At 71.1% G+C, this 57,111-nt stretch carries 53 protein-coding genes and 1 tRNA gene (2 of these 54 cut by a window edge); 11 read left to right on the top strand and 43 right to left on the bottom strand.

The features are described 5' to 3' along the window. From OG521_32850 to pyrR, 3 genes are all read right to left on the bottom strand, one after another. Positions 1–334, bottom strand: partial view of a dihydroorotase gene (locus tag OG521_32850; GenBank protein ID WUW25288.1) — the beginning only. Its footprint begins 953 nt before the window's first position; only the first 334 of its 1,287 coding nucleotides appear in the window; it begins with the start codon at positions 332–334; the stop codon falls past the left edge of the window. Between the two features lie 2 nt (positions 335–336). Beyond that, positions 337–1,332 carry an aspartate carbamoyltransferase catalytic subunit gene (locus OG521_32845; protein ID WUW25287.1) on the bottom strand — a complete coding sequence of 332 codons (996 nt, stop codon included), beginning with the start codon at positions 1,330–1,332 and terminating at the stop codon, positions 337–339. 87 nt (positions 1,333–1,419) lie between these two features. Next, on the bottom strand, positions 1,420–2,004 hold the full coding sequence (pyrR, locus tag OG521_32840) for a bifunctional pyr operon transcriptional regulator/uracil phosphoribosyltransferase PyrR (protein ID WUW25286.1): 585 nt from the start codon (positions 2,002–2,004) through the stop codon (positions 1,420–1,422). A 221-nt stretch (positions 2,005–2,225) separates the two neighbouring features. On the opposite strand from pyrR, the gene bldD reads away from it, so the two are divergent. Further along, entirely contained in the window at positions 2,226–2,726 is a 501-nt protein-coding gene (gene bldD, locus OG521_32835) for a transcriptional regulator BldD (protein WUW25285.1), read from the top strand. Between the two features lie 163 nt (positions 2,727–2,889). Here bldD and nusB read toward each other — a convergent pair whose 3' ends face one another. From nusB to OG521_32770, 13 genes are all read right to left on the bottom strand, one after another. Next, positions 2,890–3,321 carry a transcription antitermination factor NusB gene (nusB, locus tag OG521_32830; protein WUW25284.1) on the bottom strand — a complete coding sequence of 144 codons (432 nt, stop codon included), beginning with the start codon at positions 3,319–3,321 and terminating at the stop codon, positions 2,890–2,892. A 2-nt stretch (positions 3,322–3,323) separates the two neighbouring features. Further along, a complete protein-coding gene (gene efp, locus OG521_32825) occupies positions 3,324–3,890 on the bottom strand; it encodes an elongation factor P (protein ID WUW25283.1) in 567 nt (188 codons plus the stop codon). A gap of 50 nt (positions 3,891–3,940) precedes the next feature. Next, the gene (locus OG521_32820; GenBank protein ID WUW25282.1) at positions 3,941–5,047 is read right to left on the bottom strand and encodes an aminopeptidase P family protein; all 1,107 of its coding nucleotides are present in this window, start codon (positions 5,045–5,047) and stop codon (positions 3,941–3,943) included. Between the two features lie 98 nt (positions 5,048–5,145). Beyond that, a complete protein-coding gene (locus OG521_32815) occupies positions 5,146–6,066 on the bottom strand; it encodes an ATP-binding protein (GenBank protein WUW25281.1) in 921 nt (306 codons plus the stop codon). Between the two features lie 138 nt (positions 6,067–6,204). After that, positions 6,205–6,645, bottom strand: a complete 441-nt coding sequence (gene aroQ / locus OG521_32810) for a type II 3-dehydroquinate dehydratase (GenBank protein WUW25280.1) — start codon at positions 6,643–6,645, stop codon at positions 6,205–6,207. After that, on the bottom strand, positions 6,642–8,273 hold the full coding sequence (gene aroB, locus OG521_32805; protein ID WUW25279.1) for a 3-dehydroquinate synthase: 1,632 nt from the start codon (positions 8,271–8,273) through the stop codon (positions 6,642–6,644). Before aroB ends, aroQ begins: the two co-directional genes overlap by 4 nt. Next, entirely contained in the window at positions 8,270–9,454 is a 1,185-nt protein-coding gene (aroC, locus tag OG521_32800; protein ID WUW25278.1) for a chorismate synthase, read from the bottom strand. Before aroC ends, aroB begins: the two co-directional genes overlap by 4 nt. 147 nt (positions 9,455–9,601) lie before the next feature. Next, positions 9,602–10,438, bottom strand: coding sequence for a shikimate dehydrogenase (locus OG521_32795; GenBank protein ID WUW25277.1), 837 nt, complete (start codon positions 10,436–10,438; stop codon positions 9,602–9,604). Further along, positions 10,425–12,128 (bottom strand): endolytic transglycosylase MltG, encoded by a 1,704-nt coding sequence (mltG, locus tag OG521_32790; protein ID WUW25276.1) that lies wholly within the window; start codon positions 12,126–12,128, stop codon positions 10,425–10,427. Before mltG ends, OG521_32795 begins: the two co-directional genes overlap by 14 nt. A gap of 96 nt (positions 12,129–12,224) precedes the next feature. Continuing rightward, positions 12,225–12,698 (bottom strand): Holliday junction resolvase RuvX, encoded by a 474-nt coding sequence (ruvX, locus tag OG521_32785; GenBank protein ID WUW26884.1) that lies wholly within the window; start codon positions 12,696–12,698, stop codon positions 12,225–12,227. Positions 12,699–12,706: 8 nt separating this feature from the next. Further along, entirely contained in the window at positions 12,707–15,376 is a 2,670-nt protein-coding gene (gene alaS / locus OG521_32780; GenBank protein WUW25275.1) for an alanine--tRNA ligase, read from the bottom strand. Next, complete coding sequence (locus OG521_32775) at positions 15,376–15,723, bottom strand: DUF6167 family protein (GenBank protein WUW25274.1); 348 nt, start codon at positions 15,721–15,723, stop codon at positions 15,376–15,378. The genes alaS and OG521_32775 overlap by 1 nt, the downstream gene beginning before the upstream one ends. 7 nt (positions 15,724–15,730) lie before the next feature. Further along, positions 15,731–16,171, bottom strand: coding sequence for a DUF948 domain-containing protein (locus tag OG521_32770; GenBank protein ID WUW26883.1), 441 nt, complete (start codon positions 16,169–16,171; stop codon positions 15,731–15,733). Between the two features lie 214 nt (positions 16,172–16,385). Between OG521_32770 and OG521_32765 the strand changes: the two genes are divergently transcribed. After that, a complete protein-coding gene (locus OG521_32765) occupies positions 16,386–18,626 on the top strand; it encodes an AAA family ATPase (protein WUW25273.1) in 2,241 nt (746 codons plus the stop codon). A gap of 18 nt (positions 18,627–18,644) precedes the next feature. On the opposite strand, the gene rpsD is transcribed toward OG521_32765, so the two are convergent. Further along, entirely contained in the window at positions 18,645–19,259 is a 615-nt protein-coding gene (gene rpsD / locus OG521_32760) for a 30S ribosomal protein S4 (GenBank protein ID WUW25272.1), read from the bottom strand. Positions 19,260–19,447: 188 nt separating this feature from the next. Between rpsD and OG521_32755 the strand changes: the two genes are divergently transcribed. Next, complete coding sequence (locus OG521_32755; GenBank protein WUW25271.1) at positions 19,448–20,149, top strand: DUF2470 domain-containing protein; 702 nt, start codon at positions 19,448–19,450, stop codon at positions 20,147–20,149. A gap of 9 nt (positions 20,150–20,158) precedes the next feature. Here OG521_32755 and OG521_32750 read toward each other — a convergent pair whose 3' ends face one another. The 4 genes from OG521_32750 to OG521_32735 all read right to left on the bottom strand — a co-directional run bounded on the left by OG521_32750 (position 20,159) and on the right by OG521_32735 (position 24,573). After that, positions 20,159–21,544 (bottom strand): replication-associated recombination protein A, encoded by a 1,386-nt coding sequence (locus OG521_32750; protein ID WUW25270.1) that lies wholly within the window; start codon positions 21,542–21,544, stop codon positions 20,159–20,161. A gap of 109 nt (positions 21,545–21,653) precedes the next feature. Continuing rightward, entirely contained in the window at positions 21,654–22,289 is a 636-nt protein-coding gene (locus OG521_32745) for a vitamin K epoxide reductase family protein (GenBank protein WUW25269.1), read from the bottom strand. 321 nt (positions 22,290–22,610) lie between these two features. Continuing rightward, positions 22,611–23,873, bottom strand: a complete 1,263-nt coding sequence (hisS, locus tag OG521_32740; GenBank protein WUW25268.1) for a histidine--tRNA ligase — start codon at positions 23,871–23,873, stop codon at positions 22,611–22,613. Between the two features lie 13 nt (positions 23,874–23,886). Next, positions 23,887–24,573, bottom strand: coding sequence for an MBL fold metallo-hydrolase (locus tag OG521_32735; protein WUW25267.1), 687 nt, complete (start codon positions 24,571–24,573; stop codon positions 23,887–23,889). A gap of 148 nt (positions 24,574–24,721) precedes the next feature. Here OG521_32735 and OG521_32730 point away from each other — a divergent pair, with 148 nt between their 5' ends. Next, the gene (locus OG521_32730) at positions 24,722–25,525 is read left to right on the top strand and encodes a peptidylprolyl isomerase (GenBank protein ID WUW25266.1); all 804 of its coding nucleotides are present in this window, start codon (positions 24,722–24,724) and stop codon (positions 25,523–25,525) included. 195 nt (positions 25,526–25,720) lie between these two features. Further along, positions 25,721–26,950 (top strand): DUF349 domain-containing protein, encoded by a 1,230-nt coding sequence (locus OG521_32725; GenBank protein ID WUW25265.1) that lies wholly within the window; start codon positions 25,721–25,723, stop codon positions 26,948–26,950. Positions 26,951–27,060: 110 nt separating this feature from the next. On the opposite strand, the gene OG521_32720 is transcribed toward OG521_32725, so the two are convergent. Next, on the bottom strand, positions 27,061–29,634 hold the full coding sequence (locus OG521_32720; GenBank protein WUW25264.1) for a bifunctional (p)ppGpp synthetase/guanosine-3',5'-bis(diphosphate) 3'-pyrophosphohydrolase: 2,574 nt from the start codon (positions 29,632–29,634) through the stop codon (positions 27,061–27,063). A gap of 178 nt (positions 29,635–29,812) precedes the next feature. Then, the gene (locus tag OG521_32715; protein ID WUW25263.1) at positions 29,813–30,556 is read right to left on the bottom strand and encodes a metallophosphoesterase; all 744 of its coding nucleotides are present in this window, start codon (positions 30,554–30,556) and stop codon (positions 29,813–29,815) included. Between the two features lie 114 nt (positions 30,557–30,670). Here OG521_32715 and OG521_32710 point away from each other — a divergent pair, with 114 nt between their 5' ends. After that, positions 30,671–31,285, top strand: a complete 615-nt coding sequence (locus OG521_32710; protein WUW25262.1) for an ABATE domain-containing protein — start codon at positions 30,671–30,673, stop codon at positions 31,283–31,285. 81 nt (positions 31,286–31,366) lie between these two features. Here the strand turns inward: OG521_32710 and OG521_32705 are convergent, their stop codons facing one another. The 14 genes from OG521_32705 to OG521_32640 all read right to left on the bottom strand — a co-directional run bounded on the left by OG521_32705 (position 31,367) and on the right by OG521_32640 (position 44,269). Further along, positions 31,367–31,918, bottom strand: a complete 552-nt coding sequence (locus OG521_32705; GenBank protein WUW25261.1) for an adenine phosphoribosyltransferase — start codon at positions 31,916–31,918, stop codon at positions 31,367–31,369. After that, complete coding sequence (secF, locus tag OG521_32700) at positions 31,915–33,048, bottom strand: protein translocase subunit SecF (protein ID WUW25260.1); 1,134 nt, start codon at positions 33,046–33,048, stop codon at positions 31,915–31,917. The genes OG521_32705 and secF overlap by 4 nt, the downstream gene beginning before the upstream one ends. Position 33,049: 1 nt before the next feature. After that, the gene (gene secD, locus OG521_32695; protein WUW25259.1) at positions 33,050–34,789 is read right to left on the bottom strand and encodes a protein translocase subunit SecD; all 1,740 of its coding nucleotides are present in this window, start codon (positions 34,787–34,789) and stop codon (positions 33,050–33,052) included. Between the two features lie 146 nt (positions 34,790–34,935). Continuing rightward, positions 34,936–35,433 (bottom strand): preprotein translocase subunit YajC, encoded by a 498-nt coding sequence (yajC, locus tag OG521_32690; GenBank protein ID WUW25258.1) that lies wholly within the window; start codon positions 35,431–35,433, stop codon positions 34,936–34,938. Between the two features lie 164 nt (positions 35,434–35,597). After that, positions 35,598–36,671 (bottom strand): Holliday junction branch migration DNA helicase RuvB, encoded by a 1,074-nt coding sequence (gene ruvB, locus OG521_32685; GenBank protein ID WUW25257.1) that lies wholly within the window; start codon positions 36,669–36,671, stop codon positions 35,598–35,600. A gap of 82 nt (positions 36,672–36,753) precedes the next feature. Further along, on the bottom strand, positions 36,754–37,380 hold the full coding sequence (ruvA, locus tag OG521_32680) for a Holliday junction branch migration protein RuvA (GenBank protein ID WUW25256.1): 627 nt from the start codon (positions 37,378–37,380) through the stop codon (positions 36,754–36,756). After that, positions 37,377–37,946: a crossover junction endodeoxyribonuclease RuvC gene (gene ruvC / locus OG521_32675; GenBank protein WUW25255.1), complete on the bottom strand. Its 570-nt coding sequence runs from the start codon at positions 37,944–37,946 to the stop codon at positions 37,377–37,379. Before ruvC ends, ruvA begins: the two co-directional genes overlap by 4 nt. Positions 37,947–38,079: 133 nt before the next feature. After that, the gene (locus tag OG521_32670; GenBank protein WUW25254.1) at positions 38,080–38,832 is read right to left on the bottom strand and encodes a YebC/PmpR family DNA-binding transcriptional regulator; all 753 of its coding nucleotides are present in this window, start codon (positions 38,830–38,832) and stop codon (positions 38,080–38,082) included. 61 nt (positions 38,833–38,893) lie between these two features. Beyond that, the gene (gene pdxT / locus OG521_32665) at positions 38,894–39,487 is read right to left on the bottom strand and encodes a pyridoxal 5'-phosphate synthase glutaminase subunit PdxT (protein WUW25253.1); all 594 of its coding nucleotides are present in this window, start codon (positions 39,485–39,487) and stop codon (positions 38,894–38,896) included. Positions 39,488–39,493: 6 nt separating this feature from the next. Continuing rightward, the gene (pdxS, locus tag OG521_32660) at positions 39,494–40,414 is read right to left on the bottom strand and encodes a pyridoxal 5'-phosphate synthase lyase subunit PdxS (protein ID WUW25252.1); all 921 of its coding nucleotides are present in this window, start codon (positions 40,412–40,414) and stop codon (positions 39,494–39,496) included. Positions 40,415–40,573: 159 nt separating this feature from the next. Beyond that, positions 40,574–41,119: a hypothetical protein gene (locus tag OG521_32655; protein WUW25251.1), complete on the bottom strand. Its 546-nt coding sequence runs from the start codon at positions 41,117–41,119 to the stop codon at positions 40,574–40,576. Between the two features lie 138 nt (positions 41,120–41,257). Beyond that, on the bottom strand, positions 41,258–42,418 hold the full coding sequence (locus OG521_32650) for a glycosyltransferase family 4 protein (protein WUW25250.1): 1,161 nt from the start codon (positions 42,416–42,418) through the stop codon (positions 41,258–41,260). 244 nt (positions 42,419–42,662) lie between these two features. After that, positions 42,663–43,592, bottom strand: a complete 930-nt coding sequence (locus OG521_32645; GenBank protein ID WUW25249.1) for a phosphatidylinositol mannoside acyltransferase — start codon at positions 43,590–43,592, stop codon at positions 42,663–42,665. Next, positions 43,589–44,269, bottom strand: a complete 681-nt coding sequence (locus OG521_32640) for a CDP-alcohol phosphatidyltransferase family protein (protein ID WUW25248.1) — start codon at positions 44,267–44,269, stop codon at positions 43,589–43,591. The genes OG521_32645 and OG521_32640 overlap by 4 nt, the downstream gene beginning before the upstream one ends. Before the next feature lie 470 nt (positions 44,270–44,739). On the opposite strand from OG521_32640, the gene OG521_32635 reads away from it, so the two are divergent. Continuing rightward, the gene (locus OG521_32635) at positions 44,740–46,965 is read left to right on the top strand and encodes an elongation factor G-like protein EF-G2 (GenBank protein ID WUW25247.1); all 2,226 of its coding nucleotides are present in this window, start codon (positions 44,740–44,742) and stop codon (positions 46,963–46,965) included. Between the two features lie 147 nt (positions 46,966–47,112). Further along, positions 47,113–48,783 (top strand): hypothetical protein, encoded by a 1,671-nt coding sequence (locus OG521_32630; GenBank protein WUW25246.1) that lies wholly within the window; start codon positions 47,113–47,115, stop codon positions 48,781–48,783. A 64-nt stretch (positions 48,784–48,847) separates the two neighbouring features. Here OG521_32630 and OG521_32625 read toward each other — a convergent pair whose 3' ends face one another. Next, positions 48,848–49,411 (bottom strand): HIT domain-containing protein, encoded by a 564-nt coding sequence (locus tag OG521_32625; protein WUW25245.1) that lies wholly within the window; start codon positions 49,409–49,411, stop codon positions 48,848–48,850. A 66-nt stretch (positions 49,412–49,477) separates the two neighbouring features. Between OG521_32625 and OG521_32620 the strand changes: the two genes are divergently transcribed. Next, the gene (locus OG521_32620; protein ID WUW25244.1) at positions 49,478–50,155 is read left to right on the top strand and encodes a potassium channel family protein; all 678 of its coding nucleotides are present in this window, start codon (positions 49,478–49,480) and stop codon (positions 50,153–50,155) included. Positions 50,156–50,183: 28 nt separating this feature from the next. Here OG521_32620 and thrS read toward each other — a convergent pair whose 3' ends face one another. From thrS to OG521_32605, 3 genes are all read right to left on the bottom strand, one after another. Further along, the gene (gene thrS / locus OG521_32615; GenBank protein WUW25243.1) at positions 50,184–52,160 is read right to left on the bottom strand and encodes a threonine--tRNA ligase; all 1,977 of its coding nucleotides are present in this window, start codon (positions 52,158–52,160) and stop codon (positions 50,184–50,186) included. A gap of 104 nt (positions 52,161–52,264) precedes the next feature. Beyond that, complete coding sequence (locus tag OG521_32610) at positions 52,265–53,527, bottom strand: hypothetical protein (protein ID WUW25242.1); 1,263 nt, start codon at positions 53,525–53,527, stop codon at positions 52,265–52,267. Next, positions 53,527–54,093: a DUF4365 domain-containing protein gene (locus OG521_32605; protein WUW25241.1), complete on the bottom strand. Its 567-nt coding sequence runs from the start codon at positions 54,091–54,093 to the stop codon at positions 53,527–53,529. Before OG521_32605 ends, OG521_32610 begins: the two co-directional genes overlap by 1 nt. 190 nt (positions 54,094–54,283) lie before the next feature. On the opposite strand from OG521_32605, the gene OG521_32600 reads away from it, so the two are divergent. After that, the gene (locus OG521_32600; protein ID WUW25240.1) at positions 54,284–55,009 is read left to right on the top strand and encodes a 3'-5' exonuclease; all 726 of its coding nucleotides are present in this window, start codon (positions 54,284–54,286) and stop codon (positions 55,007–55,009) included. A 64-nt stretch (positions 55,010–55,073) separates the two neighbouring features. On the opposite strand, the gene OG521_32595 is transcribed toward OG521_32600, so the two are convergent. Together OG521_32595 and OG521_32590 are read right to left on the bottom strand one after the other, a co-directional pair. Beyond that, positions 55,074–55,145: transfer RNA gene (locus tag OG521_32595), tRNA-Val, on the bottom strand. 39 nt (positions 55,146–55,184) lie between these two features. Further along, a complete protein-coding gene (locus tag OG521_32590) occupies positions 55,185–55,631 on the bottom strand; it encodes an SRPBCC family protein (GenBank protein WUW25239.1) in 447 nt (148 codons plus the stop codon). A gap of 83 nt (positions 55,632–55,714) precedes the next feature. Between OG521_32590 and OG521_32585 the strand changes: the two genes are divergently transcribed. Continuing rightward, positions 55,715–57,111, top strand: the 5' portion of a protein-coding gene (locus OG521_32585) for a hypothetical protein (protein ID WUW25238.1). Its footprint extends 1,111 nt past the window's final position; the window shows 1,397 of its 2,508 coding nt (coding positions 1–1,397); its start codon is at positions 55,715–55,717; its stop codon lies off the right edge, out of view.

Genomic DNA, 57,111 nt, shown 5'->3' with positions numbered 1-57,111 from the left:
CGGACTCCTTGCCGAGCCGCCAGACCTGCTCGACGACGCCGGCAGTGTCGGCCACGGGGAAGGTGTTGGCCATGGCGTGGACGGCGGTGAAGCCGCCGACCGCGGCGGCCTTGGTGCCGGTCAGGACGGTCTCGGAGTCCTCGCGGCCGGGCTCGCGCAGATGGGTGTGGAGGTCGACCAGGCCGGGCAGCAGGACCTGGCCCGCCGCCTCGATGACGGTGGCGTCGCCCGCGTCGAGTCCGGTGCCGACTGCGGCGATGGTCTCGCCGTCGATGAGGACGTCCTGGGGCTCGCCGCCGAGGATCTTCGCGCCGCGGATAAGGATCTTGCTCATGGTTACTTGTTCTCCTCGGTACGGGCGGCGGGCGACGGGTGGGAAGCTGCGGCGGGCTCCGAGCCGCCGAGCAGCAGGTAGAGCACGGCCATGCGGATCGAGACGCCGTTGGCGACCTGCTCGACGACCGTGCAGCGGTCGGAGTCGGCCACCTCGGCGGTGATCTCCATGCCGCGGACCATCGGGCCGGGGTGCATGACGATGGCGTGCTCGGGCATCTTCGCCATCCGCTCGCCGTCCAGGCCGTAGCGGCGGGAGTACTCGCGCTCGGTGGGGAAGTAGGCGGCGTTCATCCGCTCACGCTGCACACGGAGCATCATCACAGCGTCCGACTTCGGCAGCACGTCGTCGAGGCTGTAGCTGATGTCGCAGGGCCACTGCTCGACGCCGACGGGGACCAGCGTGGGCGGGGCCACCAGGGTGACGTGGGCGCCGAGGGTGGTGAGCAGGTGGACGTTGGAGCGGGCGACCCGGCTGTGCAGGATGTCGCCGACGATCGTGATCCGGCGGCCGTCGAGGTCCTTGCCGAGTCCGGTGTCGTGCCCGACCAGCCTGCGGCGCATGGTGAAGGCGTCCAGCAGGGCCTGGGTGGGGTGCTCGTGGGTGCCGTCGCCCGCGTTGACGACCGCGCCGTCGATCCAGCCGGAGGTGGCCAGCCGGTACGGGGCGCCGGAGGCGCCGTGCCGGATGACGACGGCGTCGGCGCCCATCGCCTCCAGGGTCAGCGCGGTGTCCTTGAGCGACTCGCCCTTGGATACGGAGGAGCCCTTGGCGGAGAAGTTGATGACGTCGGCGGACAGCCGCTTGGCGGCCGCCTCGAAGGAGATGCGGGTACGCGTCGAGTCCTCGAAGAAGAGGTTGACGACGGTACGGCCGCGCAGGGTCGGGAGCTTCTTGATCGGCCGGTCCGCGACCCTGGCCATCTCCTCGGCGGTGTCGAGGATCAGGACGGCGTCGTCGCGGGTGAGGTCGGCGGCCGAGATGAGGTGGCGCTTCATCTGGGTGTTCTCCGGGTGGCTGGAGGGTACAGGCGTGCGGGCGTGCGGAAGCCGCCGTACGGCAGGCGGGCCGTACGGAAGGGGCAGCTACTGCTCGACCGCCGGGGCGGCCTGCTCGACCCCGAGCAGCACGGCGTCGCGGCCGTCCTCCTCGGCGAGCTGGACCTTGACCGTCTCCCGCAGCGACGTGGGGAGGTTCTTGCCGACGTAGTCGGCGCGGATCGGGAGTTCGCGGTGTCCGCGGTCGACGAGGACCGCGAGCTGCACCGCGCGGGGCCGGCCGATGTCGCCGAGCGCGTCGAGAGCGGCGCGGATCGTGCGGCCGGAGAAGAGGACGTCGTCGACCAGGACGACCAGGCGGCCCTCGATGCCCTCGCCGGGGATCTCGGTGCGTGCCAGGGCGCGTGCGGGGCGCATCCGGAGGTCGTCGCGGTACATGGTGATGTCGAGCGAGCCGACCGGCATCTTCCGGCCGGTGATCTCTTCGAGCTTGTCGGCGAGCCTGCGGGCGAGGAAGACGCCCCGGGTCGGGATGCCGAGGAGCACCACGTCGTCGGCGCCCTTGGCGCGTTCGACGATCTCGTGGGCGATACGGGTCAGTACTCGGGCGATGTCGGGGGCCTCGAGAACGGGGCGTGCCGCATTGCCGGTGGCGTCGTGCTGTGCGTCCATAAGAAACGGACCTCCTTCTCCGCCTCACTGGACGGATCTTAAAGGACGTCGAAATTGCGTCATCCACGTTACCAGGGCCTGAGCAGGGGCCTTGCCCCACCCCCGGGAGGTGCCGGTACGGACCATTCAGCTTGACGCACCCAAGTAACGCTGCGTAACCTCACAGTGAGTTACCAGCCACGCGGCGGAGCCGCACAATGTTCCAGCGTCCGGGGAGCCTTATGTCCAGCGAATACGCAAAACAGCTCGGGGCCAAGCTCCGCGCCATCCGCACCCAGCAGGGCCTCTCCCTCCACGGCGTGGAGGAGAAGTCGCAGGGCCGCTGGAAGGCCGTCGTGGTCGGCTCGTACGAGCGCGGCGACCGCGCCGTCACCGTCCAGCGCCTTGCCGAGCTGGCTGACTTCTACGGCGTTCCGGTGCAGGAGCTCCTGCCCGGCACGACGCCCGGCGGGGCCGCCGAGCCGCCGCCGAAGCTCGTTCTCCAGCTCGAGCGCCTCGCCCACGTCCCGCCGGAGAAGGCCGGACCCCTGCAGCGCTACGCGGCGACGATCCAGAGCCAGCGCGGCGACTACAACGGCAAGGTGCTCTCGATCCGCCAGGACGACCTGCGCACCCTGGCCGTGATCTACGACCAGTCGCCGTCCGTACTCACGGAGCAGCTGATCAGCTGGGGCGTCCTGGACGCGGACGCGCGCCGCGCGGTCGCTCACGACGAGGGCTGACCACCCCTGCAGAAACGTACCGCCGGGTCGGCGGGGCCCTCTCCGGGCGCCCCGCCGGACCCGGCGTTTCCGTTTTCCGGACCGTCCCCCGGAAGGCCGGGCATGCCGAAGGGCCCATGGTCTCGCGACCATGGGCCCTTCGTCGGCAGAACACCGCCGGGGGCTACTGCTCCCGGCGCAGGTTCGGCTTGAGCTCCTTGAAACGGGCCAGCAGGCCGTTCACGAAGGACGGGGAGTCATCGGTGGAGAACTCCTTGGCGATCTGCACCGCCTCGTCGATCACCACCGCGTCGGGTGTCGCGTCCACCCAGATCAGCTCGTACGCACCGAGCCGCAGGATGTTCCGGTCGACGACCGGCATGCGGTCGATCTCCCAGTCCACGGCGTAGGTGACGATGAGGTCGTCGATGCGGTCCGCGTACTGCGCGTACCCCTCGACGAGTTCCATCGTGTACTCGGTGACCGGCGGCTGACGGGTGTCGGACCGCGAGTGCCGGACCCAGTCCGCGAGGACCGTCTGCACGGACTCACCGCGCTGGTCGGCCTCGAAGAGGATCTGGAAGGCACGCTTGCGGGCCGTGTTCCGGGCAGCCACGGTTAGCTGTTCACCCGGCCGAGGTAATCGCCCGAGCGGGTGTCGACCTTGATCTTCTCACCGGTGGTGATGAAGAGCGGGACACCGATCTCGTAGCCGGTCTCCAGCGTGGCCGGCTTGGTGCCACCGGTGGACCGGTCGCCCTGGACGCCCGGGTCCGTGTGCTGGATGGTCAGCTCGACGGCGGCCGGCAGCTCGACGTAGAGCACCTCGCCCTCGTGCTGGGCGACGGAGGCGGTGAAGCCCTCGATCAGGAAGTTGGCGGCGTCGCCGACGGACTTGCGGTCGACCATCAGCTGGTCGTACGTGTCCATGTCCATGAAGACGAAGTACTCGCCGTCCATGTACGAGAACTGCATGTCGCGCCGGTCAATGGTGGCCGTCTCGACCTTCACGCCGGCGTTGAACGTCTTGTCGACGACCTTGCCGGAGAGCACGTTCTTGAGCTTGGTGCGCACGAAGGCAGGGCCCTTGCCGGGCTTGACGTGCTGGAACTCGACGACGGACCAGAGCTGGCCTCCGTCGAGCTTGAGCACCAGGCCGTTCTTGAGGTCGTTCGTGGAAGCCACGGTTGCGGAATCTCCTGGACTGAAGCTGGTGGAACGACCGAGGATGCGCGCTAGAGCGCGAGCAGCTCCTTGGTCGTAATGGTGAGTAGCTCGGGTCCGCCGTCCGCCTCGGGGCGCACGACGAGCGTGTCATCGATCCGGACCCCGCCCCGGCCAGGGAGGTGAACCCCCGGTTCGACGGTGACCGGCACACAAGCGTCCAGTTTACCCATGGCAGCGGGTGCCAGCTGCGGGTCCTCGTCGATTTCGAGCCCCACCCCGTGCCCGGTCCAGGGTGCGAGGCCCTCACCGTGGCCCGCGGAGTCCAGGACATGACGGGCCGCACGGTCCACGTCACGGTAGGCGGCGCCGGGCACCAGCGCCTCGCGTCCGGCCCGCTGAGCGGCGAAAACCAGGTCGTAGAGCTCGATCTGCCAGTCCGCCGGAGCCGTGCCGATGACGAAGGTGCGGCCGATCTCGCACCGGTAGCCGCGGTAGTTCGCACCGAGGCAGACGGAGAGGAAATCTCCTTCCTCGACCCGTCGGTCCGAGGGCCTGTGACGGCCCCGGCCGGAGTTGGGACCGGTGGCGACGGACGTCACGAAGGCAGGACCGTCGGCGCCGTGGTCCACCAGCCGGCGCTCCAGCTCCAGCGCGAGATGCCGCTCGGTGCGGCCCACGAGGATCGATTCGAGGAGCTCGCCCAGCGCCTGGTCGGTGATCTCGGCGGCGATCCGCAGGCAGCCGATCTCCTCCTCGTCCTTGACGATGCGCAGCTGCTCGACGGTGGCTCCGAGGTCGGCCAGCCGGAGCTTCGGGGCGACCGAGGCCATGGCCCGGTGCCGGGCGACCGTCAGATCGTGTTCCTCGACGGCCAGGGACTCCGCTCCCCCGGCGGTGGCCAGCCCAGCGGCGGCGACCACGGGATCGCCCCCGGTCACCGGCAGCAGATCCACCCGCAGGTGGTCGTCGGTACGCCCGTCGCCCGGATCACCGGTCGGGGGGCGCGGGCAGAGCAGAACGTCCTCGTCGGGGCCGAGCAGCAGCACGGCACCCGGGGGCGCTCCGCCCGCCAGGTAGCGGACATTGGCGGGGCGGGAGACCAGGGCGGCCGCGGATCCGACTGCGGCGCACCGGTCGCGGAGCAGCCCGCGGCGGACGGCGTACACCTCTGACATACATCGAGCGTACGAGCGCGGGAGCCGGCCCGCCCGGCCAGCGCACCCGACCGTGGAACGGCTCTCTCAGCCGTCGGACGCCCGTGCCGGGCGCCGGCTCACCAGGCCGGGGGGCTCGCTATGGAGCGGGCGAGTATGTCGTCCAGGACGCGCGCGGTGGTCTCCACGTCGTACGTGGAGTTGTCGATGATCGGCAGTCCGGAGCCGTACCAGCCGGCCATCCGGCCGTGGATCCGGGCGACCTCCTCGTCGGAGAGGCGGCGGTTGCCGCTGCGGGCGGCGTTGCGCTCCAGGACGATCTCCAGGCCCGGGAGCAGGACGACGGGCAGCAGTCCGGGGCCGACATGGCGCTTCCAGCCGCCCAGACCGACCACGGGCCGGTCCGGGAAGACGGCGTCGTCGAGGATGCAGGAGATGCCGTTGGCCAGGAAATTGCGGGCGGCGAAGCCGCAGGTGCGGCGGGCCAGGCGGTACTGGGCCTCGGACTGGTCGTTCCACCCCGCCTGCGGGTCGGCGAAGCCGGTGCAGACCCACTCGCGGACGTCGTCGAGGCTGACGTGGGCGGTGGGGACGCGGCGCCTGCTGGCCCAGAGCTTGGCCACGGTGGTCTTCCCGGCGCCTGCCGGGCCGATCAGGAGCACGGCGAGGGTCGCGGTGCCGGTGCCGGGCTCGGCGGGCGGTGCGGGCAGCCCCACGGGCCCGCCCGGCGGCAGCTGGATGTGCCCGGTGGTCTCCCGGGAGACAGGGGCCGGGGCGTGGTGCGGTGCGGGCCCGCTCCAGCCCTGGCCCGGCGCCTGGCCCTGGCTCTGGCCCTGGTGGGCGGGCGGGGTGGCCGGCGGTGGAACGGGCGGGCCGGCCGGCGGCGGGCCGGGATGACCGGCCGGGGGCTGGGCGGGCGGACCGGCCGGCGGTACCGGCGGGCCCTGGTGGCCGGGGTGCTGGGCCTGGTGCGACCAGCCGACAGGGTCGTTTCCGTGTCCCTGGGGCGGCGGCAGCGGTGCCCCCACTGCGTGCGGCATCCGGTGGCACTCCGTCTCGTACAGGCAACTGGCGCTGGTGGAACGGCAACCGTACCGCCCCCGGCCGCCACAGAGGGAACGGCCGGGGCTGGTCCGGAGTGCCCCGGAGGCCGGCCGGCCTCCGGGTGCGGTGGTGCGTCAGTCCGTCAGTTCGTCCGCGAGCGCCCGCAGGGCGAGCCGGTAGGAGCCGATACCGAATCCGGCCACGGTCCCGGTGGCCACGGGCGCGACCACGGAGGTGTGGCGGAATTCCTCCCGTGCGTACGGATTCGAGATGTGCACCTCGATCAGCGGCGCGGTGCGCTGGGCTGCCGCGTCCCGCATCCCGTACGAGTAGTGCGTGAAGGCACCCGGGTTGAGAACGACCGGAATTGAACCGTCCGCGGCCTCGTGGAGCCAGCGGATCAGCTCGCCCTCGTCGTTCGTCTCGCGGACGTCGACGTCGAAGCCGAGCTCCTTGCCGAGGGTGCGGCAGGCTTCGACGAGTCCGGCGTACGAAGTGGCTCCGTAGACGTCGGGCTCGCGGGAGCCCAGCCGGCCGAGGTTGGGTCCGTTGAGGACGAACACCCTGCGGGTCACGCCGACACCTCGCCGTAGGCGGCGAGCAGAATCGCCGGGTCGGGGCCCTCCAGGACGGTGGGCTTGCCGAGACCGTCCAGGACGATGAAGCGCAGCAGGTCGCCGCGGGACTTCTTGTCGACCTTCATGTTCTCCAGCAGCTTGGGCCACTGGTCGCCGCGGTAGGTGAGCGGCAGTCCGACGGACTCCAGGACGGCGCGGTGCCGGTCGGCGGTGGCGTCGTCCAGGCGTCCGGCGAGCCGGCCCAGTTCGGCGGCGAAGACCATGCCGACGGAGACGGCGGCGCCGTGGCGCCACTTGTAGCGCTCGTTCTTCTCGATCGCGTGGGCCAGCGTGTGGCCGTAGTTGAGGATCTCGCGGAGTCCGGACTCCTTGAGGTCGCTGGAGACGACCTCGGCCTTGACCCGGATGGCCCGCTCGATCAGCTCGGAGGTGTGCGGTCCGGCCGGTGTGCGCGCGCCCTGCGGGTCGGCCTCGACGAGGTCGAGGATCACCGGGTCGGAGATGAAGCCGGCCTTGATGATCTCGGCCATGCCGGAGACGTAGTCGTTGACCGGCAGCGAGTCCAGCGCGGCCAGGTCGCACAGGACCCCGGCGGGCGGGTGGAAGGCGCCGACGAGGTTCTTGCCCTCGGCGGTGTTGATGCCGGTCTTCCCGCCGACGGCGGCGTCGACCATGCCGAGCACGGTCGTCGGTACGGCGATCCAGCGCACTCCGCGCAGCCAGGAGGCGGCGACGAAGCCCGCGACGTCCGTGGTGGCGCCGCCGCCGATGCCGACGATGACGTCGGTGCGGGTGAAGCCGGTCTGGCCGAGCGCCTTCCAGCAGTAGGCCGCGACCTCGACGGTCTTGGCCTCCTCCGCGTTGGGCAGCTGGATCGCGATGGCCTCGTAGCCCTGGTCCGCGAGGTCCTGGCGGACCGCCTCGCCGGTCTCGGCGAGTGCCTCGGGGTGCAGGACCGCGACGCGCTTGGCCCGGGTGCCGATGAGCGTGGGCAGTTCGGCCAGGAGCTGCCGGCCGATCAGTACCTCGTACGGGTCGGTGCCCGCGCTGCCGGCGATCTGGATGCGGATGGGTGCCTGGTCGGTCATCGTTCGTGTCTCCCGGCCGGACGGCGCGTCCGGCAGCTCCAGTGCGTCGAGGACCGCCTGCGCGACCTCTTCCGGTGTGCGCTCGTCGGTCGCGACGACCGCACGGGCCACCTCCGTGTAGAGGTGGCGGCGGGCCTCCATGAGTTCGCGCCACTGCCGGCGCGGGTTCACGGCGAGCAGCGGGCGCGCGGTGTTCAGCCCGACCCGCTTGACCGCCTCGTCGACGTCCATCGAGAGGTAGACGACGGCATGGTCCGCGAGCAGGGCGCGCGTCTCCTCGTCGAGGACGGCGCCGCCGCCGAGCGAGAGGACTCCCCCGTGCTCGGCGACCGCGGCCCGGACGGCCTGCCGTTCGAGGGCGCGGAAGTGGTCCTCGCCCTCGTCGTAGAAGATCTCGGAGATCGGCTTGCCCGCGGTGGCGACGACGTCGGCGTCGGTGTCCCGGTAGCCGGTGCCCAGCCGGGCGGCGAGCAGTTCACCGACCGTGGACTTGCCGACGCCCATCGGCCCGACCAGGACGATCAGCGGACGGCTCATCGGATCTGGAGGTGGTCGAGGTACGACTGGACGTTGCGGTGGGTCTCGGTGACGCTGTCGCCGCCGAACTTCTCCGCGACCGCGTCGGCGAGGACCAGCGCGACCATCGCCTCGGCGACGATCCCTGCGGCCGGAACGGCGCAGACATCGGAGCGCTGGTGGTGCGCCTTGGCCGGCTCACCGGTCTGCACGTCGACCGTGGCCAGCGCGCGGGGCACGGTCGCGATCGGCTTCATCGCGGCGCGGACGCGCAGCAGCTCGCCGGTGGTCAGTCCGCCCTCGGTGCCGCCGGAGCGGCCGGAGGCACGCCTGATCCCGTCGTCGGTCACCAGGATCTCGTCGTGCGCCTGCGAACCCGGCACCCGGGCCAGGTCGAAGCCGTCGCCGACCTCGACGCCCTTGATGGCCTGGATGCCCATGAGCGCGGCGGCGAGCCGGGCGTCGAGGCGGCGGTCCCAGTGCACGTGCGAACCGAGGCCGACCGGCACTCCGTACGCCAGCACCTCGACCACACCGCCGAGCGTGTCGCCGTCCTTGTGGGCCTGGTCGATCTCGGCGACCATCTGCTTGCTCGCGGTGGCGTCGAGGCAGCGCACCGGGTCGGCGTCGAGCTTGTCGACGTCGGCGGGCACGGGGTAGACGCCGTACGGCGCCTTCGCGGCGGCCAGCTCGACGACATGGCTGACGATCTCGATGCCGGCCGTCTCCTTGAGGTACGACCGGGCGACGGCCCCGAGGGCGACGCGCGCCGCGGTCTCCCGGGCACTGGCGCGCTCCAGGATCGGCCGGGCCTCGTCGAAGCCGTACTTCTGCATGCCGGCGAGGTCGGCGTGGCCGGGCCGGGGGCGGGTCAGCGGGGCGTTACGGGCCTGGGCGGCCAGCACGTCGGGGTCGACCGGATCGGCCGACATGACCTGCTCCCACTTGGGCCACTCGGTGTTGCCCACCATGACGGCGACGGGCGAGCCCATGGTCAGCCCGTGCCGCACCCCGCCGAGGAAGGTGACCTCGTCCTTCTCGAACTTCATCCGGGCGCCGCGCCCGTATCCGAGCCGTCGCCTGGCGAGCGCGTCCGCCACCATCTCCGTGGTGACGGGGATACCGGCGGGAAGACCCTCCAGCGTCGCCACCAGTGCGGGGCCGTGCGACTCTCCGGCGGTCAGCCAGCGCAACCTGCTCAACGGTGCTCCTCATGCTCGCGCCTGTAACTGCATACGGCGCGACCGGGTGCGCGGCCCTGGCCCGCCGCCCCCGATCCTCCCACGGCCGGGGACCGCAGCCCGCCGCCGGTCCATCAGACGGACGGGACGGGCCGGCGGGAAGCGGGGTCAGCGGGCTGCCAGCGCCTGCTCGCCGGCCTGCCGCATGGCGGCCAGCGGGGCGGGCGAGCGTCCCGTCATCTGTTCCACCTGAAGAACGGCCTGGTGCACCAGAAGGTCAAGACCTCCGACGACTGCGCCTTCGCGGGCCGTCCAGGCGGCTGCGAGTCCGGTGGGCCAGGGCTCGTACAGCACGTCGAAGAGCGTGCCGGGATGCTCCGGTACGGCGTCCGTCAGCCCGTCCGTCGCTCCGGCCGGTGTCGTCGCGATGACCAGCGGGGCGTGCAGCGCCTGCTCGGCCTCCGCCCAGTCGGCGATCCGCACATCGACCCCGAGCCGCTCGCCCCAGCCGCGCATCTCGTCACCGCGCGCGCGGCTGCGGACGTAGGCCGTGACCGGTCCGGTGCAGATCCGCGAGAGCGCGGCGAGGGCGGACGAGGCCGTGGCTCCGGCACCGAGGACGGCGGCGGACTCGGTCTTCTCGACACCGCGTTCGCGCAGGGCGGCGATCATGCCGGGGATATCGGTGTTGTCCCCGAGGCGCCGGCCGTCCTCGGTGAGGACCACCGTGTTCACCGCCTCGACCGAGGAGGCGGTCTCGCTGATCTCGTCCAGCAGCGGGATGATCGCCCGCTTCAGCGGCATGGTGAGGGAGAGCCCGGCCCAGCTGCCGTCCAGACCCGCGACGAAGCCGGGCAACGCCTGCTCGTCGATCTCGAACCGGTCGTACGACCAGCCGTCGAGGCCGAGCTCGGCGTACGCGGCCCGGTGCAGGACCGGGGAGAGGGAGTGGGCGATGGGCGAGCCGAGGACGGCTGCCCTCCTGTGCCCGTCAGTCGAGGCCATCGAACTTTTCCTTGAGCTTCAGGAACTCTTTGTAGGTCTTGGCGAACTCGGTCTTGTGCTCACCGTCGGTGGCCACGAAGTAGATCCAGCCGTCGTTGGTCGGATTCAGAGCGGCCGCCAGTGCTTCGTTCCCGGGGTTCCCGATGGGTCCGGGGGTAAGACCCTGCCTGGTGTACGTGTTGTACGGATCCTTGTTCTTACGGATCTCTTCCAGGGTGATATTGATCTTGCTCTGCTTGTTGAGGTAATTGAACGACGAGTCGAACTGAAGGTACTGATTCGTCTCGGTATTGGTCGGCTTGAGACGGTTGTAGATGACCTCCGCCATCTTGCGGAAGTCGTCGTGCGTCTTGCCTTCCGCCTGGACCAGGCTGGCCGCCGTGAGCATCTGCCAGGGACCGTCCAGATTGTGCTTCTTGGCCGCGCCCGCGAGATCGAGCTTGTCGTACTCCTCGTTCGACCGCGAGACCATCTTCTTGAGGATCGCCTCCGGCTTGGTCTCCTTCGTCACCGGATACGCGGCCGGGTAGAGGAATCCTTCCAGCGGGTCCTTGATGTCCTTGTTCTTGCTCGCCCAGCCGGGCAGGCCCAGGTCGGACTTCTTGGACTTGGCGATGTCCTCGGTCGTGCCCTTCTTGAGGTTCAGCTTCTTGTCGACCATCGCGTAGACGGCGACATTGCGCGTTCCCTCGGGAATCACCAGAAGGTTCTGGCTCTTCGGGTCGACCATCATCTTCACGGCCTCGGACGCAGACATCTCCGAGTGGAGGAGGTAGACGCCCGCCTGGATCGACTTCCCCTTGGGGTTCTCGTTCTGCGCGGAGACGAACGCGTCGACGCTCTTGACGACGCCGGCCTTCTTCAGGATGTTGCCGATGTCGTAGCCGTACGCGCCCTTGGGGATCTCCACCTCGACCGAGCCCGAGCCGCTGCCCGCGTAGTCGGGGGCCGCGCCGAACTTGTCCTTGTAGAAGGAGTAACCGACATAACCCGCGCCGCCGAGACCGCCGACCAGGACGAGGGAGACGACCAGGCAGGCGCAGCCGCTGCGGCCCTTCTTCTTCTTGCCCTTGCCGCGGCGCTCGCCGTCCCCGTTCCCGCGGCGGGACTCACGCGGGCCGTCGTCGTAGGAGTCGTCGTCCTTGGCGTCGCCGTCGTCCGCGCCGGTGAAGAAGGGGTGCGTCTCCTCCGGCTGGACCTCCGGGTCCCAGTCGGGGTGCTGCGCGGGGGCCTGTTCCGGCGCGGCCTCACGGCGGCCCGGGGGCTGCGGGGGCGGGTAGGCCTCGGGGGTGCCGTAGTAGTCGTTCGTCTCGCCGTAGCCGTACGGGGCGGCCTGCTGGCCCTCGTACGGCATCGCGGCGGGCTGCTGACCGGTGTCCCAGCCGCCGTTGTAGGGAGGCTGCTGGGCGTACGGGTCCTGCTGCGCGCCGTACGGGGGCTGCTGCTGGTACTGCGGCTGCTGGGCGTACGGGTCCTGCTGGTGCTGCTGCGCGTAGGGGTCCTGCTGGTGCTGCTGATCCTGCTGCGGGTGCTGCTGGGCGTACGGATCCTGCGACGGGTAGGGCTGCTGCCGGCCGTCGTACTGGCTCTGGCCGTGGGCAGGCTGCTGGCCTCCCCATCCCTGGTCCCCGTACAAGGGGTCCTCGGGATGCCACGGTTCGGAGCCGGGGCCCCGGCCATACTCAGTCATCGATCCCCTTGAGCCGCGAGACGACGTTCCGTCTCTTCGCTGTGCGGTGTTTGTTCGAACACCCGCCGCATCGCGCGGAACGTTACCGTATCGCGATCAGACAACCACTTCGACGCCCTCGCCGGGTGGATTGCCCGAAGCCCGTTCGGACTCCAGAGCGTTCTGAAGGATCACCACAGCGGCAGCCTGATCGATGACGGATCGGCCCTTTTTGGACTTCACGCCCGATGCGCGCAGGCCCTGACTGGCCGTCACTGTGGTCATCCTCTCGTCCAGCAATCGCACCGGAATGGGTGCAACCGCGCGGGCGAGCACGTCGGTGAACGCGCGGACCTTGGCCGCGGCCGGTCCCTCGCCGCCGCCCAGGGACCGGGGCAGACCGACGATGACCTCGATCGGCTCGTACTCCGCCACGATCTGGCCGAGCCGCCGGTGGGCGGCCGGGACGTCGCGTCCCGGCACGGTCTCCACCGGCGTGGCGAGGATCCCGTCGGGGTCGCACGAGGCGACCCCGATCCGGGCGTCCCCGACGTCGATCGCCAGCCGGCGACCGCGGCGCATCTGCGTCATGTCCGGCGTCACGCCGTCTCGGTGACGAGGCGTTCGACAGCGGCGACAGCGTCCCCGATGGCGTCCGCGTTGGTACCGCCGCCCTGCGCGACGTCCGGCTTGCCGCCGCCACCGCCGCCGAGGGTCTTGGCCGCGGTGCGGACCAGGTCACCGGCCTTGAGACCGCGCTCGCGGGCGGCCTCGTTGGTGGCGATGACGGTCAGCGGGCGTCCGTTGGCCGTGGTGAACAGGGCCACGACGGCCGGCCGGCCGCCCTGGATGCGCCCACGGACGTCGAGGACGAGCCTGCGCAGGTCGTCGGCGGAGGTGCCGTCCGGCACCTGACCGGTGACCAGGGCGACGCCCCGTACGTCCTTGGCGGAGTCGACCAGTCCGGCGGCGGCCGCGAGGACCTTCTCCGCGCGGAACTTCTCGATCTCCTTCTCGGCGTCCTTCAGCTTGCCGAGCATGCCGGCGATCTTCTCCGGGAGCTCCTCGGAGCGGCCCTTGACCAGCTCCTGGAGCTGGGCGACGACCGTGTGCTCCTTGGCGAGGAAGTTGTACGCGTCGACGCCGACGAGGGCCTCGATGCGGCGGACACCGGAACCGATGGACGACTCGCCGAGCAGTTTCACCAGACCGAGCTGGGCGGTGTTGTGGACGTGCGTGCCGCCGCACAGCTCCTTGGAGAAGTCGCCGATGGTGACGACGCGGACCCGCTCGCCGTACTTCTCGCCGAACTCGGCGATCGCGCCCTGCTTCTTCGCGTCGTCGATCGACATGACCTCGGCCTGCACGTCGAGCTCCCGCGAGAGGACCTCGTTGATCTTCTGCTCGACGTCGACGAGGACCGTGCCGGGTACGGCGGCGGGTGAACCGAAGTCGAAGCGGAAGCGGCCCGGGGAGTTCTCCGAACCGGCCTGGGCGGCCGTCGGGCCGAGCGCGTCGCGCAGCGCCTGGTGCGTGAGGTGGGTCGCGCTGTGGGCGCGGGCGATGGCGCGGCGGCGGGTGTTGTCGATGGTGGCGAGCGCTGAGGCGCCGACCGTCACCTCGCCGACCTGGACCGAGCCCTTGTGCACGGAGACGCCGGGGACGGGCTGCTGGACGTCGCGCACCTGGATGACGGCGCCGTTGTCGAGCCGGATCCGCCCCTGGTCGGCGAGCTGGCCACCGCCCTCGGCGTAGAACGGGGTGCGGTCCAGGACGACCTCGATGTCGTCGCCCTCGGAGGCGGCGGGCGAGGGGACACCGTCGACGAGGAGGCCGACGATCGTCGACTCGCCCTCGGTGGAGGTGTAGCCGGTGAACTCGGTGACACCGGAGTTGTCGGCCACCTCGCGGTAGGCGGACAGGTCGGCGTGACCGGTCTTCTTGGCCCTGGCGTCGGCCTTGGCCTTGTCCCGCTGCTCCTGCATCAGACGGCGGAATCCGTCCTCGTCCACGGACAGGCCCTGTTCGGCGGCCATCTCCAGGGTGAGGTCGATGGGGAAGCCCCAGGTGTCGTGGAGCAGGAACGCCTTGTCACCGGCGAGGACCTGGCCGCCGGCGGCCTTGGTCTCGGTGACGGCGGTCTCCAGGATGTTGGTGCCGCCCTTGAGGGCCTTCAGGAAGGCGGCTTCCTCGGCGAGCGCGACGGTCTCGATGCGCTTGCGGTCGGTGACCAGCTCGGGGTACTGCTGCCCCATCGTGTTGATCACGACGTCGACGAGCTCGCTGACGACCGAGCCGGTGGCTCCCATCAGCCGCATGTTGCGGATGGCGCGGCGCATGATGCGGCGCAGCACGTAGCCGCGGCCCTCGTTGCCGGGGGTGACGCCGTCGCCGATCAGCATGACCGAGGTGCGGATGTGGTCGGCGACCACGCGGAGCGAGACGTCGGTGCCGGCGGCGGCGCCGTAGCGCACACCGGTCAGCTCGGTGGCCCGGTCCATGACGACGCGCAGGGTGTCGGTCTCGTACATGTTCTGCACGCCCTGCAGGATCATCGCGAGGCGTTCGAGGCCGAGGCCGGTGTCGATGTTCTTGGAGGGCAGGTCGCCGAGGATCGGGAAGTCGTCCTTGCCGTCGCCCGCGCCGCGCTCGTACTGCATGAAGACCAGGTTCCAGATCTCCACGTACCGCTCGTCGTTGACGGCCGGGCCGCCCTCGACGCCGAACTCGGGACCGCGGTCGTAGTTGATCTCGGAGCACGGGCCGCAGGGTCCGGGGACGCCCATGGACCAGAAGTTGTCCTTCTTGCCCAGGCGCTGGATGCGCTCGGCCGGGACGCCGATCTTGTCGCGCCAGATCTGCTCGGCCTCGTCGTCGTCGAGGTAGACCGTGATCCACAGCCGCTCGGGGTCGAGGCCGAAGCCGCCGTCCGCCACGGAGCCGGTGAGCAGCTCCCAGGCGTACTCGATGGCGCCTTCCTTGAAGTAGTCGCCGAAGGAGAAGTTCCCGCACATCTGGAAGAACGTGCCGTGCCGGGTGGTCTTGCCGACCTCTTCGATGTCCGGCGTGCGGACGCACTTCTGCACGCTGGTGACGCGCGGGGCGGGCGGCTTGACCTCACCGAGGAAGTACGGCTTGAACGGCACCATGCCGGCCGGGACCAGCAGCAGAGTCGGGTCGTCCGCGATGAGCGACGCCGAAGGGACAACGGTGTGACCGCGCTCCTCGTAGAAGCTCAGCCAGCGGCGGCGAATTTCAGCCGACTCCATCAGTGGTCCTCATTCCGGTTGTACGAGTTGTAGGTGCGTGACGAGGGGGGAAGCCTGCGGGATTCCCGGGGTTCGGCCTCGACGGCGAAGTGGCGCTGCACGGGGAGATCGGGGTCGACGGGGGCTTCGAGCCCCAGCGCCTCGCCCAGTTCGGCTTCGCGCCTGACCATGCCCTCGCGGACGTCCAGGGCGAAGTCCTTGAGCTTGTGACCGGCCACGAGCGCCTTGTCCGCGGCCTGCGCCGCGAGGCTCTCCGGGGTCAGCTGCTTGATCTTCCGGTTGACCTTGGCGGTGGCCCAGACGCCGGCGGCTGCGCCGGCGGTGAACCAGAACGTACGGCGGAACATCGCTGCGTCAGTCCTTCGATCCGCGGGAGTTTCTGCCGTTGCGCTTCTTGCCACGCGCGGACGGCACGGTCCGGCCGACGATCACCGAGCGCCGGGAGCGCCCTTCCGGTTCGGGACCGGTCTTGCGGCCGATGGCCTGGCGGACCCCGTAACCGAACGCCGCGACCTTGACCAGCGGGCCGCCGAAGGTGGAGGCGACGGTGGACGAGAGGGCCGAGGCGTTGGAGGTGACCTCCTGGACGTCCGTCGCGATCGCGTCGACCTTGTCGAGCTGGGTCTGCGCGGAACGCACGGTCGCGGAGGCGTCGGCGAGCAGCGGGACGGCCTGTTCGGTCACGTCCGCCACGAGTTTCGTGGTCGCCCTGAGCGTCTGGGCGAGCCTCACCAGCACGACGGCGAGGAACGAAACCAGGATCGCCCAGAAGACGGCCACCAGGATCCCGGCCACCTCACCACCGGACACAGTGCACCGCTCTCTGGCTTGTCGTCTGTCTCTGTCTTGATCTCTGCTCTTCGGCGAGGGCCGCAGCGGCGGCCGCTCACCGTCCCCCGAGCCTATCGCGCCGGGGCTCGCGCCTTGTACCGCATTGCGGGCGGGCCCGGTGGGAGTTCCCGCAACGAGATTGTACGGAGCGCTTTCGGGCCAGTACTCTGCGTGTTTCATGCGACGCCCTCAGCGCCCCTGCCCCTCCCCCGACGATTCGGGTCCTCCGGCCACCTCTCCCGACGCTCCGGCCCCCTGTCACCCGGGCAATCTCCCGGCGGAACTGAACAGATTCGTGGGACGTGACGGCGAGTTGGCCGATCTCGCCCGGCTGCTGGAGGAGTCCCGGCTCGTCACCGTGGTCGGGGTGGGCGGGGTCGGCAAGTCCCGGCTGGTGACCAGGGCGGCGGCACTGCTGGAGAAACGGTACTGCGACGGGGTCTGGCTGGTGGAGCTGTCCGCCGTCCACGATCCGGCGCTGCTGGAGCACGCGCTGGTCGATGCGCTGGGACTCAGCGACCACACCAACAGCCCGCCGCGCACGACACTCCTCGAACACTGTGCCGAGCGCAGGCTGCTCCTGGTGATCGACGGTTTCGAGCATCTCGTCGACGCCTGCGCGGAGTTGGTACGGGACCTGCTGCGCCGGGCCCCGCGGCTGCGGGTGCTGGCGGCCGGCCGGCTGCCGCTGGAGCTCGACGGGGAGGCCGGCTACCCGCTCGCGACGATGAACGACGAGGACGCCCTGCTGCTCTTCACCGAGCGCGCGGCCTCGGTGCAGCCGGACTTCCGGCTGACCGAGCACACCCGGGCCGCCGCCCGCGAGCTGTGCCGGCGGCTCGACGGGATTCCGCTGGCGCTGGAACTGGCGGCCGGCCGGCTGCGCGCCCTGTCGACGGAGCAGGTGCTGCAACGGCTCGACGACCGCTTCCGGCTGCTGACCGGCGGCAGCCGCAGCGCGCTCGCCCGCCACCAGACGCTCCGCACCGCCATCGGCTGGAGCCATGAGCTGTGCGCCCCGGAGCAGCGGCTGCTGTGGGCCCGGCTCTCGGTGTTCGCCGGGCAGTTCGACCTGGAGGCGGTCGAGTACATCTGCAGCGGCCCCGACCTCCCGGCCGACTCGGTGCTGGACGTGCTGTCCGGGCTGCTGTCCCAGTCGGTCGTGCTCCGGGAGGACTCCGCGGCCGGCACCCGCTACCGGATGCTGGACACGGTGCGCGAGTACGGCGCCGAGTGGCTCACGGCCACCGGCGACACGGACCGGCTGCGCCGCCGTCACCGGGACTGGTTCCTGGGGCTCGCGACCTGGTGCGAGCTCGACTGGTTCAGTCCCCGGCAGGCCGAGGTGGCGGCGCGGGTGGAGAGCGAGCTGCCGAATCTGCGGCGGGCCATGGAGTGTTCGCTGGAGTGCCCGGAGGAGGCGCATCTCGCGCAGTACCTGGCGGGCACCCTCTGGTTCCTGTGGGTCGGCTGCGGCCGTCTCTCGGAGGGGCGGCACTGGCTGGACCACGTACTGGAGGAGGAGACGCCGTACGACTCCTCGCGGCTGAAGGCGCTGTGGGTGCTCGGGTACGTCGCGGTGCTCCAGGGCGATCCGGTGGGCGCGATCTCGGCGCTCACCGAGTGCCGGGAGGAGGCGGAGCTGACGGGGGACGCGGTGGCGTCGGCGTACGCGGTGCACCGCACCGGGTGCCTGGCCCTGGTCACGGACGACATGGCGCGCGCGGACGAACTGCTGCAGGAGGCTCTCGTCCGCTACCGGGAGCTCGGCGAGCTGAACAGCAACGTACTGATGGCGCAGGTCGAGCTGGCCATGGCGGTCGGGTTCCAGGGCGATCTGGACCGCGCGGTGGTGATCTGCGAGGAGGTCCGGGACATCTGCGAGGACCACGGGGAGCAGTGGACGCTCAGCTACGCGCTCTACGTGCTGGCCTTCGCCTCGCTGCAGCGCGGCCGTCCCGGCCGGGCCCGGGAACTGCTCGGGAAGTCGCTGGCCATCAGCCATACCTTCCACGACCGCCTCGGCACGGTGCTCGCGCTGGAGCTGCTGGCGCTCGTCACCGTGGTCGAGGGCGATGCGGCGGAGGCCGCCGTGCTGCAGGGGGCCGCCGAACAGATCTGGCCGTCGGTGGGGCTGCCGCTGTTCGGTTCGGCGTACTACGGCGGGCCGCGGGCCCGGTGCGAGGAGCTGTCGCGTCACGAGCTGGGCGAGGCGCGATACGCCTCCGGGCGGCGCGCGGGCCGGCAGCTGGGCATGGACGCGGTGGTGGCCAGGGCGCTGGCGGACCGGTCCGGCGCACGGGAGGCGGAGGGCGGCCCGGAGGGGCAGGACCCGCCGGGGCTGCCGTCCCAGGCGGGGAAGACGCGAAAGCCCGCCGCCTCCCCGGCATCGGGAAGGGGCGGGCCTGAGCGCTGGTGAAGAGCGGCTACGCCTGGATCAGCGGGCGTAGTACTCGACGACGAGCTGCTCGTCGCAGATCACGGGGATTTCCTTGCGGTTCGGGTCCCGGTCAAGGCGGAAGGCCAGGGCCTTCAGGTTCACCTGCAGGTAGCGCGGGGTCTCACCGTCGGTGTCGTAACCACCCTCGCGGGCAACCTGGAAGGGGTACTTCTCGCGGCTGCGCTCGCGGACCATGACGATGTCGTCCGGACGGACACGGAACGACGGCTTGTCGACCTTGCCACCGTTGACCTCGATGTGGCCGTGGACGACCATCTGGCGGGCCTGGTAGATCGTCTTGGCGATACCCGAGCGCAGGACCAGGGCGTCGAGGCGACGCTCGAGCTCGACGACGAGCGCCTCGCCCGTCTTGCCCTCGGCCTTCTTGGCGCGGTCGTAGGCACGCGCCATCTGGCGCTCGCTGATGTCGTACTGGGCGCGCAGACGCTGCTTCTCGAGCAGACGGACCTTGTAGTCCGAGTTCTGCTTGCGGCCGCGGCCGTGCTCGCCCGGCGGGTAGGGGCGGGCCTCGAAGTACTTGACCGCCTTCGGCGTCAGCGCAATGCCGAGCGCGCGGCTCTTCTTGACCTTGGGACGCGACTGATTAGGCACGTTCTCCAGACCTCCGTTGTAGGTTAGGTTAGGCTCACCTTACTCAAGGAGATCGCATGTCTCGCCCTGGGAACACCACACACGTCACGGACAGCACAGACAGCGGCAGCACACATGAAGGTGCTGCTACGACGGAAGGCCGATCTGATCGTGGTCAGCCGCGTCCCAGCGGGCTTGAAAACACACGGATGCCGTCAGCAGCCGAGCGCACACGAACTCTCGTACAGAGTACCTGCTCCGCGGTGCTGCTCATCCCCGGGCTGGAGTCGGCGGGCTCGGACCAGCTGATGCCGCTGTCCCGCAGCGTGGGTCCGGACGGGGATCTCTTCCTCGAATTCCCCGCCGACTCCCCGGCCGTACGGGCCGCGACGCACGCCCAGGACGACGAGCTGACGGCCGTGCTGGAGATCACGGACGTCGCTCCGGTCTCCGTACCCCACCGCATCCGCGGCCGGGCCCGCGTCTGCGGCTGGCTCACCTCCGTGCCCGGCATCGCCGGTCCCGGCCGGATGCTGCTGCGGCTGGAGACGGGCGAGGCCCACGTCGAGGACCTGTGGGGCGCGGAGGCCGTCGAGCCGGAGGAGTTCCGGGACGCGGCCGCGGATCCGCTCGCCGGCCACGAGACGGAGGTGCTCCAGCACCTGCACTCGGCGCACGGCGAGCAACTGGGGACGCTGTGCGAGCTCCTCGGCGAGCGGGCGTCCCGGGCCTGTGCGACGAGCCGGCCGTCCGTCGTCCCGGTCGCGCTGGACCGCTTCGGGCTGCGGGTCCGGTTCTTCGAGCGGGAGGGCGCGTGCTTCGACGCGCGCTTCGATTTCCCCGAGCCCGTGCGCGACGTGGTGGAACTGCACCACGCCATGCACACGCTCTTCGAAGCGGCCGCGCACTGAGCGGGCGCCCTAAGGGGTGTCCGCCGCGTCGGCGCCGCCGTCGGGCTCCGTGCGGCCGAGGCGCTCGCGGACCCGGTCCGCCACATCCGCGTACCGCGCCTCCGCGCCGTAGCGCGTGGGACGGTAGTAGCGCTTGTCGCGGACGGCGTCCGGGGCGTACTGCTGCGCGGCGATGCCGCCGGGGACATCGTGCGGATAGACATAGCCCTGGGCGTGGCCCAGTTTGGCCGCGCCCTTGTAGTGACCGTCGCGCAGATGGGCGGGGACCGGGCCGGCCAGGCCCTTGCGCACGTCGTCCTGGGCCGCGGAGATCGCCAGCGTCGCCGCGTTCGACTTCGGGGCGAGGGCCAGGGCGATCGTGGCGTGGCTGAGGGTGAGCGCCGCCTCCGGGAAGCCGATCATCGCGACGGCCTGGGCCGCCGCGACCGCGGTGGGCAGCGCGGTGGGGTCGGCGAGGCCGATGTCCTCACTGGCCGAGATCATCAGCCGCCGGGCGATGAACCGGGGGTCCTCCCCCGCCTCGATCATCCGGGCCAGGTAGTGCAGCGCCGCGTCGACGTCGGAGCCGCGGATCGACTTGATCAGCGCGCTCGCCACGTCGTAGTGCTGGTCGCCGTCCCGGTCGTACTTCACGGCCGCCCGGTCGACCGTCTCCTCCAGGGTCTGGAGGGTGATCTCCTCCTCCTGCTTGGACAGCGCCGCGCCGGCCGCGGCCTCCAGCGCCGTCAGCGCCCGGCGGGCGTCGCCCCCGGCGATGCGCAGCAGATGCTCCTCCGCGTCCTCCGGCAGCGTCACCGCGCCGCCGAGTCCGCGCTCGTCGGTCAGCGCCCGGCGGAGCAGGCCCCGCAGGTCGTCGTCGGTCAGCGACTCCAGGGTCAGCAGCAGCGAGCGCGAGAGCAGCGGGGAGATGATCGAGAAGTACGGGTTCTCGGTGGTCGCGGCGATCAGGGTGACCCAGCGGTTCTCGACGGCCGGGAGCAGTGAGTCCTGCTGGGCCTTGGAGAAGCGGTGGATCTCGTCGAGGAAGAGGACGGTCTCCTTGCCGTAGCCCCCGGTGGCGCGACGGGCGCCCTCGATCACGGCCCGTACTTCCTTGACGCCCGCGGTGATCGCGGAGAGCTCGACGAATCGTTTGTTCGTGGCCTTGCTGACCACGTACGCCAGGGTCGTCTTCCCGATGCCGGGCGGGCCCCAGAGGATCACGGAGGAGGGGCCGGCCGGTCCCCCGCTGCCCTCGCCGACGAGGCGGCGCAGGGGCGAACCCGGCTTGAGCAGATGCTGCTGCCCCACGACCTCGTCGAGGGTACGCGGACGCATCCGGACAGCGAGAGGGCTGCTGGACGGGTCCTTCTCCTGGCGGTCTTCGGCAGCTGCGGTAAAGAGGTCGGGCTCCACGTTTTGAAGCCTATGTCACCGCACTGACATCCCTGCCGGGCCGGTGGGCCGAGGGGGCAGCACGGGCCGGGTCGTCCGGCCGGACCGGGTCACTTGCTCCGCGGCCGGGTCACCGGGTCCAGAAGTCCCACCAGCGGGTCAGGATCAGCATGCCGATGATGCCGACCCACAGGACCGGGGGCACCCAGTGGAACTCGGTGAGCCCGTTGCGCAGCCAGCTGGGCGCGGGGATGATCCGGTGCTTGATGTTGTGCGTGGTGACGTAGCAGAACATGAAGATCGTGGCGACCCAGGCCAGGCAGCACCACAGGCACAGCGAGTTGATGTTGTACAGCGACTGGTACTGGAGCCAGGTGCAGAATCCGACGCCGAACAGCGTGCCCGCGTTCATCCCGAGCCAGTACCAGCCGCGGAAGCGCGCTCCGGCGAGCAGGGCCAGCCCGATCCCGATGATCACGGGGTAGGTGGCCATCCCCAGCCACGGGTTGGGGAACCCGAAGGCGGCCGCCTGCTCGCTCTTCATGATGTTGCCGCAGGACACCACCGGGTTGAGACTGCAGCCCGGGACGAAGGTGGGGTCCTCCATCAGCTTGAGCTTGTCGAGCGTGATGACCCACGCGGCGAGAAGTCCGGCTGCGCCCGTGATCACCAGCAGCAGTGCGAACGCGCGACTGCCGCCGATGGTCCTCTTCCCGCCGTCCTCGTCCTGATCGGAGGAGGGATGGTCAACCGCTGCAGTCGTCATATCGCCGTTCCGTCACTGAGTAGCCTGCTGGGCACGGTCATTGTGCCGCACCTCTCCACCGGTCTTCCGTTCGATGAACATAAAGATGCGCGCGAAAACCGGCGCCGGGCTCCGCCCGCGGACGGGCACCGGCGGCATGGAGTGCAGGGTCTCTCGCCTGCGGCCAGGATTCCGGCCTCCCCATGCCGTCACCGGCTCCCGCCGACCGGAACCGTCCGCGGGGATGAATCCGAACGCGCCGGGTTGACGGCAGCGGCCGGTGCGCGGAGCACCCGGTCGCGGGCGGGCGGCGCACCGCCCGCCCGCGACCCGTGAAGTGACCTACGCCAGGCGCGCCTTGACCGTGCCGGCCACCTCGGCGAGCGGAACGGCCGTCTGCTCGCCGGACTCCATGTCCTTGAGCTGCACCATCCCCTCGGCCAGGTCGCGTTCGCCGGCCACGATCGTGAAGCGCGCGCCCGAGCGGTTGGCGCTCTTCATCGCGCCCTTCAGACCACGGCCCCCGAACGCGAAGTCCGCGGCGACTCCCTCACGGCGCAGCTGCGTGACGACGCCGAACAGCACCCGGCGCGCCTCCTCGCCGAGCGGTACGGCGAAGACGCTGGTGGTGGAGGGCAGTTCGAGCTCGATGCCCTCGGCCTCCAGGGCGAGCACGGTGCGGTCCACACCGAGCGCCCAGCCGACGGACGGGAGCGCGGGTCCGCCGATCATCTCGGACAGGCCGTCGTAGCGGCCGCCGCCGCCGACCGCCGACTGCGAGCCCAGACCGTCGTGGACGAACTCGAAGGTGGTGCGGGTGTAGTAGTCGAGGCCGCGGACGAGCTTCTCGTCGTCCTCGTACACGACACCTGCCGCGGTGAGCAGGTCCCGGACCTCCTCGTGGTACGCCTTGCAGGCGTCGCACAGGTAGTCGCGCAGCACCGGGGCGCCGGTCAGCTGCTTCTGGACCTCGGGGCGCTTGTCGTCGAGGACCCGGAGCGGGTTGATCTCGATGCGGCGGCGGGTCTCCTCGTCGAGGTCGAGCTCGCGCAGGAAGCCCTGGAGCGCGTCGCGGTAGACGGGCCGGCACTCCTTGTCGCCCAGCGAGTTGAGCAGGATGCGGAACTCGCGCAGGCCCAGGGTGCGGTACGCCTGGTCGGCCAGGATGATCAGTTCGGCGTCGAGCGCCGGGTCCTCGGCGCCGATGGCCTCGGCACCGACCTGCGAGAAGTGGCGGTAACGGCCCTTCTGCGGGCGCTCGTAGCGGTAGTACGAGCCGGAGTACCAGAGCTTGACCGGCAGGTTGCCGAGCTTGTGGAGGTTGGCCTCCAGGGCGGCGCGCAGCACGGACGCGGTGCCCTCGGGGCGCAGCGCCAGCTCGGAGCCGCCCTTGGTGGTGAGGGTGTACATCTCCTTGGTCACGATGTCGGTGGACTCACCGACACCGCGGGAGAAGAGGGCCACGTCCTCGAAGCCGGGTGTCTCGATGTAGCCGTAGCCGGAGTTCTTCAGCGGTGCGGCGATCGCCTCGCGCACCGCGAGGTACTTCGCGGAGTCGGGCGGGGTCAGGTCGTACGTGCCCTTGGGGGCCTTGAAGGTGCTCACGATGTCGCTCTCGTCACATTCCTCGTCGGGGCGCGTCCATACCGTGCAGATACGGATTGGTGGCGCGCTCGCGGCCGATGGTCGTCTGGGGGCCGTGGCCGGACAGGACCACGGTCGAGTCGTCGAGCGGCAGGCACACGCGGGCCAGCGACTCGAGGAGCTCGGCGTGGTCGCCGCCGGGCAGGTCGGTGCGTCCGACGGAGCCGGCGAAGAGCAGGTCACCCGAGAAGAGGACCTGCGGTACCTCCGCGGCCTCGGGCATCCTGAACGTCACCGACCCCTTGGTATGGCCGGGCGCATGCGAGACGCCGAACTCCATGCCCGCCAGCAGCAGCCGGGCGCCGTCGCTCAGTTCCTTGACGTCGTCCGGTTCGCCGACCGTCAGCTCGCCCATGAGCGGCATCCCGATGGAGCGGCCGAGGGCCTTCTCCGGGTCGCTCATCATGTACCGGTCCTCGGGGTGGATCCAGGCGGGGACGTCGTGCGCGCCGCACACCGGGACGACCGAGGCGACATGGTCGATGTGGCCGTGGGTGAGGACGACGGCGACGGGCTTCAGCCGATGCTTCTTCAGCGCTTCCTCGACCCCGGCGGTGGCCTGGTGGCCCGGGTCGATGATCACGCACTCCTCGCCTGCGGCGGGGGCGACCAGGTAACAGTTGGTCCCCCAGGCCCCGGCGGGGAACCCGGCAATGAGCACGATCGTCCTTAATGGTCGTCCGACGGGAGAGGGCTGCCACGAGGTCGCAGCAGTTCAGAGCCTACCGGCGCTCCTCATTCCACAGCTAACCCATATACGGTACGGGGCAACCCAGGCCCGATCACACGACGTACAAGGAGATCACCCGGTGGTCAGCAGCGATCAGCGGCGGCGGCAGCTCGCCAGGGAGAAGTTCGAGCGGCAGCAGCAGCGCCGGGAGGAGGCGCGCCACAGGACGCGGCGGCTGACGGTCGTCATCGCCTCCGCGGTGGCCGTGGTGGCGGTCATCGGTGGTGCCACGTACTTCGCCACCAACGGCGACGACGACAAGGACAACAAGGCCGGTGCGGCCGCGAGCCAGAGTCCGTCCGCCTCGCCCTCGTCCTCGCCCCCGGCGAGCGAGAAGGCGGCGCCCGAGCCCGCGATGAAGATCGACAAAAAGGCGAAGTACTCGATGTCGCTCAAGACGAGCCAGGGCGACATATCGTTCACGATGGACGCGGCGAAGACCCCGCACACGGCGAACTCCTTCAAGTCGCTCGCCGACAAGAAGTTCTTCGACGGCACCAAGTGTCACCGCCTGACCACGGACGGCATCTTCGTCCTGCAGTGCGGTGACCCCAAGGGCGACGGCACCGGTGGTCCGGGCTACACGATTCCCGACGAGAACCTGACCGCCCTCGGCAAGGCGGGCACCGGCGGCACGGTGACCTACCCGGCCGGCACGGTCGCGATGGCGAACACCGGCCAGGCGCACACCGGCGGCAGCCAGTTCTTCCTCGTGTACAAGGACAGCAAACTGCCGCCCAGCTACACGCCGTTCGGCACGATGGACGAGGACTCCCTCAAGGCGGTCGAGGCCATCGGCAAGGCCGGTGTGACCGGCGGCGGAGCCGACGGTGCGCCGAAGAAGGCCGTGAACATCTCGAAGGCGACCGTCGACAAGGCGTGAGTCCGGCGGCCCCGGCGTGTTCCGCACGGCGGATGCTCGGTGCGGCCGGATAATTTCGGCCGCGCTGAGTGCGGACAGCCGGGCAGCCCGTCGCCTAGATTGGCGTTGTGCAGGGCGGGCGCTGCCCGCCCCAGGAAACTGTGGACGATGCCAGGGGGGTGAACCCCCTCACGGGCATCAGGTGGAGGAGGCGCTGTGAGCAGCGACCCGTGGGGCCGTGTCGACGAGACGGGCACCGTGTACGTGCGTACAGCCGAGGGCGAGCAGGTCGTCGGATCGTGGCAGGCCGGTTCTCCGGAGGAGGCCCTGGCGTACTTCGAGCGCAAGTACGAGGGCATTGTGGTCGAGATCGGCCTCCTCGAGCGGCGGGTGAAGACCACCGACCTGTCGGCGAAGGACGCGACGACCGCCATCGAGCATCTGCGTGGACAGGTCGACGAGCATCACGCCGTGGGCGACCTGGACGCACTGCGCAAGCGGCTGGACGCCCTGGTCGCGACGGTCGACTCGCGGCGCGAGGAGCGCAAGGCCCAGAAGGCGAAGCAGACCGACGAGGCGAAGCACGCCAAGGAGGCTCTGGTCGTCGAGGCCGAGGAGCTGGCGCAGAGCGAGCAGTGGCGCTCCGCGGGTGAGCGGCTGCGCGCGCTCGTCGACACGTGGAAGGGCCTGCCGCGGCTCGACCGCAAGTCGGACGACGAGCTGTGGCACCGCTTCTCGCACGCGCGCTCGGCGTTCTCCAAGCGCCGCAAGGCCCACTTCGCCTCGCTGGACGCCCAGCGCGAGGAGGCCCGCAAGGTCAAGGAGAAGCTGGTCGTCGAGGCCGAGTCGCTCTCCGGGTCCACGGACTGGGGGACGACGGCCGCCCGCTACCGCGACCTGATGACGGAGTGGAAGGCGGCGGGCCGCGCCCAGCGCGAGGCCGAGGACGATCTGTGGAACCGCTTCCGCGGTGCCCAGGACGTCTTCTTCGCCGCGCGAGGCGAGGTCTTCGCGGAGCGCGACGCGGAGCAGGGCGAGAACCTCAAGCTCAAGGAGGAGCTCGCCGTCGAGGCCGAGAAGCTGGTGCCGGTGAAGGACCTCAAGGCGTCCAGGGCCGCTTTCCGGGCCCTCAACGAGCGCTGGGAGGCCATCGGCCACGTGCCGCGTGACGCCCGTCCGAAGGTCGAGGGGCGGATGCAGGCGGTGGAGCGGGCGCTCCAGGAGGCCGAGGAGTCGGAGTGGCGCCGGACGAACCCGGAGGCGCGTGCGCGTGCCGCGGGTCTGACCGGGCAGCTCCAGGCGGCCGTCGACAAGCTGCGTACGCAGATCGACACGGCGCGCGCCTCGGGCAACAACGCCCGCGCGGACAAGCTCGCCCGCGAGCTGGAGGGCCGTCAGGCGCTCCTGGACCAGGCGCTCAAGGGCCTGCAGGAGTTCGGCGGCTGACGCCCGGCTCCTGACGTCGGCCGAGGGGCCTCCCCGCGGGGAGGCCCCTCTCGCGTGTCCGGACGCAGCACGGCCGGTACGAGGCCGGCGCCGGGCGGCGCCCGCCGGCTCTAGGGCCGGCGGGCCGAGGTCACCCGGTAGACGTCGTAGACGCCCTCCACGCCGCGTACGGCCTTCAGGACGTGTCCGAGGTGCTTCGGGTCGCCCATCTCGAAGGTGAAGCGCGAGGTGGCCACCCGGTCGCGGGACGTCTGCACGGCCGCGGACAGGATGTTGACGTGCTGGTCGGACAGGATGCGCGTGACGTCCGAGAGGAGCCTGGACCGGTCGAGCGCCTCGACCTGGATGGCGACCAGGAAGACGGAGGACTGGGTGGGCGCCCACTCGACCTCCAGGATCCGTTCCGGCTGCTGCGACAGCGAGTCGACGTTGACGCAGTCCGCGCGGTGGACGGAGACTCCGCTGCCCCGGGTCACGAAGCCGATGATCGGGTCGCCGGGCACGGGCGTACAACAGCGCGCCAGCTTGACCCAGACGTCCTCGACGCCCTTGACGACCACGCCCGGATCGGCGTTGGCACGGCGCTTGTTGCGGCTGCGGGAGGGCGGGGTGCTCTCCTCGAGGTCCTCGTTGGCCGCGTCCTCGCCGCCGAGCGCCTGCACCAGCTTCTGGACGACGCCGGCCGCCGCGACATGTCCCTCGCCGATCGCGGCGTACAGGGACGAGATGTCCGGGTAGCGCATCTCGTGCGCGAGGGTGACCAGTGAGTCGCCCGTCAGGATGCGCTGGATCGGCAGGTTCTGCTTGCGCATGGCACGCGCGATGGAGTCCTTGCCCTGCTCGATCGCCTCGTCGCGGCGCTCCTTGGAGAACCAGGCGCGGATCTTGTTGCGGGCCCGGGGCGACTTGACGAAGCCGAGCCAGTCGCGGGACGGTCCGGCGCCGGCGGCCTTGGAGGTGAAGACCTCCACCAGGTCGCCGTTGTCGAGCGTCGATTCGAGCGGGACGAGCCGTCCGTTGACCCGGGCTCCTATGGTCCGGTGGCCGACCTCCGTGTGGACGGCGTACGCGAAGTCGACCGGTGTCGCCCCCGCCGGAAGCGCTATGACATCGCCCTTCGGCGTGAAGACGAAGACCTCGTTGCGCGAGAGGTCGAAGCGCAGCGACTCCAGGAACTCGCTGGGGTCCTCGGTCTCCTTCTGCCAGTCCAGGAGCTGGCGCAGCCACGCCATGTCGTTGACGGTGTCCTGGCCGCGGCCGGTGTTCTTGGGGACGTCGGTGCGCACCTTGGAGGCGCCCGCGACGGCCTCCTGCTTGTACTTCCAGTGCGCGGCGATGCCGTACTCGGCACGGCGGTGCATGTCGAACGTACGGATCTGGAGCTCGACGGGCTTGCCGCTGGGACCGATCACCGTGGTGTGCAGCGACTGGTACATGTTGAACTTGGGCATCGCGATGTAGTCCTTGAACCGGCCCGGGACCGGATTCCATCGCGCGTGGACGGTGCCGAGCGCCGCGTAGCAGTCGCGGACGGTGTCGACGAGGACCCGGATGCCCACCAGGTCGTAGATCTCGGCGAAGTCGCGGCCCCGCACGATCATCTTCTGGTAGACGCTGTAGTAGTGCTTCGGCCGCCCGGTGACGGTCGCCTTGATGCGGGCGGCGCGCAGGTCGGACTGGACCTCGTCGGTCACTATGGCGAGGTACTCGTCGCGCTTGGGGGCGCGCTCGGCGACGAGGCGGACGATCTCGTCGTACATCTTCGGGTAGAGGATCGCGAAGGCGAGGTCCTCCAGTTCCCACTTGATGGTGTTCATGCCCAGGCGGTGGGCCAGGGGCGCGTAGATCTCAAGGGTCTCGCGGGCCTTCTTCTCCTGCTTCTCCCGCTTGAGATAGCGCATGGTGCGCATGTTGTGCAGCCGGTCGGCGAGCTTGATGACCAGGACCCGGGGGTCCTTGGCCATGGCGACGACCATCTTGCGTACGGTCTCGGCCTGCGCGGCCTCGCCGAACTTGACCTTGTCCAGCTTGGTGACGCCGTCGACGAGCAGGGCGACCTGGTCGCCGAAGTCGCGGCGCAGCGTGTCCAGGCCGTACTCGGTGTCCTCGACGGTGTCGTGCAGCAGTCCCGCCATCAGCGTGGCCGGATCCATGCCCAGTTCGGCGAGGATCGTGGTCACGGCGAGCGGGTGGGTGATGTACGGGTCGCCGCTCTTGCGCTTCTGGCCGCGGTGCCAGCGCTCGGCGACCTGGTAGGCCTTCTCGATCTGCCGCAGCGTGGAGCTCTCGATCTTGGCGTCGTTGCTGCGGACGGTACGCAGCAGCGGCTCCAGGACCGGGTTGTACGGGCTGGAGCGCTGCACGCCGAGACGGGCCAGCCTGGCCCGGACCCGGTTGGAGGAGCCGCCGCCGGTACGGGCCGCCGGGCCCGCGGGCGCGGCGGCCGCGGCGGGCTTCGCCGGGGGCTTCGGTGCCGTCGGGGGCGGGGAGGCGGGTGCGGCCGGCTGGGCGGGGGACGCGGGCGCGGGCCCGTTCGCCTCCGCGGGAGCCGGGCCGGAGCCGGGCTCGGGCGCCGGGGGCTTCGGCTTCTCCTTCGCCGCGGGCTGCTGCTTCGCGGGCGTGGCTTGGTCCGCCTCGGGCTTGTCGGGCTGCGGGGCGGCGACTGGCTGGGCCTCGTCTGGCAAGAGCGCTCCTCGTGCGGATCCGGACACCCGGAAAGGCCATCGTATCGACCCGGCGGCCCGTCCTCCCCCGGGGACCGTGAGAGCCCGCACAACGCGATGGGGCACCTGGTTGTTCCCGGGTGCCCCGGTCGGTGCGCCCCGGCGGCGGTGCGCACCGGCCGTGCAGTTCACGCCATGATCAGAGAACGACGCGGTAGTGGGTCGTCAGACGGTGGTCGTCGTCCAGGACGTGGAAGGCGAGGCCGGGCGGCTGGTCGAGGTCCGCCGGCCGCCCGGCCTCCCAGGGCAGGCGCAGGGTCCAGGTGACGGCGGGTCCGACGATCAGCGGCCGGGCGGCGAACGTCGAGGCGGCCGCGGTGTGGGCGTGGCCGGTGAGGACGGCGACGACCCGCGGGTGTGCGGCGAGCAGACCGGCCAGCCGCCCGGGCTCTTCGAGCATTCCGGAGTCGGGCAGCGGGTGGTGGAGTGCGACCGGCGGCTGGTGGAAGGCGATGAGCGCCGGGGTGTCCCGGGGCAGCGCGGTGAGGGTGGTGTCGATCCAGGCGAGCGTCTCGTCGTCGAGGCGCCCCTCGTCGCGGCCCGGAATGGTGGAGTCGCACATCAGGACGGCGGTGCCGGCGATGTGGTGGCAGCGGTTGACCGGGCCGTCGCCGGGCGCCTCGCCGAGCAGGGCCCTGCGGTAGGCCGGGCGCGCGTCGTGGTTTCCGGGACAGGTGAGGACCGGGAACGGGGCGGCCAGGATGCGGGCCGCTTCCTCGTACTCGCGCTCGTCGCCGTGGTCGGCGATGTCCCCGGTGACCAGGAGCGCGTCGACGGGGCGGGGCAGGGCGCGCAGGTAGTCCATGACGCGGGTGGCGCGCCGGGTCGCCCGCTCGGTGCCGTCCAGGTGCAGATCACTGATCTGGGCAAGAAGTGTGGTCATCGTCCCGCATCCCCCGTCTAACGGTTATTTTTTCTTTTTCCGTTAGAACCTTAGGGTGTACGCGCGGTGTGATCAAGTGGTCGCCGATGCGGAACCGAGCGAGAGGGGCCTCCTGTGGAGCGCCGGCCGGCACTGGAACTGGCGAGCACGATCCGGCACGACGGGGACGGCGGTGTCACCGACGATCTGGCGACGGCCGAGGGAACGGCCCGCTGGATCCATGAGCAGGGCGATCTGCCGGCCGGTGATGTCCCGGCGGGCGGACTCGTGGTGGACGAGGACCTCAGGCTCGGGATCGTCGGACTGCGGCGGGCCGTGCGGGCGCTGTTCGCCCGGGCGGTCGCCCCGGCGCCGCCGAGCCCCGCGGACGCCCACCGTCTGATGCCTGCCGACGAGGCGCTGGCCCATGTCAACGCGGTGGCCGCCCGGGAGCAGGTCGTCCCGCGGCTGGAATGGCCGGAGGGCGGCTCCCCCGCCGTCCGGCTGCTGTCGGCGCAGGACGACGCGCGTGTCCGGCTGCTCGCGGCCCTGGCGCGCTCCGCCATCGACTTCCTGGCGGGCCCGCAGCGCGAGCAGCTGCGGGCCTGCACCGCGCCCCGCTGCGTGCGCTACTTCGTCAAGGGCCACGGCCGGCAGGAGTGGTGCAAGCCCTCGTGCGGGAACCGGGCACGGGCGGCCCGCCACTACCGGAGCCACCGCTCGGCGGGCGGGGAAGCGACCGGGGCCTGACGGCCCTGCGGGCTGCGGGTACGCGAAGAGGGCACCCGGATCGCTCCGGGTGCCCTCTTCGATGTGCGCGTACGCGGTCGGTCAGACCGTGATCAGAGCCTCCAGCGGAGCGCCCTGAAGGTGCGGCACCAGACGCTCACGGCCGGGCAGGAAGCCCAGCTCCATGAGGACGCTGACACCGGCGACCCGGGCTCCGGCCCGCCGGATCAGCTCCAGGGAGGCTCCGGCGGTGCCGCCGGTGGCCAGGACGTCGTCGATGACCATGACGCGGTCGTCGGCCGACAGGTCCTCCGCGTGGACCTCGATCTCCGCGGTGCCGTACTCCAGCTCGTACGACTGGCCGAGCGTGGCTCCCGGCAGCTTCCCGGCCTTGCGGACGGGGACGAAGCCGAGACCGGCCCGCACCGCGACCGGTGCGGCCAGGATGAAGCCGCGGGCCTCCAGACCGACGATCTTCGTGGCGCCGTGCCGTACGCACAGCTCCGCGAGGGCCTCGGTGAGGGCCGTGAACGCGACCGGGTCCGCCAGCAGCGGGGTGATGTCCTTGAACATCACGCCCGGCTTCGGGTAGTCCGGCACATCACGGATCCTGCTGAGGAGCAGGTCCCTGGTGCTCTCGGTGGTGCTGGTCATCGGCGCTTCCCCGGGGTCCTGCCGTGGCCCCTGGGGGGTACCTGCCGCTGGCCGACTACCGCACCCGCGGGGGCCGTGTCCTCGGGGGACTCGGGGGACTCGGGAGTTCCGGCGGCCCGGTTCTCCTCCGCCTGCTCGGCCTCGTTGAGCTCGCCCTTGGCGGCGGCCGCGGCGCGCTTGGCGAGGATCCGCTTCTTCAGCGCCTTCATCTGCGGTTCGCGTTCCTTGAGGTCGGCGACGAGCGGAGTGGCGATGAAGATCGAGGAGTACGCACCGGCGGCGAGACCGACGAAGAGTGCCAGCGAGATGTCGTTCAGCATGCCGGCACCGAGGACACCACCACCGATGAACAGCAGACCGGCGACCGGCAGCAGGGCGACGACCGTGGTGTTGATCGAACGGACCAGCGTGCCGTTGATGGAACGGTTGGCGATCTCGCTGTACGTCCACCGGGTCTGCTTGGTGATCCCCTTCGTGCCCTCCTTGAGGCTGTCGAAGACGACGACCGTGTCGTAGAGGGAGTAACCGAGGATCGTCAGCAGACCGATCACGGTGCCCGGGGTGACCTCGAAGCCGACCAGGGCGTAGATGCCGACCGTGATGGTGATGTCGTGGATCAGCGCGACCAGGGCCGCGATGGCCATCCGCCACTCGAAGGCGATCGCCAGGTAGATCACGACGAGGACCATGAAGACGCCGAGGCCGGTCCAGGCCTTGTTGGCGATCTGCTCACCCCAGCTGGGGCCGACCAGGTCGGCGGCGATCTTCTCTTCGGAGACGCCGAGGCCCTTGGAGAGGTCGGCCTTGATCTCGTCGGACTTCGCGGTGTCGACCTCGGTGATCTGGATGCGCAGACCGCCGTTGCCCAGCTTCTGGACGATGGCCTGGTGCCCCGAGGCCTCGGTCGCCAGGTCCTCAGCCTCGTTGACGGAGACGCTCGTCTTCGGGGTGGTGAAGACCGCGCCGCCCTTGAACTCGATGCCCATGTTCAGGCCGCTGACCGCCAGGCCGAGGATGGCCGTGATGGTGATCAGGATCGAGACGCCGTACCAGATCTTGCGCTTGCCGATGAAGTCGTAGCCGACCTCGCCGCGGTAGAGACGGGCGCCGAGATTGCCGAGTCGCGACATCTCACGCCTCCTTCGGGTCGGTAGGGGCGTTGACACGGCGCGACCGGCGCAGCGGCGGCTTGGCGCCGAGCCGCTTCGGGTCCAGTCCGGACCAGGGGTGACCGCTGGCGAAGAACTTCTTGCGGGCCATGATCGTCATGACGGGCTTGGTGAAGAGGAACACCACGACCACGTCGAGGAGCGTGGTGAGCCCCAGGGTGAACGCGAAGCCCTGGACCTTGCCGACGGTCACCACGAACAGGACCGCCGCCGCCAGGAACGACACGAAGTCGGAGACGAGGATGGTGCGCCGGGCGCGCGGCCAGGCCCGCTCGACCGCGGGGCGCAGCGTGCGGCCCTCGCGGATCTCGTCCCGGATGCGTTCGAAGTACACGATGAACGAGTCCGCGGTGATACCGATCGCCACGATGGCACCACAGACCGCGGGCAGGTTCAGCGCGAATCCGATGGCCGGGCCGAGCAGCGACATGATCGTGTAGGTCAGGATGCCGGAGACCAGGAGGCTGAGCAGCGCGATGAACGCCAGTCCGCGGTAGTAGGCCACCAGGTAGATGACCACCAGCGCGAGGCCGATGGCGCCCGCGATGAGGCCTGCCCGGAGCTGCTCGCCACCGAGGGCGGCGGTGACGGTGGTGACGCTCTGCTCCTGGAAGGAGAGCGGGAGCGCACCGTAGGACAGCACGTTGGCCAGGTCCTCGGCGGACTGCTGGGTGAAGCTGCCGGAGATCTCGGCGTTGGCGCTCAGCGCCTCGCTGACGGAGGGTGCCGAGACGACCTCGCCGTCCAGCGCGATGGCGAACTGGTTCTGCGGCTGCTGCTGCTGGGCGAGCTTGCCGGTGGTCTTCTGGAACTTCTTGGCGCCGCTGCCGGTGAACTCCATCTGGACGATCCACTGGCCGGTCTGCTGGTTGATCGCGGCCTTGGCGCTGTCCACGTCCGTGCCGTCGACCTCGGCCGGGCCGAGGACGTACTTGGCGGAGCCGTCCTGCTCGCACGCGACCACCGTGTCGGTGGCCTTGGTGCCCTGGGACGCCTTGGAGCGGGAGGCCTTGCTGGAGCAGTCCAGCGCCTCGAACTTCTTCTGCAGATCGGCGGCGGCCGCCTGCTCCTCGGCGGAGGCCGTCGGAGTCGAGCTCGCCTCGGGCGTGGTGCTCGCCTTGGGCGAAGGCGTGGAGTCGGCCTTCAGGGCGCCGGTGACCGCACGGCCCTGCGTGGTCGCGCTCGCGCTCGGCTTCGTGGACGGGCTGCTGCTCGCCTTGCCGGAGGCGGACGCGCTCGGCGACGGGCTGGCCTTGTCCGTGGACGAGGCGCTCGGCTCGGGCGTCGGCGTTCCCTGGCCTACGGTCAGCACCGGCCGGAAGTAGAGCTTGGCCGTCGTACCGACCTGCTCACGGGCCTGGGCGGAGTTCGTGCCCTTGGGGATGTTGACGATGATGTTGCGATCGCCCTGGGTCTGGACCTCGGCCTCGGAGACACCAAGACCGTTGACGCGGCGTTCCATGATCTGGACCGCCGTGTCCATGTTGGTCTTGTTGATCGCCGATTCCTGCCCGGGCTCGGCCTTCGCCTCCAGCGTGATGGACGTGCCACCCGCGAGGTCGATGCCGAGTCGCGGCGTCGGCTGGTCGGCCAGGAACATCCCGCCGGTGAGGGCGACCATGGCGATCAGGATCAGAGCCAGGGAACGCCCCGGCCTGCCCTGACCGCCGGCCGGTCCTCGGCCCTTCTTCGGTGCTGCCACCTTCTCGTTTCTCCCTGTCCAACCGCCCCGCGCCGGGTACGCGCCCGAGCGGCCACGAAGTTTAGTGGGGACCCGCCCCCGCAGAAGACCGCACGGTCCGGGGATGGCCGGATGCCTGTGGGCTCACGGCATCCCCGGGTCGTGTGCTACTTCGCGTCGGCCTCGCCGTCGGCCTTGCCCTCGGACTTCTTGCCGGCCTCGTCGGCCTTCTCGGCGTCGACGTCGTCGGAACCGGTCTTCTTGACCAGGTCCGTCTTCGCGTCGTCGGCGTCGTCGGCTGCCTCGTCCGGGGCGGCGTCGAGCTCGGTGAGCGAGGAGGCGTCGTCCGGAACGACCGCGCCGTCGACGTCGAGCTCCTCCACGTCGCCGTGGACGATGCGGTTGTACTCCGCGTCGTCCAGGACGGCACCGATGGCGTTCTTGGCGTAGATGGCGTGGACGCCGGGGGCGACCTCAAGGAGGACCGTGTCGTCGTGAAGCTCCTTGACGGTGGCGTACATGCCCCCGATCGTCCGGACGCCGGTGCCGGGCTGCATTTCATTGCGCATGTTCGCAGCCGCCGCCTGCTTCTTCTTGGCGGACCGCGTCATCAGGAACATGGCCCCGATGAGCACGATGAAGGGGAGGAGAGTCACGGGATTCACGGGACGATTTTCCTTCGCACGACCGCGCTGGAAGGCGGCCTGGTCTACGGGGGTGGGTACACCGACCTTTAAGGGCGGCATCGGCGGAGTCTAAGCGAGTCCGCATCGATGGAACAACGCCCAGCATCGCACTGTGGTTCCTCTGTGAGTCAACCTGTGATGCATCACGCCCCGAAGAGGCCCTGTTGTCCCTTTCCGCCGTGCTGCGGAGGAACGAGCCCGAGATGGGCCCAGGCGGCGGGGGTGGCGACCCGTCCGCGCGGCGTCCTGGCCAGCAGTCCTTCCCGGACGAGGAAGGGCTCCGCGACCTCCTCGACGGTCTCGCGCTCCTCCCCCACGGCGACCGCGAGCGTGGACAGGCCCACCGGGCCGCCGCCGAAGAGTTTCAGCAGGGCGCCGAGGACCGCCCGGTCCAGCCGGTCCAGTCCCCTGGCGTCGACCTCGTACACCTTGAGGGCCGCGGCGGCGGTCTCCCGGTCGATCCTGCCGTCGGCCTTGACCTGGGCGTAGTCCCGGACCCGGCGCAGCAGCCGGTTGGCGATGCGGGGCGTGCCGCGGGAGCGGCCGGCGATCTCGGCGGCGCCCGCGACGTCGATCTCCACGTCGAGGAGGCCGGCCGAGCGGTGAATCACCCGTTCCAGTTCGGTGGGGGCGTAGAACTCCATGTGTCCGGTGAAGCCGAAGCGGTCGCGCAGCGGGGGCGGCAGCAGTCCGGCCCTGGTGGTCGCGCCGACCAGGGTGAAGGGCGGCAGCTCCAGCGGGATGGCGGTGGCCCCGGGCCCCTTGCCGACGATCACGTCGACCCGGAAGTCCTCCATCGCCATGTAGAGCATCTCCTCGGCGGGCCGGGACATGCGGTGGATCTCGTCGAGGAAGAGGACCTCGCCCTCCTGGAGGGAGGACAGGATCGCCGCCAGGTCGCCCGCGTGCTGGATGGCGGGTCCTGAGGTGATCCGGATCGGTGCGTTCATCTCCGCGGCGATGATCATGGAGAGGGTGGTCTTGCCCAGGCCCGGGGCGCCGGAGAGGAGGACGTGGTCGGCGGTGGCTCCGCGGGCGCGGGCCGCCTTGAGGACGAGGTCCAGCTGTTCGCGCACCTTCTCCTGGCCGACGAACTCGTCGAGGTCCTTGGGGCGCAGCGCCGCCTCGACCGCGGTGTCCTCACCGTCCGCGCCGGCGTCGACGAGCCGCTCGTCGAGCAGCTCGTCGGTGTCGGGTCCGGTCTCGTCCCAGTTCATCTCGTCAGTCCCGCCTCGGGTGTTTCGGTGCCGGCCCGTGGTGTGCCGGGCCCGGCGCGTCAGGGGTGGTGCCCGGGTCCGCTCAGCGCGCGCGGCTGAGGCTCTGCAGGGCGGCGCGCAGCAGCTGCGGCACGGGCGGCTGCGCGCCCTCCGCGAGGGCAGCCTCGGCCTGCGGTGCCACGGCGGACACGGCCTCGTCGGCCTCGCGGGTCGCGTAGCCGAGGCCGATGAGCGCGGCGTGCAGCTGGTCGCGCCAGGCGACGGAGACGGCGGTGCCGATGCCCTGCTGGCCGATGTGCGCGCCGACCGGTTCGCCGAGGCGGTCCTTCAGTTCGAGCAGGAGCTTCTGGGCGCCCTTCTTGCCGATCCCGGAGACGGCGGTGAGCGCCTTCTCGTCGCCGGTGGCCACGGCGATGCGCAGGGCGTCGGGGGTGTGCGTGGCGAGCATGGCCTGGGCGAGCCGGGGTCCGACCCCGCTGGCGGTCTGGAGGAGCTCGAAGACCTGCCGTTCGTCGTCGTCGGCGAAGCCGTAGAGCGTCAGCGAGTCCTCCCGTACGACGAGGGAGGTGGCGAGCTTGGCCTCCTTGCCGACCCGGAGGGACGCCAGGGTGTTCGGCGCGCACTGGACGGCCATGCCGATGCCGCCGACCTCGATCACGGCCGTGGTCGGGGCGAGCGCGGCGACGGGGCCGGTGACGAAGGCGATCATCGGGGGACCTTCCGGACGGGGGCTGCTGCGGTGCGCGGGACGCGCGGGGTGCGGGCGGCGGCCGCCGCGTGCGCCTGCTGGAGGCGGTTGAGCGCGGGGGCCCGCCAGATGTGGCAGATGGCGAGGGCGAGGGCGTCGGCGGCGTCCGCCGGTTTCGGCGGGGCGTCGAGCCGCAGGAGCCGGGTCACCATGGCTCCGACCTGTGCCTTGTCCGCGCGTCCGCTGCCGGTGACGGCGGCCTTGACCTCGCTGGGCGTGTGCAGCGCCACCGGGATGCCGCGCCGGGAGGCGCAGAGCATGGCGACCGCGCTGGCCTGGGCGGTGCCCATCACCGTACGGACGTTGTGCTGGGCGAACACCCGCTCCACCGCGACGTATTCGGGGCGGTGCTCGTCGAGCCACTCCTCGATGCCGCGCTCGATGGCCACCAGCCGGTGGCCGAGCTCCGCGTCGGACGGGGTGCGCACCACTCCGACGCCGAGCATGGTCAGGGGCCGGCCCGCGACGCCTTCGACGACGCCGACGCCGCACCTGGTCAGACCGGGGTCCACGCCGAGTACCCGCACGGTTCGCCCCCTCCCTGCCGATCGGTCAACTGTTCTGGCAGGCTATCGGCTCGCACTGACAATGCGACGGGCCGACGGGGTGTGTCCCCGTCGGCCCGTCGGCACAGCAGCTGCGCAGGTCACCCGGCGACGCTCAGGCGTCGACCTTCTCCATGACCTCGTCGGAGACGTCGAAGTTGGCGAAGACGTTCTGCACGTCGTCGCTGTCCTCCAGCGCGTCGATCAGCTTGAAGATCTTGCGCGCGCCGTCCTCGTCGAGGTCGACCTGCATGGTGGGCAGGAAGTTGGCCTCGGCCGAGTCGTAGTCGATGCCCGCCTCCTGGAGCGCGGTGCGGACCGCGACCATGTCGGTGGCCTCGCTGACGACCTCGTACGTCTCGCCGAGGTCGTTGACCTCCTCGGCGCCCGCGTCGAGCACGGCGCCCAGCACGTCGTCCTCGGACAGCTCGCCCTTGGGGACGATGACGACGCCCTTGCGGTTGAACAGGTACGAGACCGAGCCCGGGTCGGCCATCGAGCCGCCGTTGCGCGTCATGGCGACACGGACGTCGGAGGCGGCGCGGTTGCGGTTGTCGGTGAGGCACTCGATGAGCACCGCGACACCGTTCGGGCCGTAGCCCTCGTACATGATCGTCTGGTAGTCGACGCCGCCCGCTTCGAGACCGCCACCGCGCTTGACCGCGGAGTCGATGTTCTTGTTCGGGACCGAGCTCTTCTTCGCCTTCTGGATCGCGTCCACAAGGGTCGGATTGCCCTCGGGGTCCACACCGCCGGTGCGGGCCGCGACCTCGATGTTCTTGATCAGCTTCGCGAAGAGCTTGCCGCGCTTGGCGTCAATCACGGCCTTCTTGTGCTTCGTCGTAGCCCATTTAGAGTGGCCGGACATCTGCCTTCTCCTTCGCGTCACCAAATTCCGTACGAACCCGAGAGATCCTACCGGGGTCGAGTCAGCTGACTGCGCGCACCATGTCGACGAAGTACGCGTGAAGCCGGTGGTCTCCGGTCAGTTCCGGGTGGAATGACGTGGCAAGGGCGTTTCCCTGCCGTACCGCCACGATGTGCCCGCCGTGCTCGGCGACCACCTTGGCCTGCGCGCCCACGGACTCGACCCAGGGGGCCCGGATGAAGACGCCCTCGACGGGGCCGCCCTCGATCCCGGCGACCTCGACGGCCGCCTCGAAGGACTCGTTCTGCCGCCCGAAAGCGTTACGGCGCACGATCATGTCGATGCCGCCGAGCGTCTCCTGGCCCGAGCGCGGGTCGAGGATCTTGTCGGCGAGCAGGATCATTCCGGCGCAGGTGCCGTAGACCGGCATCCCGGCCCGTACCCGCTCGCGGAGCGGTTCCAGCATGCCGAACAGGGCGGCCAGCTTGGACATCGTGGTGGACTCGCCGCCGGGGATGACCAGGCCGTCGACCTCGGCGAGTTCCTCGGGACGCCGGACCGGCCTGGCCAGGGCGTCCGCCGAGGCCAGGGCGATCAGGTGTTCCCGTACGTCGCCCTGGAGAGCCAGGACGCCGATCACAGGGGTGTCGCTCATCAGTGACTACCAGCCGCGGTTGGCGTAGCGCTCGGTCTCGGGCAGCGTGTCGCAGTTGATGCCGACCATGGCCTCGCCCAGGTTGCGCGAGGCGTCCGCGATGATCTTCGGGTCGTCGAAGAACGTGGTGGCCTTGACGATGGCGGCGGCGCGCTTGGCCGGGTCGCCGGACTTGAAGATGCCGGAGCCGACGAAGACGCCCTCGGCGCCGAGCTGGCGCATCAGCGCGGCGTCGGCCGGGGTGGCGACGCCGCCCGCGGAGAAGAGGACGACGGGCAGCTTGCCGAGCTCGGCGACCTCCTTGACCAGCTCGTAAGGGGCGCGGAGGTCCTTGGCGGCGGCGTACAGCTCGTTGTTGTCGTAGCCGCGCAGCCGGGCGATCTCGTTCTTGATCTGGCGCAGGTGGCGGACGGCCTCGACGACGTTGCCGGTGCCGGCCTCGCCCTTCGAGCGGATCATGGCCGCGCCCTCGGCGATGCGGCGCAGCGCCTCGCCCAGGTTGGTGGCGCCGCAGACGAACGGGGTGGTGAAGGCGAACTTGTCGCTGTGGTTGACCTCGTCGGCCGGGGTGAGGACCTCGGACTCGTCGATGTAGTCGACGCCGAGGGACTGCAGCACCTGGGCCTCGACGAAGTGGCCGATGCGGGACTTCGCCATCACCGGGATGGAGACCGACTCGATGATCTCCTCGATCATGTTCGGGTCGGACATCCGGGCCACGCCGCCGTCCTTGCGGATGTCGGCGGGCACCCGCTCCAGGGCCATGACGGCCACGGCGCCCGCGTCCTCGGCGATCTTCGCCTGCTCGGCGTTGACGACGTCCATGATCACGCCGCCCTTGAGCTGCTCGGCCATGCCGCGCTTGACGCGGGCGGTGCCGGTTGCGGGGGCGTCGGCGGACTGCGGGGTGGTGGGAAGCGTGGACACGGATCGACCTCACTGGGAGAAAGACTGCTGGGCGTGCGGGAGTCCCGCACTGCTGAGCAAACTCTCCGGCACCAGTCCACAGCAAGGGCCAATGGAAGGCCGGTGGATCGTTTTGGACTGATCCGCCGCCGCGCGGGCCCCGGGCCCGGCTGCGTCCCGTCAGCTGACCGGACGGTCCGCGAGGGCGACCGGCGGCTCGTCGTCCATCTCGAAGGCCAGCGGGAAGGGCGCGTGCCCGGCCAGCCGGAACCAGCGCACCGTGCGGTGGCGGCGCAGCGCACGCGCCGCCCGCACCGCGTCGTTGTGGAACCTGCGCGCCATCGGGACCCGGCGCACGGCGGCGGCCAGCTCCGACGCGGCCTCCTCGCCGCCCGGGATCTCCTTCACCGCCTCCACCTGCGCCCGCTCGCCGAACACGGCACGCAGGGCGGTGCTCAGTTCGCTCTCGGCGACCTCGCGGTGCTCCTCCTCCGACTGACGGGCGGCGTGCGCGGCCTCGTACAGCACGATGGAGGAGGCCGGGTCGAGGACACCGGACGTGGCGAGTTCCTGGGTGACCGAGGCACGGCGCAGCAGTTGGGCGTCGAGGGCGGCCCGGGCCGCGTCGATGCGGGTGTGGAGCCGGTCGAGGCGGCCGGCGGTCCAGCTGAGGTACAGGCCGATCGCGATGAGCACGACGGCGGCCCAGATGAGGGTTTCGGTCACGGGCGGCAAGGCTACCGGTGCGCGGAGGCGCGCCGGCCTCCCCGGGCGTGGCGGCAGCCGCCCGGAAGCGGGGCCGGGCGGCGCCCGGTCCCGCGTGCGCCGTCGGTCCGGGGCCGGGCCCCGGCCCCCGGCCCGCCCTCAGTCCCGGGCCAGCCCGAACCGGGCCCGCAGGCCCGTGCGTTCGTCCGCGGCGACCGACGCGGCGCCGTCCGCCACCGTCTCGTACACGGCGAGGATGTCCGCCCCGACCGTCGACCAGTCGAAGCGCCGCACATGGGCGCTGCCGCGCTCCCGCAGCTCCGCGCGCCGCCCGGGGTCGCCCAGCAGCCGGACCGCCGCCGCGGCCAGCGCGTCCGCGTCCTCGTTGGCGAAGAGTTCGCCCGCCGCGCCCAGGTCCAGGACCTGCGCGAAGGCGTCCAGATCGCTGGCGAGGACCGGCGCGCCGGCCGACATGGCCTCGACCAGGATGATGCCGAAGCTCTCGCCGCCGGTGTTGGGCGCGACGTACACGTCGACGCTGCGCAGCAGCCGTGCCTTGTCCTCGTCGCTCACCATGCCGAGGAACTCGACGCGCGCGCGCATCTCCTTCGGCAGCGAGGCGACGGCCTCCTCCTCGTCGCCCCGGCCCGCCACCAGCAGTCTGGTCTCCGGGCGGGCGGCGAGGATCGCGGGCAGCGCCCGCATGAGGACGGGCAGGCCCTTGCGGGGTTCGTCGATCCGGCCGATGAAGCCGATCGTGCCGCCCTGCCACTCGGGCCGGGGCTCGGCGGCGGCGAAGAAACCGACGTCGACCCCGTTCGGAATGACCACGGCGTCGCCGCCCAGGTGCTCGACCAGGGTCCGGCGCGCGTACTCGCTCACCGCGATGCGCGCGCTGATCTTCTCCAGCGCCGGCTGCAGGATCGGATACGCGGCGATCATCGCCCGGGAGCGCGGGTTGGACGTGTGGAACGTGGCGACGATCGGCCCCTGCGCCGCCCAGCAGGTCAGCAGGCCCAGGGACGGCGAGGTCGGCTCATGGATGTGGATCACGTCGAAGGTGCCGTCGTGCAGCCACCGCCGCACCCGCGCCGCGGACAGGAAGCCGAAGTTCAGCCGGGCGACGGAGCCGTTGTACGGGACTGGCACGGCCCGGCCCGCGGACACCACGTACGGCGGCAGCGGCGTCTCGTCGTCGGCCGGGGCCAGCACGGACACCTGGTGGCCGAGGCGGATCAGGTGCTCGGCCAGGTCCCGGATGTGGAACTGCACGCCGCCGGGTACGTCCCAGGAGTACGGGCAGACGATGCCGATCTTCACTGCTAGGGCCTTTCGTCGGATCAGGCCGGATCGGGGAGCGTGGTCCGGTGCGTGCGGTTGCGGGGCGAGGAGGGCGTCGGACGGGGGCTCCCCTCGTCGAGCGAGGCCAGGGGCCCGGGGGACCGTGCGCCGGACCCCGCGAGCCCGGAATGACCCCGGACGACAGGCCCTGGGGCGTGTTTCGAAAAAAGTAGCGCCGTCCGCCCGAAGGGTCGCCGAGCAGGCGGGACTTTCGAAACACGCCCTAGTTCCCGCGGGTTTCGAGGTCGGCGAGCCAGAGCCGCTGGAGCATGTGCCAGTCCTCCGGGTGCTCCGCGATCCCCACGGCGAACGCGTCGGCCAGGGCCTGTGTCATCGCGGACGTCTTCTCCGTGCGGTCACCCGAGCCGGGTACCTCGACGGGCGGATGGATCCGCGCCCTCATCACCGGCGTGTCGTCGTAGGACAGCGTCACCGGCAGCAGCAGCGCACCGGTCTGCTGGGCCAGCAGCGCCGGGCCCGCGGGCATCCGCGCCCGGTCGCCGAAGAAGGTCACCTCGACACCGGAGGCCGACAGGTCGCGGTCGGCGACCAGGCAGACCAGACCGCCCGCCCGCAGCCGCCGCGCCAGCGTCCCGAACGCGGCCCCGCCGTTGTGCGGCAGGACCTCCATGCCCAGGCTCTCCCGGTACGCCACGAACCGGTCGTACAGCGACTCCGGCTTGAGCCGTTCGGCGACCGTGGTGAACGGGACCTTCAGATCCGTGGTGACCCACGCCCCCGCCAGGTCCCAGTTCCCCAGGTGCGGCAGGGCGAGAACGACGCCGCGTCCCGCGTCGAGCCCCTCGGTCAGCCGGTGCGCGTCCGTCACGTCGATGGACGCCTTGATCCGCTCCGGGCTCCAGGTGGGCAGCCGGAACGACTCCATCCAGTAGCGCATGTACGAGCGCATCCCGGCCCGGGACAGCTCGGCCAGCCGGGCCGGGCCGGCGTCCGGCACGACCCGCGCCAGATTCGACTCCAGCCGCAGCACGCTCTTGCCGCGCCGCTTCCACACCTGGTCGGCCAGGGTGCGGAAGAGCGCCCGGGCGGCCGGCTCGGGCAGCGTCTTGACCGCGGCCCAGCCGAGCCCGTACAGCCCGTCGCTCAGCCGTTCCTTCGGGCCGGGCTTCGCTTCCCCGGGCGCGCCGCTCACTGCGCGGCCTCGCTCCCCCGGTCCGCCGCAGCCGACACCGCGGCGGCCGCGTCGGCCTCGGCGGACTCGCGGCGCACGGTCACGACCCGCTGCACCAGCGTCACCAGGCTGCCCGCGGCGACGATCCACAGGGCGATCGGCAGGAGGATCTGGATGCCCGGCACGCCGAACCCGTGGAGACCCGCCAGACCGGCGGCCACCAGCGAGATCACCAGGCGTTCCGCACGCTCCACGAGCCCGTTGACCGCCACCGGCAGACCGATCGACTCACCGCGTGCCTTGGTGTACGAGACCACCTGACCGCTCGCGAGGCAGAAGATCGCGACGGCGCACAGGACGTTGTCGTCACCGCTGCCCGCGTACCAGAGCGCGAAGCCCGCGAAGATCGCGCCGTCGGCGACCCGGTCGAGCGTCGAGTCGAGGAAGGCGCCCCAGCGGCTGGAGATGCCGGCCTGGCGTGCCATGTTGCCGTCGACGAGGTCGGAGAAGACGAAGATCGTGATGACGATCGTGCCCCAGAAGAACTCCCCCATCGGGAAGAAGACCAGCGCACCTGCCATCACCCCGGCCGTGCCGATCAGAGTGACCGCGTCAGGGCTCACGCCGAGACGGAGCAGCAGTGCGGCGAACGGCGTGAGGACACGCGTGAAGAATGCACGCGCGTACTTGTTCAGCATGGCCTTCCCGAGGGGTCGGTGGGCCGCATGGCCCCATCGGCCACCGGCTGGAGGGTGCTGAAGGCCCCGGCCGGAACAGGGAGCGGGTCCGGCGCGGGCGGCTGCAAGGCGCCGGAGCGTCCCCATGACGGAGCCATGAGAACGTTTCGGCAACGCCGCAGACGTGCGTGCCGGGCGCCGCGAGCCCGGCCGGGGCCTTCAGCACCCTCCTGGCCCATCGTAGTCACGACTGCCGCACTCCACCGTCCGGGCACCCCGGGCGTATCCGGGCACCCCGGCCCCGCACGGCGCGGCTGCCGGATCGCGCCGCCGCGCGCGACGTATGGACGGGACCGGGACACAGTGGAAAGCTCGGAACTACCGCGGGCGTCGCCGAAGCCGCCGCGGCGGCTCCTCCGTGCCCGTGCAACCGCTCCCCATCCCGCGCCGGCGGGCTCCCGCCCGGCGCCAACGTCCGGGAGGCACGCGTCATGGGCGCCAAGGCACACACGCACACCGGAGCCGCCACAAGAGCGGCGACGGCCGACCATCCCTCCGCCATCCGGAACGTGGTGCTGGTCGGCCACAGCGGCTCCGGCAAGACCACCCTCGTCGAGGCCCTCGCACAGACCGCGGGCGCGGTCAACCGGGCGGGCCGGGTCGAGGACGGCACCACCGTCTCCGACCACGACGGGATCGAACAGCGCAGCAGGCGTTCGGTGTCGCTGTCCCTCGTGCCCGTCGAATGGGACGGGTGCAAGATCAACCTGCTGGACAGTCCCGGATACGCCGACTTCGTCGGAGAGCTCAGGGCCGGTCTGCGTGCGGCGGACGCGGCCCTCTTCGTCGTCTCGGCCGCCCAGGAGGCCGACGCCGTCGCCGGCACCACCCGGGCCGTCTGGGAGGAGTGCGCGGCGGTCGGCATGCCGCGCGCCATCGTCGTCACCCACCTCGACACCGCCCGTACCTCGTTCGACGCGATGACCAGGATCTGCGGCGAGATCTTCGGCGGCGACGACCCCGATGCCGTACTCCCCCTCTACCTGCCGGTGCACGGCCCCGAGACCGCCGACGGACACGCCCCGCTGACCGGGCTCACCGGCCTCCTCTCGCAGCGGATCTTCGACTACTCCGGCGGCGAACGGCAGGAACGGCCGCCCGCCGAGTCCCAGCAGGCGCCCCTGGCCGACGCCCGCAACCGGCTGATCGAGGGGATCATCGCCGAGAGCGAGGACGAGACGCTGATGGACCGCTACCTCGACGGCGGCGGCATCGACATCAGGACACTCGTCGACGACCTCGAACGCGCCGTCGCACGCGGCACCTTCCACCCCGTCCTCACCGCGGCCCCCGCCGCCGGGGGCGCCCGCCAGGGCATCGGCACCGTCGAACTCCTCGACCTGATCACCGGCGGCTTCCCCACCCCTCTCGAACGCCCGCTGCCCGCCGTCACCACCCTGCACGGCGCCACACCGCCCCCGCTGGACTGCGACCCGCAGGGCCCCCTGGCCGCCGAGGTCGTCAAGACGGCATCCGACCCCTACGTCGGCAGGCTCTCGCTCGTCCGCGTCTTCTCCGGCACCCTGCGCCCCGACGACACCGTGCACGTCTTCGGCCACGGCCTCACCGACCCCGGTCACGAGGCCCGTCCCTTCCACGAGGCGGACACCCGCGTCGGCGCCCTCACCTCGCCCTTCGGGAAGCAGCAGCGCCCCCTCACCTCGTGCATCGCCGGCGACCTCGCCTGCGTCGCCCGGCTGGACACCGCCGAGACCGGCGACACCCTGTCCGGCCCGGACCACCCGCTGCTGCTGGAACCGTGGACCATGCCCGACCCGCTGCTGCCCCTCGCCATCGAGGCGCACGGCAAGGCCGACGAGGACAAGCTCTCCCAGGGCCTGGCACGCCTGGTCGCCGAGGACCCCACGATGCGTCTGGAACAGAACCAGGACACCCGTCAGATGGTCCTGTGGTGCCTCGGGGAGGCCCATCTGGACGTGGCACTGGACCGGCTGCGCACCCGCTACGGCGTCCAGGTCGACGCCGTCCCCCACCGCGTCGCCCTGCGCGAGACGTTCGCCGCGCCCTCCACCGGACGCGGCCGGCACGTCAAACAGTCCGGCGGCCACGGCCAGTACGCCATCTGCGAGATCGACATCGAGCCGCTGCCACCGGGCTCCGGCATCGAATTCGTCGACAGGGTGGTCGGCGGATCGGTGCCCCGCCAGTTCATCCCGTCCGTCGAGAAGGGCGTCCGCGCCCAGGCCGCCCGCGGCGTTTCCGGCGGGCACCCGCTCGTCGACGTGCGCATCACCCTGCGGGACGGCAAGTCCCACTCCGTGGACTCCTCCGACGCGGCCTTCCAGAGCGCGGGCGCCCTCGCCCTGCGCGAGGCCGCGGCCGACGGCCGCACCCAAGTCCTGGAACCGGTCGCCGAGGTCCGCGTCCTGGTCCCCGACGACTACGTCGGCCCGGTCATGAGCGACCTCTCCGGCCGCCGCGGCCGGGTCACCGGAACCGAGCAGTCGGGCCACGGACGCACTCTCGTACGGGCCGAGGTCCCGGAGCTGGAGATCGGGCGCTACGCCGTCGATCTGCGCTCGCTGTCCCACGGAACCGGCCGGTTCGACCGCTCGTACGCCCGCCACGAGGCCATGCCCCCACAGCTCGCCGGCCGCCTCCACGAACAGGAGGACAGCGCCGGCAGGAGCGCGTAGCGCCCCTCGCCGCCCAAGGTTGTCCACAGGACCGGACGGCGTACGGATCCGGACGATACGCTGGGGTCCCAGCTCAGAAAGTGTGCCGGGCACGGCAGTTGGGCAACAGCCGCAGGAGCGGTTCGTCGGCGGCGAGTGGGGGCGACAGTGGCCAGCAACGGATTCGATTTCTCTCCCGGAGCACAGATTCCGCTCCAGGGGGCGGCGGGAGCGGCGGTGGCGACCAACGCCCTCGCCTCCGCCGCGTACCGCGACAGTCCGGTGGAGGACATCCTCAAAGCCAACAGCGAATGGCACAAGTCCGAAGTGAAGGAAGGCCGCTCCAGGGTCTTCAAGTCCCCCTACTTCAAGCCCAACCTCGGCGAGGCCTTCTCCCGCGCCGTCCAGGAACGCATGCTGGGCGGCGCCCGGAAGGCCCTCATCCAGTCCTTCGGCAGCGACCCGCAGACCGTCGTCGAGCACTGCCTGTCCGCGACCAGGCTCCGCAAGGCCCGCGACACCAAACTCACCGCCGTGACCGCGCTGTTCGGCTTCGTCTTCCTGCCCGGAATGCTGCTGTGGGTCATCGCCTTCCGCCTGCGCGACGGCCTGTCCAACACCAAGGACAAGGCGCTCGGCGCCGTGGGGAACGCCCTCCTGCCCATCATCGGCATCGCCGCCCTGTTCCTCCTGATCAAAATGCCCCTGACCGGACTGCTCGCGCTCTACCTGCGGGCGATGATCGTGGCCCCCGTCATCGGCTGGCTCATCGCCAAACGGATCGCGGAGAAGTCCGCCCAGGACATGCGGTCGCGCTGGGAGGGACTCCTCTCCGGCGGCGGCGTCGTCGCCAAGATCCCCGAGGCGGTGCCGAAGAACCCCAACGAGACCGCCCGCGAGGCACTCCGCCAGGGCCTGGAGAAGCTCTCCGCGGAGCAGCAGTCCAACTCCGTCTTCTACGCCGGGCCCAAGGGCATCCTCGGCATGGGCACCCGCTGGGGCAGCTGGCAGCTCGCCGAGGACCTCGTCTCCAAGGACCCCGGCAAGGAGTTCCACCAGTTCCGCAGCTGGGACCTGATACGCGTCATCCACGACCAGCTCAAGATGCTGGAGCGCGGCCCGCTGAACACCGGCGGCTTCCCCACCCCCTCCGTCACCCACTGGATCGTGTCCCCGGTCGGGGAGAACGCCGACGCGGTCTCCCGCCCCGAGGGCGAGGACGTGGCGACCTTCCAGGTCAAGCCGCACGAGATACAGCGGATCTGCAACCACCAGCAGTTCGGCGGCGGCGACCGCCACTACCTGGGAGTCCAGTTCACCCTCTGGGACGGCCAGCTCGTGATCACCATGATGATCACCGTCACCGTGCTCTTCGAGACCCTGCGCATCGAGGTCACCGGACACGCCCTGGGCCCCGTCCACTCCCTGTTCACCAGCAAGCCCGCCGCCAAGACGAGGACGGTCAACAAGACCGTCAAGTTCTGGGAGACCCGCGACATCACGCTGTCGCTGGTCGAGTCCAAGGAGGTCGTGCGCCTCGCCCTGCGCGCGCCCTTCACCTGGTACCCGCCGCTCCTCGACTACCTCGGCGGCAAGATCGCCCTGCCCGAACCCTTCGGGCTGCGGCACGCCTGGGCCGAGAAGCCCTGGCGCCACCGCTTCATGGCCGACGACGCGATGCGCGCCGCCACCCCCGTCCTGCGGGTCGTGCACAACGCGTCCATGAAGGTCCTGGAGGAGAACGGCGTCGACACCGAACGCTTCGGGAACCGCTCGTCGATACTGAGCGGACTCGTCCAGGACCCCACCCCGCGCAAGGCCGACCTGTACGACGCCTGAGCACAGCGCAGGGCGCCCCGGACAACCGGGACGCCCTGCGCGGCGGAAGCGGGAAAAGCCGGGATCAGACGGTGCGCGGCCAGGCGTCCGCCAGCATCTTCCGGGTGTCGGCCAGCAGCTGCGGCAGCACCTTGGTGTGGCCCACCACCGGCATGAAGTTGGTGTCACCGCCCCAGCGGGGCACCAGATGCTGATGCAGATGCGCGGCGATGCCCGCACCCGCCACCGCTCCCTGGTTCATGCCGATGTTGAAACCGTGCGCCCCGGACGCCGCACGCAGCGCGGTCATCGCCCGCTTCGTGAAGTCGGCGAGCTCCACCGTCTCCGGGCCGTCCAGCTCCGTGTAGTCCGCGACATGACGGTAGGGCACCACCATCAGGTGACCGCCGTTGTACGGGTACAGGTTCAGCACGGCGTAGACCTTCTCGCCACGCGCGACGACGAGCCCGTCCTCGTCCGACTTCGAGGGGATCTCACAGAACGGACAGCCGTCGCCGGCCTCCGGGCCGGTCGGCTTGTTCTCGCCCTGGATGTACGCCATCCGGTGGGGCGTCCACAGGCGCTGGAACGCGTCGGGCGTTCCCACTCCGATCTGCTGCTCCGGCTCACTCGTCATGCCGATCAGCATATTGCGTACCCCGCGCCGAGCGTGTCGCCGGGGCCGAACCCGTTCACTCACCGCGATGCTGGGCCGATGAGCGACCGCACCCCGGACCGGACCTCGCCCGCTCTGGCCCTCTGGGAGCAGCGCACCGAGGTCCCCCTCTTCGCCGCCTCCCTGCTGTTCCTGCTCGGCTACGCGGTCCGCGTCCTCGCCCCGGACGACGCCCAGCCCTGGCACGACCTCGCCCTCGCCCTGGTCGCCGCCACCTGGCTGCTCTTCGTCGTCGACTACACCGTACGGATCAGGCTCAGCGGCCTGGGCCATCGCTTCGTCCGGGTCCGCTGGCTCGACACGCTCGTGCTCCTGCTGCCCCTGCTGCGCCCGCTGCGGCTGGTCAAGGTCTACACGGCCATCCAGAAGCGTCACGACGAACCGCGGCTGAGCCTGTACGCACGGGTCATGTCGTACGCCGGCCTGACGTCCCTGCTGCTCGGCCTCTCCGCGGCCCTCGCCGTCTACCACCAGGAGCACGACGCGCCGGGCGCCTCGATCCGGACCTTCGGCGACGCGGTCTGGTGGGCGTGCGCGACGCTCACGACGGTGGGGTACGGGGATGCCGTGCCGGTGACGCCGTGGGGCCGGGTGGTGGCGGCGTTCCTGATGGCCTGCGGGCTGGCGCTGCTGGGCGCGGTGACGGGTTCGTTCTCGTCGTGGCTGATCCAGGTGTTCCGTCGGGAGGACGAGAAGGGGCCCCCGGTGAGCGGGTAGCTCACCGGGGGCCCCTGCCGGGCACGGATCAGACCTGGACGCGGTCCTCCACGGCCTTGGCGATCTTGGCGAGGGCGTCCTCGACCGGGATGCCGTTCTCCTGCGAGCCGTCGCGGTAGCGGAAGGAGACGGCACCGTTGGCCATGTCCTCGTCGCCCGCGATGATCATGAACGGCACCTTGGCCTTCTGCTGGTTGCGGATCTTCTTCTGCATCCGGTCCGACGAGGCGTCCACGTCGACCCGCAGCCCCTGCTTGCGGGCCTTGGCCGCGAACTCCTGGAGGTACGGGATGTGCGCGTCGCCGATCGGGATGCCGACCGCCTGGACGGGCGCCAGCCACACCGGGAACGCACCGGCGTAGTGCTCCAGGAGCACCGCGAAGAAGCGCTCGATGGAACCGAACAGGGCGCGGTGGATCATGACCGGGCGCTGCTTGGTGCCGTCGGGGCCGGTGTACTCCAGGTCGAAGCGCTCCGGCAGGTTGAAGTCGAGCTGCACGGTCGACATCTGCCAGGTCCGGCCGATGGCGTCCTTGCACTGCACCGAGATCTTCGGGCCGTAGAAGGCCGCGCCGCCCGGGTCCGGGACCAGCGGCAGGCCCTGCTTCTCGGCGACCAGACGCAGCGTCTCGGTGGCCTCTTCCCAGACCTCGTCCGAGCCGACGAACTTCTCCGGGTCCTTGGTGGAGAGCTCCAGGTAGAAGTCGGTCAGACCGTAGTCGCGGAGCAGGTTCAGGACGAAGGTGAGCAGCCGGTCGAGCTCCTCCGCCATCTGCTCACGGGTGCAGTAGATGTGCGCGTCGTCCTGGGTGAAACCGCGCGAGCGGGTCAGGCCGTGCACGACGCCCGACTTCTCGTACCGGTACACCGTGCCGAACTCGAAGAGGCGCAGCGGCAGTTCACGGTAGGAGCGGCCGCGGGCGTCGAAGATCAGGTTGTGCATCGGGCAGTTCATCGGCTTGAGGTAGTAGTCCACCCCGTCGTCGAGCTGCATGGGGGGGTACATGCCGTCGGCGTACCAGTCCAGGTGACCGGACTTCTCGAAGAGCTTGCCCTTGGTGGCGTGCGGGCTGTAGACGAATTCGTAGCCCTCCTCCTCGTGCCGGCGGCGCGAGTAGTCCTCCATCGCCATGCGGATGACACCACCCTTGGGGTGGAAGACCGCGAGGCCCGGGCCGATCTCGTCCGGGAAGGAGAAGAGGTCCAGCTCGCTGCCCAGCTTGCGGTGGTCGCGCTTGGCGGCCTCCTCCAGGAACTCCAGGTGCGCCTTCAGCTCGTCCTTGGTCGGCCAGGCGGTCCCGTAGATGCGCTGGAGCATCGGGTTCTTCTCGCTGCCGCGCCAGTAGGCGGCCGCGTTCCGCATCAGCTTGAACGCCGGGATGAACCGGGTCGTCGGCAGGTGGGGACCGCGGCAGAGGTCCTTCCAGCACAGCTCGCCGGTCTTCGGGTCGAGGTTGTCGTAGATGGTCAGCTCGCCGCCGCCCACCTCGACGTCCGCGCCGTCGTCCGTGGAGGCGGCGCCCTTGATGCCGATGAGCTCCAGCTTGTACGGCTCGTCGGCGAGCTCCTCGCGGGCCGCCTCGTCCGTCACGACCCGGCGGGAGAACCTCTGGCCCCGCTTCTGGATCTCCTGCATCTTCTTCTCGATGGCCTTGAGGTCCTCGGGCGTGAACGGCGTCTCGACGTCGAAGTCGTAGTAGAAGCCGTCCTTGACCGGCGGGCCGATGCCGAGCTTGGCCTCGGGGTGGAGCTCCTGCACGGCCTGCGCCATCACGTGCGCGGTGGAGTGCCGCAGGATGTTGAGGCCGTCCTCGGAGGAGATCAGGACCGGCTCGACGGTCTCGCCGTCGGCGACGACGTACGCGAGGTCCTTCAGCTCACCGGCGATGCGGGCGGCGACGACGGTGCGCTCGCCGGGGAAGAGCTCGGCTGCCGTAGTGCCCGTCGTCACCACGCGCTCTTCCCGCTCGGAATCGCGTTGGATGGTCACACGGACGTCTGACACCGGTCTCTCCTGACTCAGGGGGTGCGCCGCATTCCCATGGCGTACGCAAGGGGAATCGTACCGAGCCGACGGCCCCGTTAGCGAAATGGGCGGCCCGCGCCCCGCTACTCCCCCGTGCACGCCTCCTCGAAATAGTCGACGTTCTCCTGGAGCGACTTCATCAGCCGGTCCCGCTCCTCGTCGTCGACCTGCACCGGAACCACCTGTGAGGCCCTGGTCAGCCGCCTGAAGCCGCCGCGGCTCTCCAGCCGGCCCTCGACCCGGACGGGCAGCCCCACGAGGTGGGCCTGGCCCGCGATCCGGTAGGCCTCCTCGTCGAGCTCCAGCCGTACGTGCGGCACCTCCGCGCCCGCCAGTACCCGCAGCCGCACGATGCCGGGTCCGCGCGGCCCCGCGCGGCGCATCCGGACGACGGCTCCGGTGATCCGTACCGGCACCGCGGGCTCGTCCCTGAGGTAGCGGGCACCCGCCCGGCGCAGGGCGGGCAGGTCGCCCGGTGAGAACTCGACCGGTTCGGGGCGCACCGGGCAGCCGTCGGGGGTGCCCGCGGCCGGCGCCCACTCCAGGGCGATCCCGGCGCCCTCGGAGCCCCGGACGAGCGCGATGACGGCCTCGGTCAGTTCGCGGCAGACGCCCGCCTCGACGGCGGTGTCGAAGGCATCCATGCCGCCGGTGGCCCGTTGGTAGTCGACGGCTTCCCGGGTGGCGTGCAGGGCGTGGTAGAGGCGCACGGTGAGGGGGCGGCCCGTCTCGGCGGGCACGAACGCGGTGAGCTCGCGGCCGCCGGGCGCGGGCCCGATGAGGACGGAACCGAGCGTCGCGAGGGCGCGCCTGCGGTGGCGGGCGCCGTGGTAGCCGGCCCGCCCCCGGACGGCGAGCGCTCCGGCGAGCAGGATCTGCCGGGCGGCGCCGTGCAGGTGTTCCGCTCCGGTCCAGCTGGCGGCGCCGGCGGCCGGTTCGGGCACCTCGCGCCACCAGCGGATCTCGTCACTGGGGACGGCGAGGGAGACCAGGACGCCGCGGGCGGAGGGTGCGGCGCTGCGGGCGAGCGCGGTGAGGGCCTCGGCCAGCAGGTCCTCGCTGTCGGGGAACCCCGCGGTGTCGGGTACGAGCAGGCTGGTGGAGCCGCCGGGCGGTGCGGGCGGTCCGGGCGGGGTCCAGCGGCTGTAGCGGCCGGTGGCGCCGCCGCGCCGCCGCCAGCCGTGCCGGGCGAGCAGCGCGCCGAGTACGGCGGGGTCGACCCGGGCCGGGTCGGGGAGGCCGCCGGACGGTGCGCCGGCGGGCCAGGGGCCGAGCGGCTCGGTGGGGTGGGGTCGGATGGCTGACGGGAACGCTCCGTCGAAGTGGTCGTCCATCGGCCGGTGCATCAGGGTCTCCCTCCCGCCCCGACACGGGTCATGATCTCGCAGAGCGCTCGGTCGTCGAAGATGCGCGAGGTCGGGATCCGCACGGTGGTCCGGTGCCGGCCGGTCACGGCGTGGCCGGCCAGGTTGGTCCAGTAACAGCAGTGCCGCAGGTCGAGGCGGTCGTGTCCGGCCCGCAGCCAGTCGTCCTGGCTGCGCGGCACGAGCATCACGACCAGGATCTTGTGCACCGACACGGGGGTCCGGGCGAGCTTCACCAGGTGCGCGTTGTCGAGCGTGAAGGCGAACGTCGGTCCGGGCGGCCGGGGTTGTATCTGATAGGTGCACTTCAGCTGGACCTTGATGGTCACCTCGTCGTCGACGACGTGGCCGGGGGCGCCGTGGCTGACGTGCCAGTCGATGCCGTTGTCGGGGAAGGGCTGCGACAGGGAGCACCCCGCCGCGGCCGCGACCGCGTGCAAGTAGCCCACCTGGAGGGTCTCCATGCAGGCGGTGGTGGCGAGTGCGCCGCGCAGCGGTGAGGTCCGCTGGGGCAGCAGCCCACTCGGGTCGGGCTGCGCGAGCGCCATGGCTCCGTATGCCTTCCGGGCTGTGCCGATGGGTTGCCGGAGGCGGAGGTATCTCAACTTCCGGCCCCGTCACCTGTGTTGTCACCGCAGGGAGCGTCCCGCAAACGGCGTATCAGGCAAAGGGTGCGGGTATCACCGAACCGGGCAGAGGAATCACACCATCTGCCGCTCGGGCGCGAGGAGTTCGGGGATGACTCATTGGTACGAGGGGCCGCTGGCCGCTTTCGACACCGAGACGACGGGAGTGGACGTCGAGGAGGACCGGATCGTTTCGGCCGCCCTCGTCGTCCAGGACAGTGCGGGCGGGCGGATGCGCACCACCCGCTGGCTGGTGAATCCGGGGGTTCCGGTGCCCGTGGGGGCGACGGAGATCCACGGTCTGACGGACGACCACCTCCAGCGCAACGGGCGGTGGCCCGCGCCGGTGGTGGAGGAGATGGCCAGGGCCCTGGCGGAGCAGAGCGCCGCGGGCCGGCCGCTGGTCGTGATGAACGCGCCGTTCGATCTGACGCTGCTGGACCGGGAGCTGAGGCGGCACCGGGCGTCGTCGCTCGGCGGCTATCTGGAGAGCGCCTCGCTGTGCGTGCTGGATCCGCGGGTGCTCGACAAGCATCTGGACCGCTACCGCAAGGGCCGGCGCACGCTCACGGATCTCTGTGAGCTGTACGGGGTGGTGCTGGACGGCGCGCATGACGCGGCGGCCGACGCGGCGGCGTCGCTGGAGCTGGTCCGGGCGGTGGGGCGGCGGTTCGCCACTCGTCTGGAGCGGCTGACACCGGCCGAGCTGCACACGCGCCAGGCGGTGTGGCATGCCGCCCAGGCGCGTGGTCTGCAGGCCTGGTTCGCCAGGAGCGGGACGCCGGAGACGGTGGATCCGGCGTGGCCGCTGCGTCCGGAACTGCGCGCCGCGGCGTGAACCGGTCCCCGGACACGCAGAGGCCGGTCCGTCGGTGGTGCTGACGGACCGGCCTCTCCCGGGGTGGGCGATACTGGGTTCGAACCAGTGACCTCTTCGGTGTGAACGAAGCGCTCTCCCACTGAGCTAATCGCCCGGGAACGGGTTGAACCATACAGGGCTCGGCGGGTGTGGTTCAAACCGCTTCCAGCCGAGCCGCGAGACCGCGTCGTCCGGCCCGCATCATCAGCGCGTGGTTGGCCCGGAAGGCGGCGCGTCCCGGCACCGCGAGGACCCGCAGCAGCCGCCGGCGCACCTCGACCTCCTGCTCGTACGTGGCGCGGGTGCCGGTGCCGTGCGGGGTGACGGTCCAGCGTGCCCAGCCCTCGATGTCACCGCTGAGGGTCACTTCGAGGACACCCGCCGGTGCGTCGCGGCGGCGTTCGCGCGCGGTCACGACCAGGTCGTACGGGAGGAGGGAGCGGATCCGGGTGGTGCCGGTGGTGTCGTCCACGGGGACGACCTCGCGGACCTGCGGCCACCACTGGGGGTAGAGCTCGACGCGTTCGAGGTGGGCGTAGACGGCGCCGGGCGGGGCGGGCAGGTGCCAGGTGCTCACGAATCGGTAGTGCGTCCAGTCCATGGTTCCAGGATGCGCATACTCAGCCGGGCAACTGAGTACCCGTGCGCATGTCCGCCGGCGTGGCCCGCGCCACACTCGCGTCCATGGAACATGTGCCGCCACCCGCCGAGGAACTGACGCTCCTCGACCGTGAGCTCGCCCGGCTCGATCTGCGCCGGTCCCAGCTCCTGACCCGTCGCGCCTGGCTGGTGAGCGTGCTGCAGGCGCCCGCCCCGCTGCCGGCCGCGCCGTACGCACCGCCGTTCCCGCCGCCTCCGGGCCGCGCCGCGGCTCCTTCGGCGCCCTTCGGGCCGCCCGCTCCCCCGGTCCGCTCCCGGAGTGCGCAGAACGTGCTGCTCACCCTCGGCGGTCTGCTGCTGACGATCGCGGCGATCGCGTTCACCCTGGTCAGCTGGGGTCAGATGGGGATCGGCGGGCGCTCCGCGGTGCTGACCGCCGTGACGGTCGCGGCGCTGTCGGCGCCGGCGATGCTGCTGCGGCGGGGTCTGTCCTCGACGGCGGAGGCGATCGGTGCGCTGGCCGCGGTGCTGATGGTCCTGGACGCGTACGCCCTGCACCGGGTCGCCCTGCCGGAGACCGACGGGCTCGGGTACGCGGCGGGCGCCTCGGCCGTGCTGGCGGTGCTCTGGGCGGCCTACGGTCTGCTGCTGGACCGGCTGCGGCTGCCGCTGCCGCTGGCCGTGGCCGGCGCGCAGCTGCCGCTGGTGCTGTGGGCGTGGGCGGTGGAGGCGGACGCGTCGGTGTTCGCCGGTGCGCTGCTGGCGACGGCGGCGCTGGACTGTGCGATCGCCGTGCGGTGGAAGGGAGTCGGGGTCCGGGCCACGGCCTGCGCGGGGCTCTGGGTGACCGGTGGTGCGGGGCTCCTGGTGGCGCTGGTGCTGTCGTTGTCGGCCGAGGGGCCCGCGGACGCGGTGGTGCCGGGTGCGCTGCTGCTGGCCGGTGCGGTGATCCCTCTCGCCGGGGCCCGGCGGGCGCCGGTGGCGCTCGCGGTGGCCGGTGGCGCGGTGGCCGGTCTTGCCGCCGTCGCCGCGGTGGGCGGGGTCCCGGGCGCCGCGGTGTCCGGCGGCTGGGCGGTGCCGGTGTATCTGGTCTGCGGCGCGCTGTTGCCGCTGGGGGCGCGGGTTCCGCTGGTGCGTCCGGCGGGGCGGGGCCTGGTGGGGGCCGCGGGTGCGGTGACGGCCGCGTCGGTGCTGTTCTCGGCCGCCCCGGTCGCCGTGGTGCTGGTGGGTCCGGTGACTCAGCTGGGCCGGGTGTGGTCGGGGACCCCGGACGAGGGGGTCCGCGGGGCGCTGGGGGCCACGGGGCTGCCGTGGCCGGAGATGGTGGCGGCCCCGGTGGTGCTGCTGATGGTGGCCGCGGTGCTCGGGGCCGCGTACCGGTCGTGGGAGCGCGTGGTGCGGTGGGCGGTGCCGGTGTTCTCCCCCGGTTCCGCGTGGCGGGGCGCCGCCGGTGCGGGCGCCGTGGTGCTCGGCTGGGCGGG

Origin of the sequence: Streptomyces sp. NBC_01463, from assembly GCA_036227345.1 — a bacterium.
Classification (GTDB): domain Bacteria; phylum Actinomycetota; class Actinomycetes; order Streptomycetales; family Streptomycetaceae; genus Streptomyces.
This window is presented reverse-complemented; position numbering and strand designations above follow the sequence as displayed.

Bases quoted from the DNA above. Each gene is read 5' to 3' on its own strand.
- OG521_32590 (WUW25239.1), bottom strand. From the start codon at position 55,631: ATGGACTGGACGCACTACCGATTCGTGAGCACCTGGCACCTGCCCGCC.
- OG521_32755 (WUW25271.1), top strand. From the start codon at position 19,448: ATGCCGTCAGCAGCCGAGCGCACACGAACTCTCGTACAGAGTACCTGC.
- OG521_32635 (WUW25247.1), top strand. From the start codon at position 44,740: ATGGGCGCCAAGGCACACACGCACACCGGAGCCGCCACAAGAGCGGCG.
- alaS (WUW25275.1), bottom strand. From the start codon at position 15,376: ATGGAGTCGGCTGAAATTCGCCGCCGCTGGCTGAGCTTCTACGAGGAG.
- OG521_32610 (WUW25242.1), bottom strand. From the start codon at position 53,527: ATGCACCGGCCGATGGACGACCACTTCGACGGAGCGTTCCCGTCAGCC.
- OG521_32795 (WUW25277.1), bottom strand. From the start codon at position 10,438: ATGGCCTCGACTGACGGGCACAGGAGGGCAGCCGTCCTCGGCTCGCCC.
- OG521_32625 (WUW25245.1), bottom strand. From the start codon at position 49,411: ATGCTGATCGGCATGACGAGTGAGCCGGAGCAGCAGATCGGAGTGGGA.
- OG521_32820 (WUW25282.1), bottom strand. From the start codon at position 5,047: ATGTCAGAGGTGTACGCCGTCCGCCGCGGGCTGCTCCGCGACCGGTGC.
- OG521_32600 (WUW25240.1), top strand. From the start codon at position 54,284: ATGACTCATTGGTACGAGGGGCCGCTGGCCGCTTTCGACACCGAGACG.
- pdxT (WUW25253.1), bottom strand. From the start codon at position 39,487: ATGAGCGACACCCCTGTGATCGGCGTCCTGGCTCTCCAGGGCGACGTA.
- OG521_32670 (WUW25254.1), bottom strand. From the start codon at position 38,832: ATGTCCGGCCACTCTAAATGGGCTACGACGAAGCACAAGAAGGCCGTG.
- OG521_32745 (WUW25269.1), bottom strand. From the start codon at position 22,289: ATGACGACTGCAGCGGTTGACCATCCCTCCTCCGATCAGGACGAGGAC.
- pyrR (WUW25286.1), bottom strand. From the start codon at position 2,004: ATGGACGCACAGCACGACGCCACCGGCAATGCGGCACGCCCCGTTCTC.
- ruvA (WUW25256.1), bottom strand. From the start codon at position 37,380: ATGATCGCCTTCGTCACCGGCCCCGTCGCCGCGCTCGCCCCGACCACG.
- OG521_32705 (WUW25261.1), bottom strand. From the start codon at position 31,918: ATGACCAGCACCACCGAGAGCACCAGGGACCTGCTCCTCAGCAGGATC.
- OG521_32815 (WUW25281.1), bottom strand. From the start codon at position 6,066: ATGCCGCACGCAGTGGGGGCACCGCTGCCGCCGCCCCAGGGACACGGA.
- ruvB (WUW25257.1), bottom strand. From the start codon at position 36,671: ATGAACTGGGACGAGACCGGACCCGACACCGACGAGCTGCTCGACGAG.
- OG521_32845 (WUW25287.1), bottom strand. From the start codon at position 1,332: ATGAAGCGCCACCTCATCTCGGCCGCCGACCTCACCCGCGACGACGCC.
- secF (WUW25260.1), bottom strand. From the start codon at position 33,048: ATGTCGCGACTCGGCAATCTCGGCGCCCGTCTCTACCGCGGCGAGGTC.
- OG521_32765 (WUW25273.1), top strand. From the start codon at position 16,386: ATGCGACGCCCTCAGCGCCCCTGCCCCTCCCCCGACGATTCGGGTCCT.
- mltG (WUW25276.1), bottom strand. From the start codon at position 12,128: ATGACTGAGTATGGCCGGGGCCCCGGCTCCGAACCGTGGCATCCCGAG.
- aroB (WUW25279.1), bottom strand. From the start codon at position 8,273: ATGAGCCGTCCGCTGATCGTCCTGGTCGGGCCGATGGGCGTCGGCAAG.
- OG521_32715 (WUW25263.1), bottom strand. From the start codon at position 30,556: ATGACCACACTTCTTGCCCAGATCAGTGATCTGCACCTGGACGGCACC.
- ruvX (WUW26884.1), bottom strand. From the start codon at position 12,698: ATGACGCAGATGCGCCGCGGTCGCCGGCTGGCGATCGACGTCGGGGAC.
- bldD (WUW25285.1), top strand. From the start codon at position 2,226: ATGTCCAGCGAATACGCAAAACAGCTCGGGGCCAAGCTCCGCGCCATC.
- OG521_32620 (WUW25244.1), top strand. From the start codon at position 49,478: ATGAGCGACCGCACCCCGGACCGGACCTCGCCCGCTCTGGCCCTCTGG.
- OG521_32605 (WUW25241.1), bottom strand. From the start codon at position 54,093: ATGGCGCTCGCGCAGCCCGACCCGAGTGGGCTGCTGCCCCAGCGGACC.
- OG521_32775 (WUW25274.1), bottom strand. From the start codon at position 15,723: ATGTTCCGCCGTACGTTCTGGTTCACCGCCGGCGCAGCCGCCGGCGTC.
- OG521_32640 (WUW25248.1), bottom strand. From the start codon at position 44,269: ATGCTGAACAAGTACGCGCGTGCATTCTTCACGCGTGTCCTCACGCCG.